Origin of the sequence: Eudoraea sp. (genome assembly GCF_049669105.1) — a bacterium.
Taxonomy (GTDB): Bacteria; Bacteroidota; Bacteroidia; order Flavobacteriales; family Flavobacteriaceae; genus Eudoraea.
Genome location: NZ_JBATKE010000098.1, coordinates 1 through 42,990, shown reverse-complemented (window position 1 = coordinate 42,990; position 42,990 = coordinate 1). Strand labels below are relative to the sequence as shown.

Below are 42,990 nucleotides of genomic sequence, written 5' to 3'. Positions count from 1 at the left end.
TTTTTTATAAAAAAAAAAAAAAAAAACCACGACAGCCTCCTGTTAAAGGTTTGACAAAAATATAAGCCCATATCTATTTTAATTAGTAAATTCGCCCAGACTGGTAAACTTCATAGTACATGTTTTCAAAGAACTTCGAGAAATGGGACACCATCCTTGGGTGGGTCGTTTTTTTTATAGCCCTTATTACTTACACTATTACGGTAGAACCTACAGGTAGCTTCTGGGATGCAGGAGAATACATTACTACCTCTGCGAAATTGCAGGTGGCACACCCACCGGGGGCACCTTTGCTGCAAATGATTGGCGCCTTTTTTGCCATGTTCGCTTTGGAACCGGACCAGGTTGCGAGAATGGTAAATTATGTTTCTGGGGTTTCCAGTGCTTTTACCATTTTGTTTATGTTCTGGACCATTACCAATCTAACACGAAAGTTAATATCCAAAAAAGATAAGTTTACAAATAGTAATGCCATCGCCGTATTCAGCAGTGGCATTGTTGGTGCTTTGACTTTTACCTTTTCAGATAGTTTTTGGTTTAATGCCGTAGAAACTGAAGTCTACGCTATGGCCAGTTTTATAATGGCACTGCTGTTATGGATAGGGTTAAAATGGACAGATGACCTTGAGGATCCAAGGGGTAACCGATGGTTGATACTCATTTCTTTTGTAGTAGGGCTTACCTTTGGTATTCAATTTATGGGCTTTTTGGCAATTCCAACCATAGGTTTATTATACTATTTCAAAAAATATAAAACCACCACCGTTAAGAATTTTCTCTTAGCCAACATTAGTGTAATTGCAATTTTAATGTTGGTCTATAAATTTTCGCTTACATACGTGCTAAAATTATTTGGCTGGAGCGAAGTTTTCTTTATCAATAGCATAGGTTTACCCTTTAATTCGGGTTCCATAATTATGCTTTTGGTTTTTATTGGTGCCTTTTACTTTGGATTGCGATATACCAGAAAAAACAATTACAGGGTAGCCAATACTTTGGTGCTCTGCGCTATGTTTTTATTTCTTGGTTTTTCTTCCTGGCTTATGTTACCAATCAGAGCAAATGCCAATGTTGTAGTCAACGAAAATAATCCTTCAGATGCTCGTTCATTGCTTGCCTATTACAACAGAGAACAATACCCGCAGGTAGACAGCCCAATTTATGGCACTTATTATTCAGATACGTTTGCTCCGGCAGGACCTGAGAAGGATGATAAACCCAAATATGAAAAAGATAAAGAATTGGGCAAATACATTATTGTAAATAAATACAAGAATGCAATGCAGGGGCCCAACGAAGATCACAGGGGTTTATTACCACGAATGTGGAGTGATCAGAACGCTGAAAACTACATGAAATATTTCGGCCCTTTGAATTTTAGGATGAAGACATCTAACGAAGAGTTGCGCAAAGCAGTGGCCCAAGTTAAATCTGGTCTTGCCAATGGTGAAATAGATGAAGCACAATACATTGGCTTTTTAAGGCAGTTTGGAGAATATCTGGAAGTAGAACCCCCGAGCGTTTGGCAGAATGTGAAATATATGTTTCAGTTCCAATTTGGTTATATGTACTGGCGTTATTTTATGTGGAATTTTGTTGGGAAACAAAATGATGTGCAGGGCCGTTATAATGGCAATGGGGAATGGTTAAGCGGAATTGGGTTTATAGACAGTCTTCGTTTGGGAACTCAGGAAAATCTCCCAAAGGATGTATTGGATAATAAAGGTAGAAATACGTATTTCTTTTTGCCCTTAATTCTGGGCATTATAGGTTTGGTTTTCCAGTTTACCAAAAATCCTAAGCAATTCTGGGCTCTTTTTGTATTTTTTATTTTTACAGGGATTGCAATTCAATTCTACACAAATCCCTATATTTTTCAACCACGTGAACGTGACTACTCGCTTGTAGGTTCCTTTTATATTTTCGCATTGTGGATTGGTTTAGGGGTTTATGGCCTCTATGAAGAATTTAAAAAATTAATAAATCCAAAGGTGCTTGGACCGGTTATCCTTGTGATCTGCCTTTTGGCTGTCCCGGGGGTAATGGCCTTTCAGAATTGGGATGACCATGACCGTTCTAATCGCTATACCGCCCGCACAAGTGCCAAGGCCTATCTTGATTCATGCCAGGAAGATGCAGGTGCCATGTTATTCACCATTGGAGATAATGATACTTTTCCACTCTGGTATGCACAGGAAATTGAGGGATACCGTACCGATATACGAATAATTTGTACCAGCCTTTTTGCAACAGATTGGTATGTGGATCAAATGAAACGAAAGGCCTATAAAAGTGAGCCTATACCCTCTCAACTGACCCATGATCTTTATAGATATGGCAACAGGGATGTAATTTATTATCAGGGTCTTCCTGGTTTGGAGGAAAAAAGATGGAACATCAAGGATTTTATGAATTGGGTGGGAAGCAATAAACCTCAGACAAAATTCAAATATATACTTGAAAAACAGGGTGCTGATCTAAGCGAATATTCGGAGAGCACATTAGACCTTGTATATTATCCAACTAACAAAATAAGAGTCCCTGTTAACAAGAAAAACGTACTTGAAAGTGGCTTGGTCAAAGAAAAAGATTCTGCATTAATTGTTGATTATATTGATATTGACCTGCCGAAAAGTGCCCTGCCGAAAAACAGGATTATGATGCTGGATATCATTGCTAATAATGATTGGAAACGCCCAATCTACTTTTCCGGCGGTAGTTTTGACAAAGCAGAATACATTTGGATGAAGGAGTATTTACAGCTGGAGGGATTAGCCTATAAATTAGTACCTATCCAAACGAAAAATCAAAGTTCTTTTGAGATGGGGCGAATAGATACAGAACTGATGTATGATATCGTAAAAGGATGGGATTGGGGCAATTCAGGAAGTTCAAAGATCTATCATGATCCACAAACCAGAACACAAGGTTTATCTTTCCGGGGTAATCTTGCACGATTAACAGAAGCTCTTATAAAAGAAAACAAAATAGACAAAGCAAAAGATGTGATTAACATTGCCATGACAAATATGCCTTTGGAATACTATGGCTTTTACGCTTTTGTTGAACCTTATGTGGATGGATATTATAAGGTAGGAGAAACACAGAAAGCCCGAGATTTATTTTATAGGTTAAGGAATATTTATCAGGATCGATTGGACTATTATTCAAGCATTCCTTTGGACGAACAATATGATAATATTGAAGATATTATTGGTGATATGGAAGCATATAGAAGAAACATTGATATTCTTATCGAAAATAATGATCGGGAATTGGCAGAAAAAGAATCCTTAATTTTTAATGAGCATATAGACAGGTTCAGTCACTTTTACAAGGATGAGATCTTGGAAGAGCCTCCATTATTAGAGCAATCTAATCCTGATATGAGAGATACTTCGCCCCTTGAAGGCGATTCACTTTCAGGTAACTCACTAGATTCAGGGATGGAATTGGATACCGTTAGTGGTGGAAACTAATTCTACAATTATACAGTTTATTACTATAAATACAAAGTTGCTTTTTATAGGTATTCGTTAAGTATCCCAATAAGTGTGTTTGCATCCTGCTCACCACTTTGTCTCCACACCATTTCCCCTTTTTTGTAGATCATAAGGGTAGGGAGGCCTTTAATTCTAAGTGCCTGTGATAGTTCTTTATTCTTATCAACATCTATTTTTATAACCTTTCCTTTATCTCCTAAGGCTGCTGCAACATCCCGAAGAACAGGATGCATAGAAGTAGATTGCTCATTCCACTCAGCATAAAAGTCAAGTAGCACAGGGATATTTAGATCTATAAGTTCACCGAATTTGGACATATAAATTACATTGGGTTATAGATCAAATGTATGAAAAAATGTTAAAAAATCGGGTATACCCATAATTTTGGGCAGAACATGCAAGTTAAATTCACGTTAAATCTTTCTTTATTAGAGTAATTACAGTGATTTCCGGCCATATTCCCACTCTTCCCGGGTAGCCCAAAAATCCAAAACCCCGGTTTACATTTATAAATTCTCCCAGTTCCTCATAAATACCGGCCCAATATTTATAACGCCATTTAACCGGGCTCCATTTGACCCATCCGGGAATTTCTATTCCAAACTGCATTCCATGCGTATGACCGCTTAATGTGAGATGATAATGATACTTATCTTTTAAAACTACATCCTCCCAATGAGATGGATCATGACTCAATAGGATTTTAAAATCATCCTTACTAATTTCAGAGGCTGCCTTATTTAAGTCACCCGACTTTCTAAAACCACCTCTTCCCCAATTTTCAACACCAATTAAAGCTAATTTATCTTCCTCTTTTTTCAGATATCTACTCTCATTGAGCAAGAGATCAAAACCCATTTCCTTTTGCATAAGCTTAAGCTCATCCAAATTTTTCATCTTTTCTTCTTCGGTATTCCAGGTAACATAATCACCATAATCATGGTTTCCCAAAATTGAATATTTCCCATCGACAGCGCTAAGGCTTGAAAACAATTCAGCCCATGGTTTCATTTCCTCCGCTTTATTATTTACCATATCTCCGGTAAAAAAAATAACATCACTCTTTTGCTTATTAATCAAATCAACCGCATATTCGATTTTCCCTCTATTGTCAAAACTTCCACTGTGAATATCTGAAATTTGAGTAATCTGATATCCGTCAAAAGCCGGGGGCAAATCTTCAAACTCCATTTTGTATTTCAATACCTTAAAATTGTATTTCCCTCTATACATGCCGTATAGTAATGCCCCAAAAGGAATTGCTGCGATACCCATGGCAATTAAACTCAAAAACCTTCTTCTCTCCGGTAGGCTGAACTCCCTTGTAGTGCCGTAAAATTTCTGATACCCGGCCGCAATGACCCTGAAAATATCTTCAGAAAAAAGAAATATAATCGTAATAATTTTGAACGTAAGGATGGCTGCTAAAAACCCAAAAGCATAACTTTTAGGCCTGCTTAAAACCCTGCCGGCTGTTTCACCCCAGGTAAATTGAAAAATAAAGTTCCCAAGTACTATTAACGACATGGCAACAAAAACAAAGTAAACCCAGGGAAACCTGGTTGCGGTCTTCAAGGCTTGTAAGGTATAGAAGCCCAAAATAAAATAAATTATTACAAAAACAATCCAGCGTAACATATGCTATTTTTTACAAATATATTTCTTTAACAGGGTATCGCTTTAGATCTTTACCATTATTTAACGCTTTGAATTAAGGCACGAACAATCTCGAAGTCTGTAAGAGCAATTTCATCATCTCTGAGATACGAGGCAGTATTCATTGAAAGTTGGGGTTTTCTATTCATGGTTTTACTAAACTTTATTCCCGAAAGGTGAATCGCTTCAAAACCTTCATTTTTAAAAATCAGTGCGTTGTGTTCTCGTATTCCTCCACCAGGCATAATAACACATTTTTCTGCCTTCTTTCTCCACGAGACCAACTGATTTATCCCTGCCTCTGCTGATTGTCTTCCTCCCGAGGTTAAAATGCAGTCTACTCCCAAATTCTCAAGTTCCGTCAGTGTTTTTAAAGGATCCGTTACCCAGTCAAATGCCCGGTGAAAAGTAAATTGTAAATCCCCGGCTGCAGCTATCAGTTCCCCTGTCCGTGTCTTATCCAGTTTACCGTCGGAATACAAAACTCCTGAAACTATTCCCGATATACCAAGATCTGCACAGATTGCAATATCTGTTTTCATAATCTGAAACTCGTCCTTGGAATAAGTGAAATCCCCGCTTCGAGGTCTAATCAAAACATGAACGGGAATACTAAGTTTTTCTGAAACTTTCTTTATCAAACCATAGGACGGAGTTATACCTCCAACCGCTAATTCTGTACAGAGCTCAATTCTGTCCGCCCCAGCTGCCTCTGCATTAATAGCAGATTGATAGGAATTAGCACATACTTCTACGATCATTTCATATATTTAGACCTATAAAAGTACGCAACCCAGCCCAGATGAAACGTAGAAAATTTTTAAAAAATTCTTCCTTAAGTACAGCGGGAATCTTTTCCGCATCCTTATTAGCTTCCTGCGAAACGGATAAGAAACCTCAGGTAGTTAATAAAATGATTAAACCTATTGTCATAGCAACATGGGATGTCCTCAACGCAACAAATAAAGCCTGGCAAGTTCTTAACAATGCTGGTACCGCTTTGGACGCTGTAGAACAGGGGGTAATGATTGAAGAAGCAGACATAAACAATCAATCTGTAGGTAAAGGGGGCAGACCGGATCGGGATGGCAATGTTACTCTTGACGCCTGTATAATGGACAAAGACAGTAATTGCGGAGCTGTGTTATATCTTAAAAATATCGTCCATCCTATTTCGGTTGCCAGAAAAGTAATGGAGGAAACACCTCATGTAATGCTTGCAGGCAAAGGGGCCGAATTGTTTGCCTACCAAAAGGGTTTTAAAAAAGAAAACTTACTCACTGAGAAGTCGAAGGCGGAATGGTTGGAATGGAAAAAAACTTCGAAATACCAACCAGTAATAAACATAGAAAATCACGATACTATCGGGATGCTCGCAATTGACAGTAAAGGAGATATTGCCGGTGCTTGCACCACAAGCGGGATGGCATATAAAATAGGAGGTCGGGTTGGCGATTCCCCAATTATCGGAGCCGGATTATTTGTTGATAATGAAGTTGGTGGAGCTACGGCCACAGGGGTTGGTGAAGAAGTTGTTCGTACTGTTGGAAGTTTTCTTATCGTTGAATTGATGAGGCAGGGTAAAACGCCTCAGGAGGCATGTGAAGAAGGAGTCAAACGCATCATATCCAAAAACAATGAGAAACTGGATTTCCAAATTGGCTTTATTGCCATCAACAAAAAAGGAGAGACCGGAGGGTATTGCATACAGCCCGGCTTTACCTACAGGGTGTATTCTGAACAAGGACATATTAATAAAACTGCAAGCAGCTATATAAGCTCTTAAATACTTTACTAAAGCACATAAACTTTGTAGTTTTGGAACTCTACAAGCACACTAAATATGGCAGACCAGAAGCGACTTTTTTTATTAGATGCATATGCATTAATATTTAGGGGGTATTATGCCCTCATAAAAAACCCCAGGATAAATTCCAAAGGAATGGACACTTCGGCAATCATGGGGTTTGTAAATTCCTTGTTCGACGTAATAAAACGAGAAAAGCCAGACCACCTGGCCGTTTGTTTCGATAAGGACGGCAGTACGGAACGCACAGAATTATTTGCAGAATATAAGGCAAACCGGCTTGAGACCCCGGACGCTATTCGGGTGGCCGTACCTATAATTCAGGACATTCTTAAAGCCATGCATATTCCCTGCGTAGAGGTATCTGGCTTGGAAGCAGATGACATTATTGGCACATTGGCAAAACAGGCAGAGAAAGAAGGATACAAAGTATTTATGGTTACGCCCGACAAGGATTTCGGGCAATTGGTTTCAGAAAATATTTTTATGTACCGCCCTTCCCGTATGGGCAATGGAATTGAAATTTGGGGAATTCCTGAAATACAAAATCGATTTGGAGTAGAACATCCCGAACAGGTTATCGACTATTTGGGCATGATGGGCGATGCCAGCGATAATATTCCCGGACTTCCGGGAGTTGGCGATAAAACCGCCAAAAAATTTATAGCAGAATTTGGCACCCTTGAAGGCCTGCTTGCGAATACGGATAAACTGAAAGGGAAAATGAAAGAGAAAGTGGAAGAAAATGCCGAATTGGGACGCCTCTCAAGAAAATTAGCTACTATTTGTGTGACCTGTGACGTTACTTTTGATGCCAAGGATTATGAACTCTCTGAACCAAATAGTGAAGAGGTACAAAAGATATTTGAGGACTTGGAATTTAGAAGGCTTAAAGAACAATTCTTAAGGATCTTCTCAGAAGAAGCCGCTGTTACAGATGAAAAAGAGAACAGTAATGAACCAAAAACAAAAAAAGAGCCCCAGGCTGCTGGAAGCGGTCAGTTTTCACTATTTGGAAGTACTGGCGATTCTCCTGCAACTTTAAAAGAATTTTCCAGCAGAAAAACCATAAATGATGTATCTCATGTTTATCAGAGTGTCTCATCAGGAATGGGCATGAAATTATTCCTTCAAAATTTAATGAAACAATCTGTAGTTTGTTTTGATACGGAAACAACTTCTTTAAATCCTCTTGTAGCCGAGCTGGTTGGAATAGCTTTCTCCTGGGAAGCCGGCAAAGGTTTTTATGTTCCTTTTCCTGAAGAACGGGAAAATGCCCAGGAATTAATTGAACAACTCCGCCCTTTTTTCGACGCTGAAAACATAGAGAAAATCGGACAGAATTTAAAATATGATATAAAAGTGCTTCACAAATATAATATTTCCGTCAAAGGAAGTTTATTTGATACCATGTTAGCGCATTACCTCATAAATCCTGATATGCGTCACAATATGGATGTGTTAGCAGAGACTTACCTGAACTATACCCCGGTATCTATAACTGAGCTTATTGGAAAAAAAGGTAAAAACCAATTGAGCATGCGTGAGGTTAGTTTAGAGAGGCAAACAGAATATGCCGTAGAGGATGCTGATATAACTTTTCAGTTAGCAAAGCAGTTTGCAAAAGAACTTAAGGAAGCTAAAACAGAAGATCTTTTCAGGAATATTGAGATTCCTTTGGTAAATGTTCTGGCAGATATGGAATTAGAGGGAATAAACCTCGACATAAAATTTCTTAATTCGCTTTCAAAAGATTTAGAAAATGATATAAAAAACCTGGAAGTCAAGATCTACAAAGAAGCTGGTGAAGAATTTAATATTGCATCTCCAAAGCAGTTAGGTGATATTTTGTTTAATAAGCTGAAACTTGTAGATAAGCCAAAAAAAACAAAAACAGGACAGTATTCCACATCGGAGGACGTGCTTTCCTATCTTGCCAAAGAACACCAAATAATTAAAGATGTCCTAAATTACAGAGGGCTGGCCAAATTAAAGAGTACCTATATTGATGCATTACCGGAACAGGTTGAAGAAAGTACTGGCAGAGTACATACAGATTATATGCAAACTGTAGCTGCCACAGGAAGGTTAAGCAGCAATAATCCTAACCTTCAAAACATACCAATACGCACCGAACGAGGCAGACAGGTACGTAAAGCCTTTATTCCCAGAGATGATAATTATCTTCTTTTGGCAGCTGATTATTCACAAATAGAACTTAGAATAATTGCATCCCTAAGTGAAGAAACAACAATGATTGAAGCCTTTAAAAATGGGGAAGACATTCATGCTTCAACCGCTTCAAAAGTTTTTAATGTACCCCTTGACGAAGTTACCAGAGATCAAAGAAGTAATGCGAAAACGGTGAATTTTGGTATAATTTACGGTGTGTCTGCCTTTGGATTGAGCAATCAAACTGATCTATCACGGACAGAGGCTAAGGAATTAATTGATACTTACTACAAGACGTATCCAAAACTGAGAAATTATATTAGCGATCAGATAGACTTTGCAAGGGAACATGGATATGTGCAAACGGTGCTGGGCAGGAGGCGTTATTTAAAGGATATAAATGGTAGCAATGCCATTGTCCGCGGTGCTGCAGAAAGGAACGCAGTGAATGCACCTATACAAGGAAGCGCAGCCGATATAATAAAAATAGCAATGATCAATATACACAGAAAGCTTAAAGAAGGTGATTTTAAAACCAAGATGCTTCTCCAGGTCCATGATGAACTGGTCTTTGACGTTTTTAAACCAGAACTGGAAGATCTGCAGATTATGATTAAAACCGAAATGGAAAACGCTTATGAGCTCCTGGTACCGTTGGATGTAGAACTGGGCATCGGAGAAAATTGGCTCGAAGCCCACTAATTATACGACACAAATAACTGCATGATGGAAACAATGTTCCCTTTTACGGCGGCTTTATTAGCTGCTATGCTTCATGTAATTACAGGGCCAGACCATCTGGCAGCGGTAGTTCCATTTGCAGTTGAATCTAAAAGGAAAGCATGGAAAATTGGCTTATCCTGGGGGATAGGGCATTTGGTGGGCATGTTGTCTATAGGCCTGCTTTTTATGGTATTTAAAGAACTTATCCCTGTAGAGCAAATCTCTGACTATAGTGAACAATTAGTAGGCTTTGTGCTAATAGGGATCGGGGTATGGGCCTTCTACAACATCTACAAAAGACAAAATAACCATGCGCATTTGCATGTGCATAGCGAGAAGGCTCCTGTAATTCATCGCCATACACATGACCACGGGCAGGAAATCACCCATGCACACCACCATAGTCCCCAACTTAAACAATCTCATTGGGCTTCCTTCTCGGTTGGGTTTCTTCATGGATTGGCAGGTATCGCGCATTTTCTTTTATTCCTCCCTGTACTCGGTTTTGAAAAACAAACCGAGGCCTTTGGTTATGTTATGGGGTTTGGAGTTGGGATAGTTTTGGCCATGACTGTTTTTGCCTTTGTAATAGGAACAGTAGCCAGCCTTTCCAAAAACGGACACAATGATGTTTTTTTTAAAGGGATCCGCCTGGCAGGTGGTCTCTTCGCTATAGTAATAGGGGTATATTGGATATTAAGCGCCTAACAAATACGTGGCAACTGCTCTCCGATAAGGGGACTTACAATACGTTTGCCTCCAATGAGACTTTGCATCACGACTTTGCCAGGGTGTTCCGCTGTAACTTCGCCCACAGAAATAGCATGTTGGCCTTTGGGATCTTTTCGCATCAGAGCCAATACCTCCGCCTCGATAGCCTTGTCTACAATCACAACAAAAACCCCCTCATTGGCAACATACAAGGGGTCCAACCCTAGGATTTCACAGGCAGCTGCCACCTGTTTTTCAATAGGAAGACTGTTTTCTATAAGTTGAACACCCTTTTCTATTTCCTCGGCGATTTCTGAAAGTATACTGGCCAACCCCCCCCGGGTAGGGTCTCTCAATAAATGTATTTGTGAACCAAAGGCGTCGAGCAGGTCTTTCACCATATAGTTCAAATTAGTGGTATCGCTTTCGATGGTCGATTCAAATTCCAATCCCTCCCTCTGAGACATGATGGCCATCCCATGCTGAGCCAGATAACCATTGATAATAATTTTATCGCCTGTTCTAATGTTAGATGCCGCAATATCAGCCCTTGGGTGTACCGCCCCAAAACCCGTAGTATTGATAAATATTTTATCGCCCTTACCTCTTTCCACAACTTTCGTATCCCCGGTTACAACCTGCACGCCACTGCCATCCGCAGCTGTCTTGATGGAATTGATAATTGTAGTAAAATCTGCCATAGACAGGCCTTCTTCCACAATAAAGGAAAGGGTAATAAATTTCGGAATAGCACCGCACATGGCCACATCATTGACTGTGCCATGAACCGCCAGCTCTCCTATGTTACCTCCTTTAAAAAAGATAGGGGAAACCACAAAGCTGTCTGTAGATACCGCTATAGGTCCCTCAATATTAAAAATAGCCCCATCGTGCTTCTGGTCTAGGTAAGGATTGCTAAATGTTTTAAAAATAAGACTATCCAGTAATTCCCTGGTCATTAACCCACCACTGCCATGGCCTAAATGTATGCTGGCATATTCCTTCTTTGTACTATCCATAATTTAGGAGGAAATTAGATTATTTGCATAATGATAATAAGCAGCACAGGCCCCTTCGGAAGAGACCATAGGGGCCCCAAGGGGATTTGCCGGCGTACAGGCCTTGCCAAACTCACTGCACTGATGGGGTTTTTTAATTCCTTTTAAGATTTGTCCTGCGATACAATCGGGGTTTTCCGGTGCGGTTATGGCCTGTATCCCGAATTTTATTTCCGCATCATAAGCCTGATAGGCTTTTTTTAAAACATAACCACTTTTAGGGATCACCCCCAGTCCCCTCCAGGCCCTGTCACCCACCTCAAATACTTCATTTATGACTTTTTTGGCTTCCGGGTTACCCGTTTCCTTTACCACCCGGGCATACTGGTTCTCTACTTCATATCGGCCTTCCTCCAGCTGCTTTACGGATTTATAGATACCCTCTACTAAATCTAAAGGTTCAAAACCTGTAATAACGATGGGAATCTTGTATTTTTCTGCCAGTGGGTAATATTCCTTCATTCCCATAATAGCACAAACATGTCCGGCTCCTAGAAAGGCTTTGATATTACAAAGTTTATCTTCCAGGATCCCTTCCATAGCCGGGGGCACCAAAACGTGCGAAACCAAGATGGCATAATTAGTTAGTCCTTCCTTTTGGGCGTGTAATACGGATAGCGCATTGGCCGGGGCCGTTGTTTCGAAACCCACTGCAAAGAAGACAACCTCCTTATCCGGATTTTCACGTGCGATTTTTACAGCTTCCATCGGCGAATAAAGTATTCTGAGGTCGCCACCACTGGCCTTGGCCTCCTGCAGGCTTTTCCTGCTACCAGGCACCCGTACCATATCACCAAAGGAACAAACAATTACATTCTGCTCTAATAACTCTACCGCCTTATCTATTAGTTGTAAGGGAGTTACACAGACGGGGCAACCAGGACCATGGATCATCTGTACTTCTTCCGGCAATAGTTCAAGGATACCATTCCGGACCAGGCTATGGGTTTGTCCTCCACAAATTTCCATAATCTGCCAGGGCCGGGTCACCGTTTGTGCGATGAGTTTGAGATACCCCTTGGTAGCTTCCAAATTTCGGTATTCATTGAGATATTTCATTATTGTTTAATTAGGTTTGCATAATACATGAGCTGACCCAAGGCGATATTCTCATCATTTGGAGAAATATTCCTATTAAAATAGAGTTTATAATCGTCTTTACCAATTTCCTTTAACATATCGACCAAAATGGCATTTTGAAATACCCCGCCACTGAAGGCAATGTGCTTAAGTCGCTGCCGGCGAGCAATCTGAAAAATTAGGGTAGCCAAGGTGAATAAAAAATTACATATTATTGCCTCCCTTGGTATTCCACGCCCTACCTCAGCAAAGATATTTCTGATAATATCAGACGTTGGTATAGTACCCGTGTCCGGAATTACAGCATACGCCTTACAATTTGAAAGTTGGTATGTCTCGATATACTGTTCCATCAAGATCGCAGCCTCTCCTTCATAAGTATTCGTATCACAAATACCCAATAGTGAAGCTACAGCATCAAATAGCCGACCTACAGAAGACGTTTTTAAAGAATTCTTGTGCAATAGGGTCTTGTAGATGTCATGGGTGCGAGAGTCAAACTTTGATTCCAGAAGGTCATCCATGCCTTCACAGGCAAGTGAAAGCAAAGATAATTTGGGTTCCTTAGCCATTTTATCCCCAGCCAGCCAATCATAGTATTCAAAATGGGTAATACGCTCCATCTTTTTCTGTTGGTAGCGGAAGAATTCACCTCCCCATATGTGACCATCGTCTCCGTAACCTGTCCCATCCCAGATAACCCCCAACACAGGAGTGTTTTGATCAAATAAATTATGCTCCCCCAATACTGAAGCAAAATGCGCCTTATGGTGTTGCACTTCATGCCAGGTTACACCCCATTGTTTAACAAGCCCTTTCCCATATTGGGTGCTTAAATAAGCCGGGTGTTTATCTACCAAAAGAATCTCCGGCTTAGTTTCAAAAAGTCGTACAAAAGTTTCAATGGTATCGGTAAAACGGTTGAATACTTCATAATGGTCCAGGTGGCCCAGATATTGGCTTAGGTAAAGAAAATCGTTGGGGTAAAATGCGATGGTACTTTTTAAATGCCCGCCCAGTGCCATAATTTTTTCGGTAGAAGAGGGAAGAGGACCATAGTAATTGGGTGCGTAGCCACGGGACCTGCGGTATATTATTTTTTGTTGAAATTTGGGAGTAAATTTTACCACAGAATCGTCTTGCGCATTAGTTATGTCAAGGTTATGATGCAGAAAATAATCTGCCACCTGGGCAAGAGAACTTTGTGCATCTTCCATATTGCTAATGATGGGTGAACCATGAATGTTACCGCTTGTAGCCACAACAGGGGTTTGCACTTCATTCATTAATAACTCAAGGAGGCCGGAATAAGGCAACATCACCCCCAGCTGGTTAAGTCCCGGCGCCAGGGCATCAAAGACTAACTGCCCTTTATAACCTATACCGGAAATAAGGACTATGGGACGCTCAGGGGAAAGTAATTCTATTTCCTGGGCCTGGGTTATACTAACTTCCCCCTGAAGCTGTTTCAAGGAAGCATACAGAATAGCGAAAGGCTTTTTAGGTCTGCGTTTTCGATTGCGCAGGGTCTGTATGGCCGTTGCATTCTGTGCATCACAACAGAGTAAATACCCACTGGTGTTCTTAATGGCAATGATGTATCCTTCCCTTATTAAAGCGGCTATTTTTTTAAAAATCCCTTGTGGATCTGCTGCTAGTTCCTTCCCTGTTGCATCGGAAAGGGAAAGTGCTATACCACAACTTGGGCAGGAGTTGGTTTGCGAATGGAACCTTCGGTCTAAAGGGTTGGTATATTCTTCCTGGCAGACCGGGCACATATGGAAGGAGTGCAGGTTAGTGTGTGCCCTTTCAAAAGGGAAAGTGTTCGTAATAGCCCATCTCGGACCACAATAGGTACAGGTAGTAAACGGGTAATAATACCTGCGGTTATTTACTTTTAAAAGCTCCTCTCGGCAGCCATCACACAAGGCAAAATCTGGCGTTAATTGCAGGTTTAGCTTACCCCCTTTTTGGGAAGGGACAATTGAAAACTCATCAAAAAACATAGCCGATACTTCTTCTATGCGGTGACCTTTTACCCTGGCTACCCCTGGCGGATTTTTTGTGAGTTCCTGGTAAAACCCCTCTATAATTTCCCGGGTTCCGTTAACTAAGACAATTACTCCTTCTTCATTGTTCGAAACGGTTCCAGTAACCTGATGCTTTTGGGCTGTAACATACACAAACGGTCTAAATCCTACCCCTTGTACCTGGCCTTGGATAATAATTTTAAAGGTCATAAATACACTAGGGATGAACCGTGGTTAATTTCCCTGACAGATCCAAAATTTGATCAATCGCCGAAGGGATTGCAGCAGCTACCTTGGGAGATAAGGCAACCGTCATCGGGGTTATTTCTTCAACAGAGATGGTGAATAAATGAATATCCGGATGTAAATTGGTAAGGTAAACTGCCTCTATCATATCCTTCAGACCAACATCATGTACACTTAGTGCGGTTGGGAAATCAGACGCAAATTTAGGACGAATTAAGTTAATGGTACCTGCCTCCTTGCCATCCATAGTCGCATCTACAAAAATAACCGTCCTGTATGCTTCAAAACAATTGAGGAGTAAGAACCCACCAGTCCCTCCATCCAGGATGTCTACATAATCGGGCAGGGTTCTTCGGGCCATTTCCTGGATCAGGTGTACACCTACCCCTTCGTCACCCATCAGGTAATTGCCTACCCCCAGAATAAGGATACTACTTGTTTTATCCTTTTCAAAGAAAAAAGCATCGCTACTTACCGCAACGGGAGGTCGGGCTAAATTGGCCATTCGCTATTTAATTTACTGTATTGCCTGTTTATTAGTTAACTGATTCGGGTTCTTTTTCTTCTGGCAATTCCACATTCGTAATATTCACTTTCTTTTTGGAAAGGCGCTCACGACTTATAAATTTATATCCACCAAACATGGAGGAAACCTCTCCCCGGCCTTCCAGCCAGTCATGGTAAAATACCAGGTAAACATGAATCAGAGTGAACAAAATAAAAAGCCAGGTAGCCGAATGGTGAATGGTCCTTACCATAAAATCACCCCCAAGGAAAGGAACTACCCAGGCAAAGAGCTTAGGAAGCCACCATCCCGACATGGACGAATAGAGGCCAAAGCCGGTAAAAACCTGGACCAGAGCAATTAGAAATAAGGCTACATACGAAAGGGCTGCCATGGTGTTATGCCCAACACTAATATTCCTCACATCCGGGTGTTTCTCATTCGCTAAAAATATATCCACTTTTAATACATGCCATAAATTGCGCCACATCTTCTTATCACGAGGAATAAAGGACTTCCAGCTAGAAAATCTGTTTCCAACAAATGACCAGTAAATCCTTAAAATCATATTAAAAAAGAAAATGTAGGCTGTACCAAAATGAATAAACCGAACTGTACCAAACCAATAACTCTCACTTGCTTCCATGTTCGACATTATGGCAGGCGGATCTGCAATGATAAAGCCTGTTATAGCAAGGGTGGTAATAGCCAGCACATTAATCCAATGAAAAATACGGACGGGTAATTCCCAGACATATACGCGTTTATAAGTTCTTGTTCTCATGATCCGTTACTTTCTAAATGTCACAACTCGAGATGTTTTGTACCTGGGAAATATGATTCCCATGTTCGTCATATAAATGCACGGCACATGCCAAACAAGGATCGAAAGAATGAATGGTCCTGATTATTTCAAGTGGCAATTCCGTATCGGCCACAGGAGTCCCGAGAAGGGTAGATTCATAGGCAGAACGTTGCCCTTTTGGGTCTCTTGGTGATGCATTCCATGTAGAAGGTACCACCAATTGATAATTGGCAGTTTTACCGTCTTTAATTCTGATCCAATGTGCAAGGGCCCCTCTTGGTGCTTCTGAAAAGCCTACCCCTTTGGATTCCGGTGCCCATTTTTCGGGTTCCCATTTGTCCATATTGGCCATACGGGTATCCCCATTTTTAATATTCTGAAGCAAGGTGTCATAAAACTCCATAGTCCAATTTGCAACCAATTGCGTTTCAATGCCTCGTGCAGCTGTCCTTCCGAGGGTAGAAAACAAAGCATCAACGGGTACATCTAAATGACTTAATGCACCATTTACAGCATCCTGAATTTCCTTATTCCCTCTGGCATAGCCTACTAACAAGCGGGCTAATGGCCCTACTTCCATGGGTTTGCCTTTCCACCTTGGAGTTTTGATAAAACTGTATTTCTGGCTGACATCTAAATGTTCATATGGTGGTTTAGGTCCGGAATAGTTGATACTGGTTTCCCCATCCCAGGGATGCTTACCTGTATCGGGTCCTTCGGTATAGTTGTCATACCAGGAATTGTTTACAAATTCTTCAATATCCTCATTTCTGTGATCTACATCGTATACCTTGGAAAGGTCTCTGTCTAAGATAATCCCCTGTTGAAATTTAAACCCAGAAACATCATTATAGCCATTGGTAGGGAAATCACCATAGCTCATATAATTTCCAAAACCTTTACCTATGGCACCCCAATCTTTGTAAAAAGAAGCAATAGCCAAAAGATCTGGTATATATACCTGTTCAATGAATTGTTTACCCTCTTTAAGAAGGCGGCCTACATAGGCCAGACGCTCGGCGTTGATGCCTCCGGGGCTTTCAGTATTGATGGCACAGGCCATACCCCCTACCAGATAGTTAGGGTGCGGGTTTTTCCCGCCAAAGATGGTATGTATTTTAACGATTTCCTTTTGCCATTCTAAGGCTTCCAGATAGTGCGCAACGGCGAGAAGGTTTACTTCTGCAGGGAGTTTCATTTGCGGGTGACCCCAGTAACCATTGGCAAAAATGCCTAGTTGTCCGCTTTCTACAAATTTGGTTACTCGTTTTTTTACATCTGAAAAATAGCCGGGCGAACTTTTAGGCCAGCTGGAAATACTCTGAGCCAGCTCGGAAGTTTTTAAAGGATCAGCCTGCAAGGCATTCACCACATCTACCCAGTCCAGGGCATGCAGGTGATAAAAGTGAACGGTATGGTCATGCATATACAGAGCACCTTCCATAATATTTCGAACCATTTCCGCATTCGGTGGAACGGTAATTCCCAGGGAGTCTTCGACCGCCCGCACAGAGGCAAGGGCATGTACCGTAGTACACACGCCACAGGCGCGCTGTACAAAAGCCCAGACGTCGCGCGGATCACGTCCTTTAACGATGTTCTCAAGACCTCGAACCATAGGGCTCGAACTATAGGCCTCGGTAATTTTACCATCTTTCACTTCCACTTCTATTCGCAAGTGACCTTCAATTCTGGTGATAGGGTCTACAACTATTCTATTTGCCATGATTTTTGTATTAGGAATCGAATTTTTTCACGTTCTGTTTACCTTTCGATATTTCGCTTTTGAGTTCCTTTCTTTTGGAAACATTCGCAGCAATTGCATGGGCTGCCAAACCTCCGGCTAATACGCCAGCCGCCACTTTACCAATTGTATCTGCAGAACTTTCAATACCAAATCCTGCAAGCCCTGTTAATCGTTCATAAAACGGACCGTTATCCCAGAAATCTTCTTCACTGCATCCTATACAACCATGCCCGGATTGAATTGGGAAACTTACCCCGTTATTCCATTTGATAGTACCACAAGCATTATAGGTCATCGGACCACGGCAGCCTACTTTATAAAGACAGTAACCTTCTTTGGCGTTTTGATCATCAAAGGTTTCCGCAAAAAGACCGGCATCGTAATAGGGTCTTCGGTAACAACTGTCGTGTACGCGTTTGGAATAAAAGGCTTTAGGCCTGCCCAATCCGTCCAGTTCGGGCAATCTGCCAAAAGCTACTACGTGTACCACAATCCCGGCCATGACCTCACCAATTGGGGGACAGCCGGGCACCCTGATGATTGGTTTATTTTTGATGATCTTATGGATGGGTGTTGCTTCAGTGGGATTCGGATAGGCTGCCTGTACACAACCATTGCAGGCACAACTTCCCCATGCGATGATGGCCTTTGCTCCCTCAGCTGCTTCGAGCAATAAGTCTTTGGCAGACCTACCTGCAATACAGCAATAATTACCGTCATCCCCAAGGGGTACGGAACCCTCTACGCAAAGAATGTATTCTCCTTTATATTTTTCCATAGTTGCCTTTTTGGCAGCTTCGGCCTGATGCCCGGAGGCAGCCATAAGGGTCAAGGTGTAATCCAATGAAATCTTGTCCAGAATAATATCAGCCACAATAGGGTGGTCTGATCGAATGAAGGATTCACTACAACAGGTACATTCCTGATAGTGCTCCCAAATAACCGGCAATCGGTAGGTGGTTTCCAATGACTTGGCAACCTGTGCAATCATTGAAGTTTCCAACCCCATATAGGCAGTGATATAGGTGGCAAACTTCATGAAATCCCTTCTGGTGTATCCTTGCTTTATGATACTTTCATAATAAGTTTCTTTTGTTTCTGTTTTTGTGGCCATGACGACATCGTATTAGCGATCCATATAAAAAGTGAAAGAAATGATAGATAGCTTTAAATTTATGGTAACCAAATTGTTAAAAAAATGATATTTGTCATGAAAATAAAAATATTATATCCCTACTATTGTAGTTATTTACGGCACAATCGCTGATTGAAAAAATACTATGCATGAGTTGTCTGTAGCATTGGGAATCGTAAAAATCGCGGTCGATGAGACCGCGAAGGCCAAGGCCAATAAGGTATCATTAATAGAACTTGAAATAGGCACCCTGGCAGGTATAGAATTTGAGTCGCTCGATTTTGTTTGGCCAGCCGCCGTGAAAGATACGGTACTGGAACATGCGGTAAGAAAAATTTACGTCATCGATGCCAAAGGCAAATGCATTGATTGTGATACTGTTTTTGAGATGCAGCATTTGTATGATGCCTGTCCAAAATGTCACAGCAATTTCAAAGGCATCCTTCAGGGAAAGGAATTAAGGGTAAAAGCGTTGGAAGTAGTCTAATTAACATTCATTATTATGTGTGGAACTTGCGGTTGCGGGAGCGAAGAAAACGGCATTAGTATACTAAGGCCTTTAGAACAAAGGGAAGATCACGGACATGATCATACCCATGAACATGGACACCACCATCATCACGATCACCATCATCACGATCACGATCATCATCACGATCATCATCACGATCATGATCATCACTCTCACGACCATATCCATACTCCTAAAAAAATACTTAAAATAGAGCAGGATATCCTCCAGCACAATGAGGTCATGGCTGCCAGAAACCGCGGGTATTTTGAGGCAAAAAATATTGTAGCCCTTAATTTGGTAAGCTCTCCCGGTTCAGGTAAAACCGCTCTCCTGGAACGCACCCTTAGTGACCTTAAAAATGAAATGCCTTTCTACGTTATTGAAGGGGACCAGCAAACGCTTAACGATGCTAACCGGATCGCTGCGCTCAATGTTCCTGTAATCCAGATCAACACAGGCAAAGGATGTCACCTGGAAAGCGATATGATTTTTGATGCAGCCAAAAAACTAAAGATGCAAGACAATGCAGTACTAATGATTGAGAACGTAGGCAATCTGGTATGCCCCTCCATGTTCAACTTGGGAGAAGATAAAAGAGTGGTCATCATCAGTACTACTGAAGGAGTGGACAAGCCCATTAAATACCCAGACATGTTCCATAGTTCAGATATCTGCATCATCAATAAAATAGACTTGTTACCATATTTGCAGATCGATCTTGAAGTCTTGAAAAACTATGCTTTGCAGGTAAACCCCAACCTACAGTTTTTTGAGGTATCCGCAACCACAGGGGAAGGCATGGAACAATGGTACAACTGGCTGCGAGCCACGGTAAAAATGATCTCGGCATAAAAAACAACTTAAACCACCTAGTATGTGTTTGGCAATCCCTGGTAAATTAATCGCAATCACCTCACAACTGGATGATACCTTCCGGCTTGGCAAAGTATCGTTTGACGGAGTCATCAAGGAAGTAAGCCTTACACTGGTACCCGAAGCCAAAATTAATGACTATATCATGGTACATGTAGGAGCTGCTATAAGTGTTATTGATGAAGTAGAAGCCAAAAAAACCTTTGATATTTTAAAACAATTGGGGGAGTTGAACGAATTAGACTCTCCTGATTTCACAACTTAATTTCAGCCGCATTGCCTTATTTTGAGCTACAAAAGGACGAATTTAAACTACCTCCGGCCTATTTTGCCGATATTGACGGGTTATTGGCTGTAGGTGGGAAAATTTCAGCTGAAAACCTCTTAAAAGCTTATGGGGAAGGCGCTTACTACTGGCATCATCCCCTAAAAAGGATACAATGGTGGTCTCCGGATCCCAGGATAGTACTATTTCCCGAATCCTATCCATGGGACGAGCAGGCCTATAAACAACTTTCCGAAAAATATGAGCTAAGCGTTAATTTGAACTTTGAAAACCTGCTGCGACTTTGTCAGGAATATTATAACCGGGAGACACAAATGGGTCCGCAATGGCTGTCTGAAAGGATGTTTCGCATATTTATGGAATTGCACCGACAAGGATACATACAGTCAATAGAAGTGTGGGATCAGGGGGAACTGGCAGGGGGTATCTTCGGAGCAACCATTGAGAAATTATTCTTCGGAGAATACCTGGTTGGCACCTCCGATGCCGTAATGAACTTCGCGGTTAGCTCCCTGGTAAAGAAACTATGTGAAAAAGGATATAAGCTAATGGATATGCAAAAGGAGACCGTTTTTTATCAGGGAATCCCCTATGAAGAAATGGCAAGGTTAACTTATGTCAGCATTTGCAAAGAGAACGCTATGGCTATATCCAACCAGGCTTTTAAACCTTGAGATCTAATATAAACAGGTATGGAATCATCTTTTAGCGAACAACTACAAAAAGGAGCGTTTTATTTAGAACAGGAGAGATTCGAAGATTCTATTCTGGAGTATACTATGGCCCTGAAAAATACCAATAACTACAAACAGAAAAGAGACCTTAATTTGGTCTTAGGCAGGTTGTACCAAAAAGCCAATAAACCTGAAAAGGCGGTGGCAGCATTCGAAGCCTCTTTAAAACTTTACGACCTCCTTGAACCGGAAAAGGAAGCTGTTGCAAAAGCAGCACTTCACAATAACCTGGCTGCAGCATATATGACACTTGATATTGAGAACGCCATCAGCCATTACAAATCCGCCCTATCACAATATAAATCGCTTGCGAGTTCGGCACAGGAAGACTTCCTTGCCCACCTGGCCAATACGCATTTTGCTTTGGCGGAGGCCTTCCTGCAGAAAGCGGCCTTAGCGCAAGCTAAAACACACTTTAAAGAAGCCATAAAAGGCTATGAAAAACTTCCAGAGTTAAAGGATATTAAGGCAAGAGCACACTATCAGCTGGGGCTTATTTATACAGAAGAATTCAATCTCTATGATGCCAAAACACAATATACCAAGGCTTTGGAAATTTATGAGAAGGAAGAAGTCTTTGGGCAGCCCGGAAATAAGCCCGTTATTGCCGCTCTGCACAACAATTTAGCTATTACTTTTAAATCCCTTGAGGAACCTAAGAAAGCTATTTCGTCCTATAAAAAGACGCTCGAGTTGTACAAGGCCCTGTCCAAAAGCCAAGCTACAGTTTTTCTTCCCTATGTAGCCGCCACTCATAGCAGCCTGGCCATTGCATTTGCAGAAATACAGCTTGTTGAAAAGGCAATAGATGAAACCAGAAAAGCTTTGGCAATTTACAATGAGCTTGCAGACTCCCATCCTGACGATTACACCCATTATCTTGCCACTTCCCTACACAATTTAGGGTTGTTTTATTTTGAGTTAAAGGCGATTGATGAGGCTGAACATTTTTTTTCAGAGGCCCTATCCTTAAGGAAAAAAATCGCCGCTCAAGCCCCAAAAGCCTTTGATGCTGATGTCTGTGCCAGTGCCCTTAATCTGGTGGAACTTAATCAGTATCTTTTGGAAAACCAACTGGATATTTCCTACAAAGAAAAAAGCCTTGCCTTGCTAGAGGATGTCAAAGAACGACTCAACACTTTTGAGGATTCCCGGCTTGTGATAAAGAATATGAAAAGTGATTGTACCTATTATCAGGAATATTTCAACACCATAAACCTGGAAAAACTTTCTTTCCAGAGGACAAAAAAAACCATTCGGGCCTTGCAGGAAGAAATCAATAGCACAATCTTCCCAAGGGAAAAAATGACCTATCAAGAACAGATCGTAAGCCTATTAAAAATACAATTTGAGCTATACCCTAAGAATGAAGAGTTAAGGCAGCTCCTTGCCTATGCCAAGAATGATCTGGGCTGGTTATACTTGCGTCTAAAGGAACCCGAGAATGCCCTAACCCAAATCCAGCAAGGTGAAGAGCTAGATGAGCGAATCGGCTCACTAAAATGTAACCGCGCCCATGCTTACCTGCTTCTAGGGCGTCTGAAAAAAGCAGAGGTACTATACCGGGAATTGATCTCTACCCATCAAGCCATATCTGAAAACTATACGGAAATCATTAGCAACGATCTGGAGAAACTTGAGGCTGACGGCATTGATACCAGCTTGATAAACAGAATCAAAAACAGGATACCCCTCCCATTGTAGTTTGACAATCAAAAAAGCTATTGAACGCAATGTGATATGTCACTTGCAGACAGCTCTTTGGTCTAGAAAATAGTACAAAAGCGGATATCCTAATATCTGAACTATCCAGTAACACGATTCAGTAATATAGATAGGAGATTCACAACTATATCCTTAATATTCAAATTTCCCTTCTCAAGGCTTGAATAGAAAGAATTTCTATTTCATCTAAAGAACAGAGTTTACAAACCAAGTTTTACAATAAATAAAAACCCTTCGTTAAAAAACGAAGGGTTTTTATTTTCAGTTGAATTTCTTATTACTTTCTTGTAAAGACCAAAACACCACCATCATTAAAATTAGCAAAATCTAATTCCGTGGCATTTACTCTCATAGTATTTCCTGAAATTTCAGCATTCACAGTAGTCTCAACCTCATTTTCATCTATATAGGTTAATACTCCTCCTTCATACATATAGCTATCTACGCTAGTGTCTTTCTGAGTTGGACATGGAACATCGAGTCCTGTACCTCCGGGATTTACGTTTATCTCCAGGTAATTTCCTGAGTTTTCCGTAATGACGCTTAGGTCTGCATTAAAAGTAATGGTCATAATAGAACAATTTATTGCAGATAAAAAGCTTAAAATATCCTGGGCGTATTTTTCATCATCACTTGCCGTACTTTCATCAATTTCCAATGCGGTTAATTCCCATGAACCAACAATATCATTATCTTGAATTGAATCATCCTTGTCTGATGAGCAGGAAAATAAAAGAGCTGCTGCAATAAAAAGAGTTAATAGGTTACGTTTCATTTTAATTGGGTTTACAAATGTTTTATTTGTTGAAAAACGTAAAAAATGGCCATATAGTATATTTAGATAGTTAGATTAGAGTACGATTTTAAAGTTCATCTAACAGCCCTTATATATTACTTTATACATTATTCTCCAAATTTTGCTTAAAATATCAGATTTAAACAGTGATCATTATTTTTAAAAATTAGAGAAATAACGGTTTGCATTTAAACTTAATAGTTGTACATTTGCAGCCCGTTAATCGGGATTGAAGTGTTTAATTAATAAAAAAAAGAAGTAGTGGATACATTAAGCTACAAGACCAAATCTGCTAATAAGAATACTGTTGAAAAGCAGTGGTTATTAGTAGATGCTGAGGGCCAAACATTGGGACGTCTTGCTTCTAAAGTGGCAAAAATCTTAAGAGGTAAGAACAAACCAAATTTTACACCACACGTTGATTGCGGTGACAATGTTGTTATTGTCAACGCGGAGAAAATTCAACTTAGCGGTAATAAATGGGAAGACAAGACCTATACTAGGTATACCGGATATCCCGGAGGTCAAAGATCAACCACTGCTCGGGAACTCTTGGATAAAAATCCTGCAAGTATCATTGAAAAAGCAGTAAAAGGTATGCTTCCTAAAAACAAATTAGGAGCTGAGCTGTTTAGAAACTTAAGAGTTTATGCTGGCACTGATCATGATCAGGAAGCACAAAAACCAAAGGCTATTAACTTAAATGACCTTAAATAGATGGACATAATTCATAAAATAGGTAGAAGAAAAACGGCTGTTGCACGCGTTTATATTTCAGAAGGAAAAGGCAACATTACCGTTAATAAAAGGACATTAGAAGATTATTTCTCTACAGCTACTTTACAGTATAAAGTAAAACAACCTTTTGCTTTAACTAATACTGTGGATAATTATGATGTGAAAGTTAATGTTTACGGAGGTGGAATTACAGGACAGGCAGAAGCAGTACGCCTGGCTTTGTCAAGGGCTCTATGTGAGATTGAGGCCGAAAACAGGGAGTTTTTAAAACCTGAAGGATTGCTTACAAGAGATCCTAGAATGGTTGAACGCAAAAAGTTTGGTCAGAAAAAAGCAAGGAAGAAATTCCAATTCTCGAAACGATAAAAATAGTATATAGTCCTGGAAGGAATTCAGGATTTTTAACCCAAGTTCATTGAAAGTCTCTTGTATAAGAGACAATTAAAAATCTAAACCTTTAGTTACTTATATTTAAGGTAACTATAAAGCAGGTAAAGATTAAATTTAGTTTAGCATCTAAATGTTGGAGGCTTTCCACTAATAAGGAATACCACTTCAACATTGCTAATTCAAAAGAACGTAAACTAAGTATTAAAATGGCTAAGAAAGCTGAAGTTAAAGAATTATTAGAAGCAGGTGTGCACTTTGGACACCTTACACGAAAATGGAATCCAAATATGGCTCCTTACATCTACATGGAGCGGAATGGAATTCACGTAATCAATTTATATAAAACGGTTGCTAAATTGGAAGAGGCTAATGAAGCCTTGTCTAAAATTGCGGCCTCTGGCAGGAAGATCCTATTTGTTGCCACTAAGAAACAGGCAAAAGATATTGTTGCTGAGAAAGTATCCAACGTGAACATGCCATACATCACAGAAAGATGGCCAGGAGGTATGTTGACCAACTTTGTTACTATTAGAAAGGCAGTAAAAAAAATGGCTTCCATTGATAGGATGAAGAAAGATGGAACGTTTAACACCCTTTCTAAAAAAGAACGTTTACAGGTAGATCGTCTTCGTGCTAAATTAGAAAAGAACCTTGGTTCAATATCAGATATGACGCGTTTACCCGGAGCCTTGTTTATAGTAGATACTATGCGTGAGCATATTGCCGTAAAAGAGGCCCAAAAATTGAATATCCCCATATTTGCTATGGTGGATACCAACTCAGATCCAAGACCCATTAATTATGTAATTCCTTCCAATGATGATGCATCTAAATCTATTGATGTGATATTAACGGAAGTTACAAATGCAATTGCAGCTGGACTGGAAGAGCGTAAATCTGAAAAGCAAGCTGGAAAAGAAGGTGGTTCTGATGAAACTACTGCCAAATCCAAAACAGCAGTTGTAGCAAAAGAAAAGGAAGAAACCGTTGCGGTTACTAAAGCACCTAAAGAAGAAAAAGCTAAAGCTGTTAAAGAAAAAGATACGCCCAAGCAAACAAAAGAAGATGCTGAGCCGAAAACTGAGAAAAAGGAAGCTGCGGCAGTTAAAAAAACAGTGAAAGCAGATTCTGACAATCTTACCAAGATTGAAGGTATTGGTCCAAAAGCAGCCGAAGCACTTACCAAGGCAGGAATTGATTCATATGCGAAATTAGCTAAAGCAAATGCAGAAAAAATTAAGGAAATCCTGACTGAAGCGAGTTCCAGAATGGCACATTTAGATCCGGGTTCTTGGCCAAAACAAGCAAAAATGGCGGCTGATGGAAACTGGGATGAATTAAAAGATTGGCAGGATAAGGCTAAGGGTGGAGTAGAATAATTATAAATTAATTGACAACTGAACACGGGCTATCGTGTTCTATAAAAATAAAATAAAATGGTAAAAATTACCGCTGCAGAAGTTAACAATTTAAGAAAAACCACAGGTGCAGGAATGATGGACTGCAAAAACGCGTTGGTTGAGGCCGAAGGAGATTTTGAGAAAGCTATTGAAATCCTTCGAAAAAAAGGACAGAAAGTAGCTGCTAAAAGAGCAGACAGAGATTCCTCTGAAGGAGCCACTATAGCTCAGGTTAATTCTGACAAAACTAGTGGAGTTATTATATCGCTGAATTGTGAAACCGATTTTGTTGCCAAGAATGATAGTTTTGTTGCCCTTGCTAATGAGCTGGCTAAACTTGCACTTGATTTTGATAGTAAAGATGATTTCCTTAATGCTAATTACAATGGCATATCAGTACAGGAAAAACTAACTGAACAAACTGGTGTAATTGGTGAAAAAATTGAAATCGGTGGCTTTAGAAAACTAAATGCTCCTTTTGTAGGATCTTATATTCACGCGGGCAATAAGATTGCAACATTGGTAGGTCTTTCGAGTGCCGTTGAAGGCGCTGCTGTAGCTGCCAAAGATATAGCAATGCAGGCTGCGGCTATGAATCCGGTTGCGCTTGATGAATCCGCAGTAGATCAATCCGTTATTGATAAGGAAATAGAAATAGCCAAAGATCAATTACGTCAGGAAGGTAAGCCTGAGGCTATGTTGGATAATATTGCAAAGGGAAAATTAAAACGTTTCTTTAAAGACAATACTCTGGTTAACCAGGATTTTATTAAAGATAGTAAACAGAGTGTTTCTCAATATATCAAATCTGTTAATCCTGATTTGAAAATTACAGGTTTTGAAAGGGTAGCTTTAGGATAAAAAACCCATTTAATGTTTAAAAAAAACCACTTTTCTTTTTGAAAAGTGGTTTTTTTATTTGATCAATTTAGTCCAATCCTGTTCTTCCAGTCAAAAAGTTCATTTACTGAAATCTTAACTATTCCGGAGAAACACTTAGCCTTTGAGCCAGGCTCTCCTAAGTTTGGATTGAGGGGTGTTTTCCAAATTATCTATGGGTACAATAGTGGTTACTTTAAGGGTTGGTGTCCCAACTTTTCCTTGCAGTATTATTTCTTCCTCACCGCGTTGAACGACCATAGTAATTTTCCTGTCGGATGTCCATCCAAAACTTTGACCAATTATAGGCCTAATGGATTCTAATGAAATAGGCATCCCATCAATACTTCTTATAGTATCACCACCCTTTGCACCAAGATCTGTAAAGAAAGTATTTAACTCAATACCGCTTCTAATAAATATCGCATCATTATTAGTTTGATCAATATCTATAAATGGTATTTCACCATTTAAGAAATAACCGCTCCGCTCCTGCATGTCAGTCATCCTCAATCCAACAGAAGTCAAAATCTCAGCATAATTCAAAGGTGTATTACCTATAACATAAATATCAAAAAATGATTTGATTTCCGGATAGGTCATTGCCACAATTTCGTCAATAATATCCCCGTCCTCAAATGGCGTGTCATTGTCATATTTTTTTGAAAGTTCCTTCATTAACCATAATACTCCTTTTTCCCCATTACTCAATTCCCTCAGCTTAATATCCAAAGACATATTTAATAAGGCTCCCTTTTCATATACATTGGCATAATTCCCTTTATATGGATCTTCCAAAACATTTCTGCTCATTGTTGTAAATGACATTGCATCATCATAGGACTTGGAGTTATTTATTTTATCTACAATTCGTCTATAGAATTCAGCCTCATCAATTAAACCTTGTTGAATCTGAAACAGGTTGGCGAAATATTCGGTAGTCCCCTCATACATCCATAAGTGTTCCGACATTTTAGGATCATTAAAATCAAAAAATTGAATTTCCTTTGAATGCACATTCAAGGGTGTAACAATATGAAAAAATTCATGTGAAACAACATCTATCATTGCTTTTTCAAGAGTTTCTATGGGCATTTGCTCAGGAAGTACCACAACGGTAGAAGTGTGATGTTCCAGGGCTCCGAATCCGGAAGCATCACTTTCGTCTAAGGTAGACAGATACAATAATATATTATATTCCTTAGTACCATCAATCTCGCCAAGAAATGCTTTTTGAGCTCTCATCATACGCTCCATACTCTCCTTCAAATCTGTGGCCAAATACATGTCATTTGGAGAGTAAACACTCAAATTAACTGTAATATCATTAATGGCAAAAGAAGCTATGTTTGCTTTCGCATATAGAATTGGATTATCTACTACTTCAAAATACCTTGAAGCAACAAAGACATCTGTGGTATTACTGGAATCATCTTGCTTTTTAATTAATGATGTTGTGGGTATTAGATCCGAAGGGGAAGAAACAATTAACTCATAGGGTACTTCCTTTAACCCTTCAAAATAACCTACAAATCCATGAAGATTCAATACAAAATTTTTGCCCTTTAAAATATTTGTCCCGGCAGGAGAAAATACCGGATCGTTTAATTCACTTTCACTATCATAAGTATCCGTTACATAATAAGCGATCTTATCTAATTTTGTTGCATCCGAGATATTCCATTCATTGGTTCCTATTGAAGTAACCAAAAGTTCATTACCCTGATAATCAATAGCCTTAAGGTCTTCTATATACTGGCCATAGTCATCTTCACTGTAAGTCCCTGGAACGGTTTTTGGAATAAAAAAAGAAATGTTTTGTTTGCTAAATGAGCCCGGGTTCATTGTTACTCTTACCCTGTCATTATCAACGTTTACCAAATCTATTGTTGTTTCGATAACTGCTTTATCTGCAGACAATACGGACTTTGTAGAACCACAACCATATAATAATACAAGGAAAACATATAGGATAATTAATTTTTTCATTTGAACCTGAGATAGTATTGTTATAAACAAGATTATTAAAATTAATCTAGATCATATGAGTTATTAGGAAATAATTAAGATGATCATTAAACCTTAACGAAGAGTTCTCATAAATATTTTTGATTATTTTTGTTTCCAAATCAGGTAAGGACAATATGTTATACAAACGAATACTTCTTAAACTCAGTGGTGAAGCACTAATGGGCAACAAGCAATACGGGATAGATGCGATGAGACTGGCAGCCTATGCAAAAGAAATTAAGGAAGTCGTAGACCTGGGGGTTGAAGTAGCAATTGTCATTGGGGGAGGAAATATTTTTAGGGGACTTGCCGGTGCCAGTAACGGCATGGATAGAGTTCAAGCGGATCATATGGGGATGTTGGCAACAGTCATCAATGGTTTGGCATTACAGAGTGCTTTGGAACACAATGGGGTACAAACAAGATTACAATCTGCTATAAAGATCAACGAAGTTGCGGAACCTTTTATCAGAAGAAGAGCAATGCGCCATTTAGAAAAAGGACGGGTAGTTATTTTTGGGGGAGGTACCGGAAACCCATATTTCACTACAGATTCTGCTGCAGTTTTAAGAGCCATTGAAGTTGAAGCTGACGTTATTTTAAAAGGCACTAGAGTTGACGGTATTTATACCAGTGATCCTGAAAAAGACAAAACGGCTACCAAATTCGATACTATTAGCTTTAATGATGTACTAACCAAAGGTTTAAAAGTAATGGATACCACTGCTTTTACACTAAGTCAGGAAAACAATCTTCCAATTGTTGTTTTTGATATGAACAAAAAAGGCAATCTTATGAAAATAGTATCAGGTGAAAATATTGGAACGGTAGTAGATCTTTAGTTTGATATAGTTTGTGTAAATAGGTTATAAAAATTTGTTATGGACGAAGATGTTAAATTTATTTTAGAGGCCACCAAAGAAAGCATGGACGGTGCTATATTACATTTGGAAAAGGCATTAGTAAAAATTAGAGCAGGGAAAGCTAATCCCGCCATGTTATCGTCGGTAATGGTGGAGTATTATGGCTCTCAGACTCCCTTGTCCCAGGTGTCAAATATAAATACTCCTGATGCACGAACACTTTCTGTTCAACCCTGGGAGAAAAATATGCTGTCCGAAATAGAAACAGCTATTATGAATGCTAACCTTGGTTTTAATCCTATGAATAATGGAGAGGTAGTCATTATTAATGTTCCCCCTCTAACCGAAGAAAGAAGAATACAATTAGTAAAGCAGGCGAAAGGGGAAGCGGAAGAAGCTAAAATAAGTGTTCGTAGTGCAAGGCAGGAAGCTAATAAAGAGATAAAGAACCTGGGGATATCAGAAGATCTTGAAAAAAACGCGGAAATTGATATTCAGGAAATGACCAACACTTACACAGAAACAATAGACAACATACTTCATGTAAAGGAAGCAGAGATTATGAAAGTCTAATTATTTATTTCACCAGATGTTTACCGGAAGTTTATGGCGTATTAACCTTAAGCTATGTGCCAATACCTTTTAAGAAGTATAAATCTATCCCTCAAAATAAATTGCAATAATGGCTACGACCACGATAATAGCACAAATGACTATTAATACACGATACAGTATAATGGCAATTCTACTATAGTTTTTCTCATCAGACATAGCATCATTTCGTTAAACCCTTTTTATTTTTAATGGAGTTTTATTTCTCCTCAATTTACATAAATTCTAAATCAAATAATACTTTGTGCTACTTATGATTCCGCTTGCTATTTTATAGGGCGTTTCTAGGTACAGTCCTGCTTGTTTTCTACCTTTGCCGCGATCAAAAAACACAATAGTAAATAAAGATTGTCCTAATTGAATTGGTCATCAGACCTAAGTGTTCATAAAAAACACATTCAATTCTTAAATAATAGTATGGTTGCGAAGATTACAAAAGGATTTTGGGGAAAGGTTGCAAGAATTATTCTTAGAAACAGAATTCTTATCCTGATTGCAATTACTGGTATCACTGTTTTCCTGGGTTTTCAATGGAAGAATATGCAATTTTCTACTTCTGAGGCGAATCTACTCCCCGATGATCACCCGCTGAATATTGCTTATGAAGATTTCCTTGAAAAATTTGGTGAAGAGGGAAATACCATTGCTTTTGCCATTAAAGACAGTTTACTTTATGAAGTTGAAAATTTTAACAGATGGAACAGATTAAGTAAACAATTGGCTGCTTTTCCCGAAGTGGACTATGTTGTATCTGTAGATAATCTTAAAGAACTTATACGAGACAAAGAAGAACAGCAATTTATTCTGCGTCCATTAATTCAACAGACCCCTCTCAATAATATTGAAGTAGACAGTCTTACCGAATATATGTTCAATAATTTACCTTTTTATGATAACCTGTTATATAATAAAAAAACAAGAACCATAAGAACACTTGTCTATATGGACAAGGATATTGTAAACACTCCTGTTCGGAAAGATTTTATTTTAAAAGACCTTCATACACTAATAAAAGATTTTGAAAAGGAAACCAAAATGGATGTTCGGGTATCGGGGATGCCCTATATACGAACAATGAACACTCAAAATATTATTGATGAAATAGGGATATTCATTGCAGCAGCTCTTATTGTTACCTCCTTAATTTTCTTTTTCTTTTTCCGTAGTGTACGAGCAACGCTAATTTCCATGTGTGTAGTGCTAATTGGAGTTATGTGGGCCTTTGGGATACTTGGGCTCCTGAAATATGAAATTACGGTTCTAACAGCTTTAATTCCACCTCTCATCATAGTAATTGGGATTCCTAATTGCATTTTTCTAATTAATAAATACCAACAGGAAGTCAAAAAACATGGAAATCAGGCTTTATCCTTAAAAAGAGTAATATCAAAAATTGGTAACGCAACACTCATGACCAACGTGACTACCGCATGTGGTTTTGCAACCTTTATTATAACAGACAGTAAACTTTTGACCGAGTTTGGTATAGTGGCATCCATAAATATACTATGCATCTTTATGCTTTCAATACTTATTATACCAATCGTGTATAGTTTTATGTACCCTCCAAAAACAAAACATCTGAAACACCTCAACAAAAAATGGATAGATGGTTTTGTAAATTGGATGGAGCATATAGTACGGGAAAAAAGGATAACTATTTATTCCATCTCTTTGATAGCACTAATAATTAGCATTATTGGGATTTATCAAATAAAAATTTCCGGGAATCTCGTTGAAGACATGCCTAAAAACACCGGCTTTTATAAAGACATCCAATTTTTTGATGAAGAGTTTAACGGAATCATGCCCATTGAAATTGTTATAGATACAGAAAGAAAAAAAGGGGTGCTAAAACCTGTTACACTGAAAAAAATGAATGAGTTGGGGGAAATGATTGAAGAGACCCCTGAATTATCCAAACCCATATCCGTTGTTAATTTAGTAAAGTATTCCAAGCAGGCTTTTTATAGCGGCATTCCTAAATATTACCAATTACCCACATCTCAGGAATACAATTTTATTATGGATGTAGCCCGAAAATCTCAGGGTAATGAAGGGTTAATTGAAAATTTTGTCGACAGCACTGGGCAGGTTGCCAGGATTACCACTTTCATCAAAGATGTACCGACAGACAGAATGGAAGAAATTGAAAAATCGATGCTAGATGAAATCAAGAAGATTTTTCCGGCCGATCGTTTTAATGTTTATGTGACCGGAAAAGCATTACTTTTTTTAAAAGGCACTAAATATTTAGTAAAGAATTTAGTGCTTTCTTTATCTCTTGCTATTGGTTTAATAGCTCTATTTATGGCTTATTTATTTCGTTCTTTCAGAATGATCGTTATTTCTTTAATTCCAAATCTTTTACCCCTGGCTATTACTGCAGGTATTATGGGTTTTGTAGGTGTGCCCATTAAACCTTCAACGATATTAGTTTTTAGTATCGCATTCGGGATTTCAGTAGATGACACCATTCACTTTCTGGCGAAATACAGGCAAGAACTGACCGCTAACCATTGGCGAATTCAAAAATCGGTTTATGCCGCCTTGCGCGAGACCGGCGTTAGTATGTTTTATACTTCTATTGTCCTTTTCTTTGGCTTTTCGGTATTTACAATTTCGAGTTTTGGGGGAACTGTAGCACTGGGTGCATTGGTTTCTGCTACATTACTCTTTGCCATGTTGGCAAATTTAATTTTGCTTCCTTCACTTCTTCTTTCATTAGAACGGAGTATTGCAAACAAAGAAGTTCTCAAAAAACCACAAATAGATATTCTTCCCAAGGAAGAACTACCCAGAAGTGGCTTGGAAAATTAAGTTGTAGGTTCACGCCAGGTATTTTATAAACGGTTTAGAGCCAAATATTTTTACCAAAAAGTTATCTTTGCCATTCAAATTCAGATTTGATCTCATATGAAATCATACAGCATTAATGAGCTACTTCAGTTACCACCTTTAAAACAGGAGGTAGAAGTAAATGGGTGGGTCAAAACATTTAGAAGCAATCGTTTTATCGCTTTAAATGATGGCTCTACCATTAACAATATCCAATGTGTGGTTGATTTTGAACAATTCAATGAAGACTTACTAAAGAATATTTCAACAGGTGCTGCTTTGAAAATAAAGGGGGTCTTGGTGGAAAGCTTGGGAAAAGGACAAAACGTTGAGATACAAGCACATGAAATCTTTGTTCATGGCGTATCTGACCCGGATAGTTATCCTATTCAACCCAAAAAGCATTCAATGGAGTTTTTACGGGAGCAGGCACATTTGAGGATACGTACGAATACCTTTGCAGCCGTCATGCGTGTCAGATCTGCCCTCTCATTTGCGATTCATTCTTACTTCCGACAAAACGGTTTTTATTATTTTCATGCTCCAATAATTACAGGTTCAGATGCAGAAGGAGCAGGTGAAATGTTTAGAGTTAGTACACTGGATCCAAAAACCCCGCCATTGACAGATAATGGTGAGGTGAATTATAGAGAAGATTTTTTTGGTAAGGAAACAAATCTAACGGTCTCAGGGCAGCTCGAAGCCGAAGCCTATGCCATGGGATTGGGCAAGGTATATACTTTTGGTCCAACTTTTAGGGCAGAAAATTCCAATACTTCTAGACATCTCGCAGAGTTTTGGATGATTGAACCTGAAATGGCTTTTTATGATCTTACCGATAATATGGATCTGGCAGAAGATTTTATTAAAAATATCATCTCTTATCTGTTAGAAAACTGTGAAGAAGATTTGGCATTCCTTGAAAAAAGGCTTCTCGATGAAGAAAAAACAAAGCCTATGGCCGAACGAAGTGAAATGGGGTTAATAGATAGGTTGAAATTTGTAGTGGATAATGATTTTAAAAGAATTACGTATACCGAAGCAATCGAAATATTAAGGAATAGCAAGCCAAACAAAAAGAAAAAATTTCAATACCAAATTGACGAATGGGGTGCAGATTTACAAAGTGAGCACGAGCGCTATTTAGTAGAAAAACATTTTAAATGTCCAGTTATTTTATTTGATTATCCAGCTAAAATAAAGGCGTTTTATATGCGTTTAAATGAAGACGGCAAAACAGTACGAGCCATGGATATTCTATTCCCGGGAATCGGAGAGATAGTAGGTGGGTCTCAGCGTGAAGAAAGACTGGACGTCTTAAAAGAAAAAATGGCCGCTTTGGGGATCGATGAAAAAGAACTTTGGTGGTATCTAGATCTAAGGAAATTTGGAACTGCGGTTCATAGTGGATTTGGACTCGGTTTTGAGCGAATGGTACAATTTGTTACCGGAATGGGTAATATAAGAGATGTGATCCCTTTTCCAAGAACACCACAAAACGCAGAGTTTTAAAGCCTAAATCGTTACATCATATTAATTCTTTAACTTTATAGATAGGAAAAGAATACAAGCTTATGCTCAAACAACATTTACAGTTTAAATTATCGCAAAAGCTATCTCCTCAACAGATTCAGTTGATGAAGCTTATTCAGCTTCCTACACAGGCATTTGAACAACGAATAAATCAGGAACTTGAGGAAAATCCGGCCTTAGAAAGTGGCAAAGAAGAAAAAAATTCATTAGATGACGATTTTAGTGAAGACTATGAAGGGGAATCAGATAGTGAAAGCATAGGTGCAGAAGATATTAATATTGATGATTATTTAAGTGATGATGAAGTGCCTGATTATAAGACAAGGGCTAATAATTATAGCCCGGATGATGATGAAAAGAGCATTCCATATGCGGCCGGTATCTCGTTTAATCAATACCTAATTAATCAATTAAATACAGTATATCTTAATGACCATGAATGGGCTATTGCCGAATTTTTAGTCGGTAGTGTTGATGAGAGTGGTTATATACGAAGACCTTTAGCTGATATTGCAGACGATTTGGCGTTTACCCAAAACATCCATTGCGAAGAGGCGGATATAGAAAGGGTTTTAAAAATTGTCCAGGAATTGGATCCACCTGGCGTTGCTGCAAAAACATTAGATGAGTGTCTCATTCTTCAGCTTAAACGAAAAGAGAGAACACCAAATATTGAATTAGCCATCAACATTCTGGATAAATCCTTTGAGCAGTTTACCAAAAAGCATTATAACAAACTGCTTCAGAAATATGATATAACTGAAGATGAGCTAAAAGAAGCTGTATCAGAAATTGAAAAGTTAAACCCTAAGCCAGGTGGATCGTATGCTGGTAGTAATAAGGTTATTGAACATATTGTTCCGGATTTTTCTATTAAGATAGTGGATGGAGAACTGGAATTGACCTTAAATGGAAGAAATGCTCCTGAACTTCATATTTCGAATGAGTATAGTAATATGTTAGCTGGTTATAAAAGTGCTAAGGATAAGTCCAAGTCACAAAAAGATGCTGTAATGTTCATCAAACAGAAGTTAGATTCTGCAAAGTGGTTTATAGATGCCATAAAACAGCGGCAACAAACGCTCTATATCACTATGAATGCAATAATGCAATATCAAAAAGAATACTTTCTTAGCGGTGATGAACGCAAATTGCGACCAATGATCTTAAAAGATATTGCAGATGCTATTCATATGGATGTATCCACAGTATCACGAGTAGCCAATAGTAAATATGTTGATACTCCCTATGGCACCAAATTAATAAAAGAATATTTCTCGGAATCAATGAAGAATGAAGAAGGGGAAGATGTCTCAACTAGGGAAATCAAGAGTATATTGGAGACTGTAATAAGCGATGAAGAAAAGAAAAAACCACTTACAGATGATAAATTGGCAGCCTTGCTAAAAGACAAGGGATATCCAATTGCCAGGCGAACCGTAGCTAAGTACAGAGAACAATTGGGTATCCCTGTAGCGCGTCTTAGAAAGCAGATTTAATGAAACTGTTTTTCAAAATAATTTCTTATTTATTCCATCCTATTTTTGTGCCTATTGCCGGCACCATTACTTATTTTGTTATAACCCCGAAATACAGCCCACTTGAACTTCAAAGTGGCAACATATTACCTATTTTCATACTTACTATCATCATTCCGATTATTATCTTTTTTATTTTGAAAAACCTGGGAGTTGTAAGTTCAATTTTTTTACCGGGCACAAATGAACGTAAATATCCTTTGATGATTCAAATTGCCCTACTCCTAATGATAATAATAAAGGTAATCCCCAATAATTACACCCTTGAAGTGAATTTTTTCTTTGTAGGCTTACTCAGTGCTACTATGGCCTGCCTTTTTTTGATTTTTTTTAAATTTAAAACCAGTTTACATATGGTGGGTATGGGCAGTTATCTTATGTTTTTAATAGCCCTGAGCATTCATTTTGAAATTAATATAATTATTGCCATAAGCCTTTTTACCCTCTTAACGGGAATTCTAGCTACCGCCAGGCTCTATCTCAATAGGCACAGCAGAGCAGAAGTATTAATAGGTTTTCTAATTGGATTTGGGTCCCAATTATTGATTATCAAATTTTGGCTATAGCTTTATAAAATATAAAAGATAATTCCAATTCTTAAGGGTCGGAATTCAATTGAATCTCCCTCAACAGTGCTTACATCATTGTTAAACAAATTACTTAATGCATAATAAGCATGCACATTAAAGGTACTATAGCCAAAATTAAGCATTACTCCATATCTAAAATTACGGATATCGGAGTTATTAAAAGAAATCTTTGCTGAATTAGAGACAAATTTGGATCTACTACCTACAATATAACCCAATTTCATTCCTGCATAAACTCGCCAAAATTTGTATTCACTGGGTGTGGATGTACGCCATCTGAGTTCTATAGGCATTTCAATCACATGTGTATCTAATTTATTGCGCTTATAGGATACATCAGAATCAAGTACAATATATTCCAGACCACTCTCGGTTTCATTCACAAACAAATTCGTATAATACGTATTATATGCATAACCAAGACCCACACCTATTCCAAAATTTCTACGACTGTTTAAGGGAATATCCTTTATAAATCCGCCTACTAATCCGTAAGAAAAATTTCCCTGAGTAACTCCATCAGGTTTATTCAGTATAAAGTTATACGTTATACCAAGATAAAATTGATCTTCCAGGTATTTAAGATCCTCAACCTCAGCATTCTCCTGTGCCCAAAGAGTTATCGTGCAACCCAAAATTAAAAATGGTAGATAGCGCTTCATATTAAATTAAAGGTAAATAATAAACGAAACCAAGCGTAAAAAAAAGCGCTTCAAAATATATTTTGAAGCGCTTTTTACAATTATATAAGTATGAAAGTTAATTCTTTACTGCAAATTTCTAAAAGCATCACCCTCATAGGTTGTATAATTAACCTTTAGAGCGTTTACTTTTCGTAACTCTTGTTTTATATCCGATATAAGACCCATATTGGCATCTTTATCCACTTTAAGAGCAGTAGTTAAAACATTCTGCAGTTCCTGAGATTTTTTAGCTCTTTCCTGCAAAATAAAATCTCCAACTTCTGAAACGTTTGCAAATTTATCATTCAGTTGTATTTTTGGTTCAGTACCAAAAACCTTCTGATATTCTCGAGTGGGTTTACCCACATAGATGTACAATACCCTATCCTTTTTTTCCAACTTCTTTACCTCACTAGCATTTGGCAAGGTATTCTGAACCATTAACGAGCTGTCTTTCATTACGGTTACCGTCATAAAAAAGAACAATAGCATAAAAACAATATCTGGTAAGGAAGCCGTAGATACCGCGGGTAAATCCCCATCTTTTTTCTTATTAAATTTTGCCATAATTATAACTTAACTCCCGGTTAATTACTAGTTGATGTTTCTGCCTCGGACAATTTTTGAGGAAATATTTCCTGCACTTTTTGAACCTTTTCTTTTAAATCTTCCCTAATACCAGATGGTGTTTCAGGATTTAGAAACTCAGATTCCATTTCCGTAAAATCTCTTCCATAAAGACGTTGTGCTTCTCTATTTCGAAGATCATTGTAGGCACCTACCAACTCATTTTGCACCGTTATATAAGTGCCATACTTGGTTTCTCGATCATTTTTTAGAGATATTATAGCTTTTGTTGGATTATCTGAAGAACTGGCATCCCTTTTACCCTTACAGAAATTGCAACTACCATCACCTCCATTATCTAGAAATGCTATAGCTCTCGCCCTAAGCTGTTTAAGATCTAGTAACTCTTCTTCAACCAGCAACTGACCATTTTTGTTGATATTAACCGTAAAAATATTCTTTTGCTTAATGACAACATCTGTGTCTGGCGGCTCCATCGGCGGAAGCATCCTGTCCAACCCCGCATCTGTTTCAATAGTAGTAGTTACTAAGAAAAAAATGAGCAGTAAGAAGGCTATATCTGCCATAGATCCTGCATTAACTTCTGGTGGTCCTCCTCTTCTAGGCATAGTTTAAATGTTTTTATTTGTTTGTCATATTCTTAAATGCACCCAAGGCCATAGCTACAAGAGCTATAAGGACAAGGAGAAAAAACATATTGAGACCAGTCCCAATTCTTCTTATCGTAGTTTCTGAAGTTGCAATACCCCTGTTGGCCATTTCTTCAATACTGACGTCCGTGCCACTTGCAAGAACATATGAAATGATAACAACCACTATAAATCCACCAATAACCATAAGGGTTTTTTTCAGACTTTGAGGATTTGCAAATAAACTCTTTAGTGTAAATAATAGACTCACAGCCACTGCAATTGCCAATAGAATATAGGTTATAATGAACATAAAATTCATCGCCCCACTTCCTACTGCTTCCGAAGCAGGAACATCTCTTCCTGGCAGTTGATACCACAGTATCGCAGATAACGCTCCTAAAACAACCAATACTATTTTAACTATTTTATTCATAATATTTATTATTTAGTGTGCGATTTATTTTTTGTGGTCTACCAACATATCGATCAATGAGATAGACGAATCTTCCATGTCATTTACAATACTATCTATTTTAGCGATAATATAATTATAGAAAATTTGAAGAATAATAGCCGTTATCAGACCAAAAACCGTGGTTAATAACGCAACCTGAATATCCCCTGCAATTAACGAGGCACTAAGGTTACCAACCGCGCTAATTTTTTGGAAGGCCTGGATCATACCAATAACCGTTCCCATGAACCCTAACATAGGTGCAATAGCTATAAATAAGGATAACCAGGAAACATTTTTCTCTAACTGTCCCATCTGAACACCACCGTAAGCGACAACTGCTTTTTCAGCTGATTCAATACTTTCACCGGCTCTATCTAAGCCCTGGTAATAAATAGAAGCAACCGGTCCTTTTGTATTTCTACATACCTCTTTTGCAGCTTCGATACCTCCTGAAGCAAGAGCATCTTCTACTTGTTGCTTTAATTTAGTAGTATTGGTACTTGCCATATTCAAATAAATGATTCTTTCAATAGCAACAGCCAAACCTAAAATCAAACATAAGAGAACAATCCCCATAAAACCAGCTCCACCTTGAATAAACTGCTCTTTTAAAACCTGGGTAAAACCTTTGGTTGATTCATCCATTGCCTCGTCCTGAAGCATTATTGTAGCCGTAGCCACAGTTGTAGATAAATTAGAAACTATTGCGTTCGCTTTTGCGCTTACCGTATTTGTGCTTAGAACAAATAACCCGGCCATGGCCAGGATCGAGAATAATCTTTTCATTTCTTTCAAACTTAAATTTAGTTAGTTAATAGGGTTAAAGATAAAAAAAAAATACAATTAAAAAATTAAAACTTCGTACTATTAGAAGGCTGATGCTATTGAATTTCCCAATTCCTTCATATTAGGAATAAAAAAGATGAATTTAACTTCTTTATAAACCTAGTGTAAAATACTAATTTCTTGTTTATGGCAGAGAGGAAGGGATTCGAACCCTCGATACACTTTTGGTGTATACACACTTTCCAGGCGTGCGCCTTCGACCACTCGGCCACCTCTCTATCCTGTAAATAACAGGGCGAGCAATTAACAAAAAAAAAACTGGTTTAAAAAACTTTAACCACTTAATTTTAGGTCAATTCTCCTCGCAGTGAAGTTTCAAAAATTGTTCTAAACGATTTATGTGAAACACCACTACCCAAAAGGTACATAAGTTTTGTAATTGCAGCTTCAGAGGTGATATCACCTCCATCGATAAGTTGTAATTTCTTAAGCTCTTCACTCGTACTATATCGACCCATAATTACTGAGCCCCCTGAGCACTGAGTTACATTGACAATATGTAATCCTTTCTTTATAGCTTCCTTTAGATCTGACAACAACCAATCGTCAGTAGGTGCATTGCCTGCACCATATGTTTCAAAAACCAAGGCTTTTAAGTTTGGCGTGTTCAATATTGCCCTTAACAATTCCCGACTAAAACCTGGGAAAAGTTTAAAAATTGCAACATTGGTGTCCATCATTTTATGGACCGTTAACTTTTTACTCTTCTGATTTTTTAAAAGATAATTATGATTGATCTTTAAATGAACCCCTGATTCCACAAGAGCGGGGAAGTTCAATGATGTGAATGCCTCAAAGTGTTCCGCATTAATTTTAGTAGTTCTGTTCGCACGGTATAGTTTATATTCAAAATACAGACATACCTCCTGTATTACGGCTTGGTTATTTTCTTGCAAGGCGGCTATTTGAATAGAAGTGATAAGATTTTCCTTAGCATCTGTACGAAGATCCCCGATCGGTAATTGTGAACCTGTGAAAATTACGGGTTTAGAAAGGTTTTCGAGCATATAACTCAAAGCAGATGAAGAATAACTCATAGTATCACTGCCCTGAAGAACAACAAAACCGTCATACCTGTCGTAATGCTTCTCAATTATGGTAGCTATAGAAACCCAATGTGAAGGGTCCATATTGGAAGAATCAATTGGTTTTTTAAATGATATACTTTCAATTTTACACTCCAACTGACTTAATTCCGGGATATTACTTACTAGTTTATTAAAATCAAAAGCTCTTAAGGTTCCTGAAGCGTAATCTTTAATCATTCCTATGGTGCCTCCGGTATAGATAAGTAATATGCTAACTTTTTTGCTCATTCAGCTAAGTGATTTTATGTTTATACTATTATGGTATATATGCTTAAAAGTTAAAAAGTACTATATCCCAAATACCTCTTTTGAATTCTGTGTTGTAATATTTGCAATCACTTTTTCATCCTGATGATAGATCTGTGAGAGTTTTTTTAATACTTGTAGTAAATATACACTTTCATTGCGTTTACCTCTGTAAGGTTCAGGTGCCAGATAAGGACTATCTGTTTCCAATACAATATGATTTAAGTCAATCTTGTTTAAAAATGTATCAATTTTTCCGTTTTTAAAGGTAACTACTCCCCCTATTCCCAGCTTCATATTATAACCTAATGCCCTTTTAGCTTGTTCTTCTGTACCGGTAAAACAGTGAAATATCCCAAAAAGATCTTCTCCTTTTTCTTCTTCGAGCACCTCAAATATTTCGTCGAAAGAATCCCTGCAATGAATTACTATAGGTAAGCCATACTTTTTCGCGAGGTGTATTTGAAATTTAAATGCCTCAAGTTGTTCGTTTATATAAGTCTTATCCCAATAGAGATCTATTCCTATCTCGCCTATGGCATAGAATGGCCTTTTTGATAACATATGTTCAACATGCAGGAGCTCTTCTTTAAAATTCTCTTTTACATGAGTTGGATGTAACCCCATCATCAGAAAGATGTTTTTGGGGTAGTGCAGTTCAAGGTCCAACATTGATTTGGTATAGGAAGAATCAATAGACGGAATGAAAAAGCGTTCAATTCCGTGGTCAATGGCATTTTGTATAACCGTATCCCTGTCCTCATCAAAGGCTTCACTATATAAATGGGTGTGCGTATCTGTAATAATCATAGAGCAAAAATAGAATTATCTTTGTCAAAAAACATATTAGATGGGCAATCTGAAAAAAGTTTTAAAGAATAAAGGATATTCTAAAATTCCCCTGATTATAAGCGGCACGAATCATTTGGAGATTAATGCCAGTATTAATGGAA

Annotated in this window: 38 protein-coding genes and 1 tRNA gene; 19 read left to right on the top strand and 20 right to left on the bottom strand. The window is 38.5% G+C overall.

All coding sequences use genetic code 11. The features are described from left to right. The first annotated feature begins 119 nt into the window (after nucleotides 1-119). On the top strand, nucleotides 120-3,479 hold the full coding sequence (locus WBM60_RS08470) for a DUF2723 domain-containing protein (RefSeq protein WP_424259132.1): 3,360 nt from the start codon (nucleotides 120-122) through the stop codon (nucleotides 3,477-3,479). Between the two features lie 44 nt (nucleotides 3,480-3,523). Here the strand turns inward: WBM60_RS08470 and WBM60_RS08465 are convergent, their stop codons facing one another. The 3 genes from WBM60_RS08465 to WBM60_RS08455 all read right to left on the bottom strand — a co-directional run bounded on the left by WBM60_RS08465 (nucleotide 3,524) and on the right by WBM60_RS08455 (nucleotide 5,920). Beyond that, nucleotides 3,524-3,820, bottom strand: a complete 297-nt coding sequence (locus WBM60_RS08465) for a thioredoxin family protein (protein ID WP_019670695.1) — start codon at nucleotides 3,818-3,820, stop codon at nucleotides 3,524-3,526. A gap of 91 nt (nucleotides 3,821-3,911) precedes the next feature. Beyond that, nucleotides 3,912-5,141 carry a metallophosphoesterase gene (locus WBM60_RS08460; RefSeq protein ID WP_424259131.1) on the bottom strand — a complete coding sequence of 410 codons (1,230 nt, stop codon included), beginning with the start codon at nucleotides 5,139-5,141 and terminating at the stop codon, nucleotides 3,912-3,914. Nucleotides 5,142-5,197: 56 nt separating this feature from the next. After that, nucleotides 5,198-5,920 carry a copper homeostasis protein CutC gene (locus WBM60_RS08455; protein ID WP_424259130.1) on the bottom strand — a complete coding sequence of 241 codons (723 nt, stop codon included), beginning with the start codon at nucleotides 5,918-5,920 and terminating at the stop codon, nucleotides 5,198-5,200. Between the two features lie 41 nt (nucleotides 5,921-5,961). On the opposite strand from WBM60_RS08455, the gene WBM60_RS08450 reads away from it, so the two are divergent. Genes WBM60_RS08450 through WBM60_RS08440 form a run of 3 tightly spaced genes read left to right on the top strand, consistent with a single transcriptional unit; the run spans nucleotide 5,962 to nucleotide 10,569 of the window. After that, nucleotides 5,962-6,945, top strand: coding sequence for an isoaspartyl peptidase/L-asparaginase family protein (locus WBM60_RS08450; protein WP_424259129.1), 984 nt, complete (start codon nucleotides 5,962-5,964; stop codon nucleotides 6,943-6,945). A 57-nt stretch (nucleotides 6,946-7,002) separates the two neighbouring features. Further along, the gene (gene polA, locus WBM60_RS08445; RefSeq protein ID WP_424259128.1) at nucleotides 7,003-9,840 is read left to right on the top strand and encodes a DNA polymerase I; all 2,838 of its coding nucleotides are present in this window, start codon (nucleotides 7,003-7,005) and stop codon (nucleotides 9,838-9,840) included. A 21-nt stretch (nucleotides 9,841-9,861) separates the two neighbouring features. After that, the gene (locus tag WBM60_RS08440; RefSeq protein WP_424259127.1) at nucleotides 9,862-10,569 is read left to right on the top strand and encodes a hypothetical protein; all 708 of its coding nucleotides are present in this window, start codon (nucleotides 9,862-9,864) and stop codon (nucleotides 10,567-10,569) included. Here WBM60_RS08440 and hypE read toward each other — a convergent pair. The 7 genes from hypE to WBM60_RS08405 are packed head-to-tail and all read right to left on the bottom strand — an operon-like array spanning nucleotide 10,566 to nucleotide 19,157. Next, nucleotides 10,566-11,591 (bottom strand): hydrogenase expression/formation protein HypE, encoded by a 1,026-nt coding sequence (gene hypE, locus WBM60_RS08435; protein WP_424282957.1) that lies wholly within the window; start codon nucleotides 11,589-11,591, stop codon nucleotides 10,566-10,568. The two genes, WBM60_RS08440 and hypE, sit on opposite strands and share 4 nt — an antisense overlap. 3 nt (nucleotides 11,592-11,594) lie before the next feature. Then, complete coding sequence (gene hypD, locus WBM60_RS08430) at nucleotides 11,595-12,689, bottom strand: hydrogenase formation protein HypD (RefSeq protein WP_424259125.1); 1,095 nt, start codon at nucleotides 12,687-12,689, stop codon at nucleotides 11,595-11,597. Further along, nucleotides 12,689-14,950 (bottom strand): carbamoyltransferase HypF, encoded by a 2,262-nt coding sequence (hypF, locus tag WBM60_RS08425; RefSeq protein WP_424282956.1) that lies wholly within the window; start codon nucleotides 14,948-14,950, stop codon nucleotides 12,689-12,691. Before hypF ends, hypD begins: the two co-directional genes overlap by 1 nt. A gap of 7 nt (nucleotides 14,951-14,957) precedes the next feature. Then, on the bottom strand, nucleotides 14,958-15,491 hold the full coding sequence (locus WBM60_RS08420) for a hydrogenase maturation protease (protein WP_424259123.1): 534 nt from the start codon (nucleotides 15,489-15,491) through the stop codon (nucleotides 14,958-14,960). Nucleotides 15,492-15,522: 31 nt separating this feature from the next. Beyond that, entirely contained in the window at nucleotides 15,523-16,275 is a 753-nt protein-coding gene (gene cybH, locus WBM60_RS08415; protein WP_424259122.1) for a Ni/Fe-hydrogenase, b-type cytochrome subunit, read from the bottom strand. A gap of 13 nt (nucleotides 16,276-16,288) precedes the next feature. After that, nucleotides 16,289-18,022, bottom strand: a complete 1,734-nt coding sequence (locus tag WBM60_RS08410; RefSeq protein WP_424259121.1) for a nickel-dependent hydrogenase large subunit — start codon at nucleotides 18,020-18,022, stop codon at nucleotides 16,289-16,291. 10 nt (nucleotides 18,023-18,032) lie between these two features. Further along, nucleotides 18,033-19,157 carry a hydrogenase small subunit gene (locus tag WBM60_RS08405; RefSeq protein WP_424259120.1) on the bottom strand — a complete coding sequence of 375 codons (1,125 nt, stop codon included), beginning with the start codon at nucleotides 19,155-19,157 and terminating at the stop codon, nucleotides 18,033-18,035. Nucleotides 19,158-19,323: 166 nt separating this feature from the next. On the opposite strand from WBM60_RS08405, the gene WBM60_RS08400 reads away from it, so the two are divergent. From WBM60_RS08400 to WBM60_RS08380, 5 genes are read left to right on the top strand one after another with little or no spacing between them, the layout of a single operon-like run. Further along, nucleotides 19,324-19,665, top strand: coding sequence for a hydrogenase maturation nickel metallochaperone HypA (locus WBM60_RS08400; RefSeq protein WP_424276614.1), 342 nt, complete (start codon nucleotides 19,324-19,326; stop codon nucleotides 19,663-19,665). 15 nt (nucleotides 19,666-19,680) lie between these two features. Continuing rightward, complete coding sequence (gene hypB, locus WBM60_RS08395) at nucleotides 19,681-20,544, top strand: hydrogenase nickel incorporation protein HypB (protein WP_424259118.1); 864 nt, start codon at nucleotides 19,681-19,683, stop codon at nucleotides 20,542-20,544. Nucleotides 20,545-20,566: 22 nt separating this feature from the next. After that, complete coding sequence (locus WBM60_RS08390; protein WP_424259117.1) at nucleotides 20,567-20,830, top strand: HypC/HybG/HupF family hydrogenase formation chaperone; 264 nt, start codon at nucleotides 20,567-20,569, stop codon at nucleotides 20,828-20,830. 11 nt (nucleotides 20,831-20,841) lie between these two features. Next, nucleotides 20,842-21,525 carry a leucyl/phenylalanyl-tRNA--protein transferase gene (locus WBM60_RS08385; RefSeq protein WP_424259116.1) on the top strand — a complete coding sequence of 228 codons (684 nt, stop codon included), beginning with the start codon at nucleotides 20,842-20,844 and terminating at the stop codon, nucleotides 21,523-21,525. An 18-nt stretch (nucleotides 21,526-21,543) separates the two neighbouring features. Beyond that, nucleotides 21,544-23,289 (top strand): tetratricopeptide repeat protein, encoded by a 1,746-nt coding sequence (locus tag WBM60_RS08380; RefSeq protein WP_424259115.1) that lies wholly within the window; start codon nucleotides 21,544-21,546, stop codon nucleotides 23,287-23,289. 298 nt (nucleotides 23,290-23,587) lie between these two features. On the opposite strand, the gene WBM60_RS08375 is transcribed toward WBM60_RS08380, so the two are convergent. Further along, nucleotides 23,588-24,085, bottom strand: a complete 498-nt coding sequence (locus tag WBM60_RS08375) for a hypothetical protein (RefSeq protein ID WP_424259114.1) — start codon at nucleotides 24,083-24,085, stop codon at nucleotides 23,588-23,590. Between the two features lie 282 nt (nucleotides 24,086-24,367). Here WBM60_RS08375 and rplM point away from each other — a divergent pair, with 282 nt between their 5' ends. The 4 genes from rplM to tsf all read left to right on the top strand — a co-directional run bounded on the left by rplM (nucleotide 24,368) and on the right by tsf (nucleotide 27,495). Beyond that, nucleotides 24,368-24,823: a 50S ribosomal protein L13 gene (gene rplM, locus WBM60_RS08370; RefSeq protein WP_424277496.1), complete on the top strand. Its 456-nt coding sequence runs from the start codon at nucleotides 24,368-24,370 to the stop codon at nucleotides 24,821-24,823. After that, nucleotides 24,824-25,210, top strand: a complete 387-nt coding sequence (gene rpsI / locus WBM60_RS08365) for a 30S ribosomal protein S9 (RefSeq protein ID WP_424259112.1) — start codon at nucleotides 24,824-24,826, stop codon at nucleotides 25,208-25,210. Between the two features lie 230 nt (nucleotides 25,211-25,440). Next, nucleotides 25,441-26,613: a 30S ribosomal protein S2 gene (gene rpsB, locus WBM60_RS08360; protein ID WP_424277497.1), complete on the top strand. Its 1,173-nt coding sequence runs from the start codon at nucleotides 25,441-25,443 to the stop codon at nucleotides 26,611-26,613. A gap of 57 nt (nucleotides 26,614-26,670) precedes the next feature. Then, nucleotides 26,671-27,495: a translation elongation factor Ts gene (tsf, locus tag WBM60_RS08355; protein WP_299164336.1), complete on the top strand. Its 825-nt coding sequence runs from the start codon at nucleotides 26,671-26,673 to the stop codon at nucleotides 27,493-27,495. Between the two features lie 135 nt (nucleotides 27,496-27,630). Here tsf and WBM60_RS08350 read toward each other — a convergent pair whose 3' ends face one another. Further along, a complete protein-coding gene (locus tag WBM60_RS08350) occupies nucleotides 27,631-29,502 on the bottom strand; it encodes a peptidase M61 (RefSeq protein ID WP_424282955.1) in 1,872 nt (623 codons plus the stop codon). Nucleotides 29,503-29,657: 155 nt separating this feature from the next. Here WBM60_RS08350 and pyrH point away from each other — a divergent pair, with 155 nt between their 5' ends. The 6 genes from pyrH (at nucleotide 29,658) to WBM60_RS08320 (ending at nucleotide 37,473) form a co-directional block, all read left to right on the top strand. Then, the gene (gene pyrH / locus WBM60_RS08345) at nucleotides 29,658-30,365 is read left to right on the top strand and encodes a UMP kinase (RefSeq protein WP_299164338.1); all 708 of its coding nucleotides are present in this window, start codon (nucleotides 29,658-29,660) and stop codon (nucleotides 30,363-30,365) included. A gap of 39 nt (nucleotides 30,366-30,404) precedes the next feature. Then, nucleotides 30,405-30,959, top strand: a complete 555-nt coding sequence (gene frr, locus WBM60_RS08340; protein ID WP_424264105.1) for a ribosome recycling factor — start codon at nucleotides 30,405-30,407, stop codon at nucleotides 30,957-30,959. A 456-nt stretch (nucleotides 30,960-31,415) separates the two neighbouring features. Continuing rightward, on the top strand, nucleotides 31,416-33,818 hold the full coding sequence (locus WBM60_RS08335; RefSeq protein ID WP_424264107.1) for an efflux RND transporter permease subunit: 2,403 nt from the start codon (nucleotides 31,416-31,418) through the stop codon (nucleotides 33,816-33,818). A 96-nt stretch (nucleotides 33,819-33,914) separates the two neighbouring features. Then, nucleotides 33,915-35,348, top strand: a complete 1,434-nt coding sequence (gene asnS / locus WBM60_RS08330) for an asparagine--tRNA ligase (protein WP_424264109.1) — start codon at nucleotides 33,915-33,917, stop codon at nucleotides 35,346-35,348. A 62-nt stretch (nucleotides 35,349-35,410) separates the two neighbouring features. Next, nucleotides 35,411-36,868, top strand: coding sequence for an RNA polymerase factor sigma-54 (gene rpoN / locus WBM60_RS08325; protein ID WP_424277499.1), 1,458 nt, complete (start codon nucleotides 35,411-35,413; stop codon nucleotides 36,866-36,868). Beyond that, nucleotides 36,868-37,473 carry a hypothetical protein gene (locus WBM60_RS08320; protein ID WP_424262915.1) on the top strand — a complete coding sequence of 202 codons (606 nt, stop codon included), beginning with the start codon at nucleotides 36,868-36,870 and terminating at the stop codon, nucleotides 37,471-37,473. Before rpoN ends, WBM60_RS08320 begins: the two co-directional genes overlap by 1 nt. A 2-nt stretch (nucleotides 37,474-37,475) precedes the next feature. Here WBM60_RS08320 and WBM60_RS08315 read toward each other — a convergent pair whose 3' ends face one another. The 8 genes from WBM60_RS08315 to WBM60_RS08280 form a co-directional block, all read right to left on the bottom strand. Further along, nucleotides 37,476-38,159 (bottom strand): porin family protein, encoded by a 684-nt coding sequence (locus WBM60_RS08315; RefSeq protein ID WP_424278812.1) that lies wholly within the window; start codon nucleotides 38,157-38,159, stop codon nucleotides 37,476-37,478. A 105-nt stretch (nucleotides 38,160-38,264) separates the two neighbouring features. Further along, on the bottom strand, nucleotides 38,265-38,747 hold the full coding sequence (locus WBM60_RS08310; RefSeq protein WP_299164345.1) for an ExbD/TolR family protein: 483 nt from the start codon (nucleotides 38,745-38,747) through the stop codon (nucleotides 38,265-38,267). 20 nt (nucleotides 38,748-38,767) lie between these two features. After that, nucleotides 38,768-39,376, bottom strand: coding sequence for an ExbD/TolR family protein (locus tag WBM60_RS08305; protein WP_424277082.1), 609 nt, complete (start codon nucleotides 39,374-39,376; stop codon nucleotides 38,768-38,770). A gap of 13 nt (nucleotides 39,377-39,389) precedes the next feature. Continuing rightward, the gene (locus WBM60_RS08300) at nucleotides 39,390-39,833 is read right to left on the bottom strand and encodes a hypothetical protein (RefSeq protein ID WP_424277081.1); all 444 of its coding nucleotides are present in this window, start codon (nucleotides 39,831-39,833) and stop codon (nucleotides 39,390-39,392) included. Between the two features lie 24 nt (nucleotides 39,834-39,857). Further along, nucleotides 39,858-40,643 carry a MotA/TolQ/ExbB proton channel family protein gene (locus WBM60_RS08295; RefSeq protein ID WP_424260150.1) on the bottom strand — a complete coding sequence of 262 codons (786 nt, stop codon included), beginning with the start codon at nucleotides 40,641-40,643 and terminating at the stop codon, nucleotides 39,858-39,860. Nucleotides 40,644-40,830: 187 nt separating this feature from the next. After that, nucleotides 40,831-40,921 (bottom strand) — tRNA-Ser (locus WBM60_RS08290). A 69-nt stretch (nucleotides 40,922-40,990) separates the two neighbouring features. Then, on the bottom strand, nucleotides 40,991-42,019 hold the full coding sequence (locus WBM60_RS08285; RefSeq protein WP_424260152.1) for an asparaginase: 1,029 nt from the start codon (nucleotides 42,017-42,019) through the stop codon (nucleotides 40,991-40,993). 60 nt (nucleotides 42,020-42,079) lie between these two features. Then, entirely contained in the window at nucleotides 42,080-42,847 is a 768-nt protein-coding gene (locus WBM60_RS08280; RefSeq protein ID WP_424282954.1) for a TatD family hydrolase, read from the bottom strand. Nucleotides 42,848-42,990: the final 143 nt, after the last annotated feature.

Coding starts and splice junctions, on each gene's coding strand:
- WBM60_RS08470 (WP_424259132.1), top strand. CDS start 120: ATGTTTTCAAAGAACTTCGAGAAATGGGACACCATCCTTGGGTGGGTC.
- WBM60_RS08465 (WP_019670695.1), bottom strand. CDS start 3,820: ATGTCCAAATTCGGTGAACTTATAGATCTAAATATCCCTGTGCTACTT.
- WBM60_RS08460 (WP_424259131.1), bottom strand. CDS start 5,141: ATGTTACGCTGGATTGTTTTTGTAATAATTTATTTTATTTTGGGCTTC.
- WBM60_RS08455 (WP_424259130.1), bottom strand. CDS start 5,920: ATGATCGTAGAAGTATGTGCTAATTCCTATCAATCTGCTATTAATGCA.
- WBM60_RS08450 (WP_424259129.1), top strand. CDS start 5,962: ATGAAACGTAGAAAATTTTTAAAAAATTCTTCCTTAAGTACAGCGGGA.
- polA (WP_424259128.1), top strand. CDS start 7,003: ATGGCAGACCAGAAGCGACTTTTTTTATTAGATGCATATGCATTAATA.
- WBM60_RS08440 (WP_424259127.1), top strand. CDS start 9,862: ATGATGGAAACAATGTTCCCTTTTACGGCGGCTTTATTAGCTGCTATG.
- hypE (WP_424282957.1), bottom strand. CDS start 11,591: ATGGATAGTACAAAGAAGGAATATGCCAGCATACATTTAGGCCATGGC.
- hypD (WP_424259125.1), bottom strand. CDS start 12,689: ATGAAATATCTCAATGAATACCGAAATTTGGAAGCTACCAAGGGGTAT.
- hypF (WP_424282956.1), bottom strand. CDS start 14,950: ATGACCTTTAAAATTATTATCCAAGGCCAGGTACAAGGGGTAGGATTT.
- WBM60_RS08420 (WP_424259123.1), bottom strand. CDS start 15,491: ATGGCCAATTTAGCCCGACCTCCCGTTGCGGTAAGTAGCGATGCTTTT.
- cybH (WP_424259122.1), bottom strand. CDS start 16,275: ATGAGAACAAGAACTTATAAACGCGTATATGTCTGGGAATTACCCGTC.
- WBM60_RS08410 (WP_424259121.1), bottom strand. CDS start 18,022: ATGGCAAATAGAATAGTTGTAGACCCTATCACCAGAATTGAAGGTCAC.
- WBM60_RS08405 (WP_424259120.1), bottom strand. CDS start 19,157: ATGGCCACAAAAACAGAAACAAAAGAAACTTATTATGAAAGTATCATA.
- WBM60_RS08400 (WP_424276614.1), top strand. CDS start 19,324: ATGCATGAGTTGTCTGTAGCATTGGGAATCGTAAAAATCGCGGTCGAT.
- hypB (WP_424259118.1), top strand. CDS start 19,681: ATGTGTGGAACTTGCGGTTGCGGGAGCGAAGAAAACGGCATTAGTATA.
- WBM60_RS08390 (WP_424259117.1), top strand. CDS start 20,567: ATGTGTTTGGCAATCCCTGGTAAATTAATCGCAATCACCTCACAACTG.
- WBM60_RS08380 (WP_424259115.1), top strand. CDS start 21,544: ATGGAATCATCTTTTAGCGAACAACTACAAAAAGGAGCGTTTTATTTA.
- WBM60_RS08375 (WP_424259114.1), bottom strand. CDS start 24,085: ATGAAACGTAACCTATTAACTCTTTTTATTGCAGCAGCTCTTTTATTT.
- rpsI (WP_424259112.1), top strand. CDS start 24,824: ATGGACATAATTCATAAAATAGGTAGAAGAAAAACGGCTGTTGCACGC.
- rpsB (WP_424277497.1), top strand. CDS start 25,441: ATGGCTAAGAAAGCTGAAGTTAAAGAATTATTAGAAGCAGGTGTGCAC.
- tsf (WP_299164336.1), top strand. CDS start 26,671: ATGGTAAAAATTACCGCTGCAGAAGTTAACAATTTAAGAAAAACCACA.
- WBM60_RS08350 (WP_424282955.1), bottom strand. CDS start 29,502: ATGAAAAAATTAATTATCCTATATGTTTTCCTTGTATTATTATATGGT.
- pyrH (WP_299164338.1), top strand. CDS start 29,658: ATGTTATACAAACGAATACTTCTTAAACTCAGTGGTGAAGCACTAATG.
- frr (WP_424264105.1), top strand. CDS start 30,405: ATGGACGAAGATGTTAAATTTATTTTAGAGGCCACCAAAGAAAGCATG.
- WBM60_RS08335 (WP_424264107.1), top strand. CDS start 31,416: ATGGTTGCGAAGATTACAAAAGGATTTTGGGGAAAGGTTGCAAGAATT.
- asnS (WP_424264109.1), top strand. CDS start 33,915: ATGAAATCATACAGCATTAATGAGCTACTTCAGTTACCACCTTTAAAA.
- rpoN (WP_424277499.1), top strand. CDS start 35,411: ATGCTCAAACAACATTTACAGTTTAAATTATCGCAAAAGCTATCTCCT.
- WBM60_RS08320 (WP_424262915.1), top strand. CDS start 36,868: ATGAAACTGTTTTTCAAAATAATTTCTTATTTATTCCATCCTATTTTT.
- WBM60_RS08315 (WP_424278812.1), bottom strand. CDS start 38,159: ATGAAGCGCTATCTACCATTTTTAATTTTGGGTTGCACGATAACTCTT.
- WBM60_RS08310 (WP_299164345.1), bottom strand. CDS start 38,747: ATGGCAAAATTTAATAAGAAAAAAGATGGGGATTTACCCGCGGTATCT.
- WBM60_RS08305 (WP_424277082.1), bottom strand. CDS start 39,376: ATGCCTAGAAGAGGAGGACCACCAGAAGTTAATGCAGGATCTATGGCA.
- WBM60_RS08300 (WP_424277081.1), bottom strand. CDS start 39,833: ATGAATAAAATAGTTAAAATAGTATTGGTTGTTTTAGGAGCGTTATCT.
- WBM60_RS08295 (WP_424260150.1), bottom strand. CDS start 40,643: ATGAAAAGATTATTCTCGATCCTGGCCATGGCCGGGTTATTTGTTCTA.
- WBM60_RS08285 (WP_424260152.1), bottom strand. CDS start 42,019: ATGAGCAAAAAAGTTAGCATATTACTTATCTATACCGGAGGCACCATA.
- WBM60_RS08280 (WP_424282954.1), bottom strand. CDS start 42,847: ATGATTATTACAGATACGCACACCCATTTATATAGTGAAGCCTTTGAT.